The 50257-nt window shown below is 43.2% G+C and carries 46 protein-coding genes and 1 other annotated feature; of the genes, 34 read left to right on the plus strand and 12 right to left on the minus strand.

Going from position 1 to position 50257, the window contains the following annotated elements; translation table 11 throughout:
• Positions 1–286: 286 nt before the first annotated feature.
• From ADA55_RS08870 to ADA55_RS08880, 3 genes are all read left to right on the plus strand, one after another.
• On the plus strand, positions 287–670 hold the full coding sequence (locus ADA55_RS08870; RefSeq protein WP_048682202.1) for a DnaJ family domain-containing protein: 384 nt from the start codon (positions 287–289) through the stop codon (positions 668–670).
• Between the two features lie 94 nt (positions 671–764).
• Positions 765–1316 carry a signal peptidase I gene (gene lepB / locus ADA55_RS08875; protein ID WP_176474440.1) on the plus strand — a complete coding sequence of 184 codons (552 nt, stop codon included), beginning with the start codon at positions 765–767 and terminating at the stop codon, positions 1314–1316.
• A gap of 247 nt (positions 1317–1563) precedes the next feature.
• Positions 1564–2049: a DedA family protein gene (locus ADA55_RS08880; protein ID WP_034309313.1), complete on the plus strand. Its 486-nt coding sequence runs from the start codon at positions 1564–1566 to the stop codon at positions 2047–2049.
• Positions 2050–2136: 87 nt separating this feature from the next.
• On the opposite strand, the gene ADA55_RS08885 is transcribed toward ADA55_RS08880, so the two are convergent.
• On the minus strand, positions 2137–2871 hold the full coding sequence (locus ADA55_RS08885; RefSeq protein WP_048682206.1) for an SDR family NAD(P)-dependent oxidoreductase: 735 nt from the start codon (positions 2869–2871) through the stop codon (positions 2137–2139).
• A 450-nt stretch (positions 2872–3321) separates the two neighbouring features.
• On the opposite strand from ADA55_RS08885, the gene ADA55_RS08890 reads away from it, so the two are divergent.
• From ADA55_RS08890 to ADA55_RS08925, 8 genes are all read left to right on the plus strand, one after another.
• The gene (locus tag ADA55_RS08890; protein ID WP_048682209.1) at positions 3322–4659 is read left to right on the plus strand and encodes an MATE family efflux transporter; all 1338 of its coding nucleotides are present in this window, start codon (positions 3322–3324) and stop codon (positions 4657–4659) included.
• A 156-nt stretch (positions 4660–4815) separates the two neighbouring features.
• The gene (gene pepV, locus ADA55_RS08895) at positions 4816–6228 is read left to right on the plus strand and encodes a dipeptidase PepV (RefSeq protein ID WP_048682212.1); all 1413 of its coding nucleotides are present in this window, start codon (positions 4816–4818) and stop codon (positions 6226–6228) included.
• A gap of 21 nt (positions 6229–6249) precedes the next feature.
• Complete coding sequence (dat, locus tag ADA55_RS08900) at positions 6250–7104, plus strand: D-amino-acid transaminase (protein WP_048682215.1); 855 nt, start codon at positions 6250–6252, stop codon at positions 7102–7104.
• Positions 7105–7319: 215 nt separating this feature from the next.
• Positions 7320–8558, plus strand: coding sequence for an Nramp family divalent metal transporter (locus ADA55_RS08905; protein WP_048682216.1), 1239 nt, complete (start codon positions 7320–7322; stop codon positions 8556–8558).
• Positions 8559–8744: 186 nt separating this feature from the next.
• A complete protein-coding gene (thpR, locus tag ADA55_RS08910) occupies positions 8745–9353 on the plus strand; it encodes an RNA 2',3'-cyclic phosphodiesterase (RefSeq protein ID WP_048682220.1) in 609 nt (202 codons plus the stop codon).
• A gap of 19 nt (positions 9354–9372) precedes the next feature.
• Positions 9373–10380: a hypothetical protein gene (locus ADA55_RS08915; protein ID WP_048682223.1), complete on the plus strand. Its 1008-nt coding sequence runs from the start codon at positions 9373–9375 to the stop codon at positions 10378–10380.
• Positions 10292–11323, plus strand: a complete 1032-nt coding sequence (locus tag ADA55_RS08920) for a diacylglycerol/lipid kinase family protein (protein WP_142398451.1) — start codon at positions 10292–10294, stop codon at positions 11321–11323. Before ADA55_RS08915 ends, ADA55_RS08920 begins: the two co-directional genes overlap by 89 nt.
• A 292-nt stretch (positions 11324–11615) precedes the next feature.
• Positions 11616–12398 (plus strand): phosphotransferase family protein, encoded by a 783-nt coding sequence (locus tag ADA55_RS08925; RefSeq protein ID WP_048682303.1) that lies wholly within the window; start codon positions 11616–11618, stop codon positions 12396–12398.
• On the opposite strand, the gene ADA55_RS08930 is transcribed toward ADA55_RS08925, so the two are convergent.
• The gene (locus tag ADA55_RS08930; RefSeq protein ID WP_034309293.1) at positions 12399–12674 is read right to left on the minus strand and encodes a YtzH-like family protein; all 276 of its coding nucleotides are present in this window, start codon (positions 12672–12674) and stop codon (positions 12399–12401) included. It lies immediately after the preceding gene.
• Positions 12675–12916: 242 nt separating this feature from the next.
• Between ADA55_RS08930 and trmB the strand changes: the two genes are divergently transcribed.
• Positions 12917–13555, plus strand: a complete 639-nt coding sequence (gene trmB / locus ADA55_RS08935) for a tRNA (guanosine(46)-N7)-methyltransferase TrmB (protein WP_034309290.1) — start codon at positions 12917–12919, stop codon at positions 13553–13555.
• 129 nt (positions 13556–13684) lie between these two features.
• A complete protein-coding gene (locus tag ADA55_RS08940; protein ID WP_048682229.1) occupies positions 13685–14530 on the plus strand; it encodes a YtnP family quorum-quenching lactonase in 846 nt (281 codons plus the stop codon).
• Positions 14531–14580: 50 nt separating this feature from the next.
• Here ADA55_RS08940 and ADA55_RS08945 read toward each other — a convergent pair whose 3' ends face one another.
• Entirely contained in the window at positions 14581–14898 is a 318-nt protein-coding gene (locus ADA55_RS08945; protein WP_048682232.1) for a PepSY domain-containing protein, read from the minus strand.
• Positions 14899–15074: 176 nt separating this feature from the next.
• Here ADA55_RS08945 and ADA55_RS08950 point away from each other — a divergent pair, with 176 nt between their 5' ends.
• From ADA55_RS08950 to ADA55_RS08960, 3 genes are all read left to right on the plus strand, one after another.
• Complete coding sequence (locus tag ADA55_RS08950; protein WP_048682235.1) at positions 15075–16148, plus strand: M42 family metallopeptidase; 1074 nt, start codon at positions 15075–15077, stop codon at positions 16146–16148.
• An 81-nt stretch (positions 16149–16229) separates the two neighbouring features.
• Positions 16230–16751 (plus strand): DUF84 family protein, encoded by a 522-nt coding sequence (locus ADA55_RS08955; protein WP_048682238.1) that lies wholly within the window; start codon positions 16230–16232, stop codon positions 16749–16751.
• 115 nt (positions 16752–16866) lie between these two features.
• Entirely contained in the window at positions 16867–17736 is an 870-nt protein-coding gene (locus tag ADA55_RS08960) for an AraC family transcriptional regulator (protein ID WP_048682241.1), read from the plus strand.
• Positions 17737–17868: 132 nt separating this feature from the next.
• Here the strand turns inward: ADA55_RS08960 and ADA55_RS08965 are convergent, their stop codons facing one another.
• Positions 17869–18318, minus strand: coding sequence for a YtoQ family protein (locus tag ADA55_RS08965; protein ID WP_048682245.1), 450 nt, complete (start codon positions 18316–18318; stop codon positions 17869–17871).
• A gap of 123 nt (positions 18319–18441) precedes the next feature.
• Between ADA55_RS08965 and ADA55_RS08970 the strand changes: the two genes are divergently transcribed.
• The 6 genes from ADA55_RS08970 (at position 18442) to murC (ending at position 26570) form a co-directional block, all read left to right on the plus strand.
• Positions 18442–18948, plus strand: coding sequence for a hypothetical protein (locus ADA55_RS08970; RefSeq protein ID WP_048682248.1), 507 nt, complete (start codon positions 18442–18444; stop codon positions 18946–18948).
• Between the two features lie 109 nt (positions 18949–19057).
• Positions 19058–19369 (plus strand): thioredoxin family protein, encoded by a 312-nt coding sequence (locus tag ADA55_RS08975; RefSeq protein ID WP_034309264.1) that lies wholly within the window; start codon positions 19058–19060, stop codon positions 19367–19369.
• A 50-nt stretch (positions 19370–19419) separates the two neighbouring features.
• Positions 19420–20226 (plus strand): DUF1444 domain-containing protein, encoded by an 807-nt coding sequence (locus ADA55_RS08980; RefSeq protein ID WP_048682251.1) that lies wholly within the window; start codon positions 19420–19422, stop codon positions 20224–20226.
• Positions 20227–20543: 317 nt separating this feature from the next.
• On the plus strand, positions 20544–21731 hold the full coding sequence (locus tag ADA55_RS08985) for an amidohydrolase (protein WP_048682306.1): 1188 nt from the start codon (positions 20544–20546) through the stop codon (positions 21729–21731).
• A 424-nt stretch (positions 21732–22155) separates the two neighbouring features.
• Positions 22156–24981 carry a DNA translocase FtsK gene (locus tag ADA55_RS08990; RefSeq protein WP_053087380.1) on the plus strand — a complete coding sequence of 942 codons (2826 nt, stop codon included), beginning with the start codon at positions 22156–22158 and terminating at the stop codon, positions 24979–24981.
• Between the two features lie 284 nt (positions 24982–25265).
• Positions 25266–26570, plus strand: a complete 1305-nt coding sequence (gene murC / locus ADA55_RS08995; protein ID WP_034309255.1) for a UDP-N-acetylmuramate--L-alanine ligase — start codon at positions 25266–25268, stop codon at positions 26568–26570.
• Positions 26571–26618: 48 nt separating this feature from the next.
• On the opposite strand, the gene ADA55_RS09000 is transcribed toward murC, so the two are convergent.
• Positions 26619–27731, minus strand: coding sequence for an aminopeptidase (locus ADA55_RS09000; RefSeq protein ID WP_048682256.1), 1113 nt, complete (start codon positions 27729–27731; stop codon positions 26619–26621).
• Positions 27732–27960: 229 nt separating this feature from the next.
• Between ADA55_RS09000 and ADA55_RS09005 the strand changes: the two genes are divergently transcribed.
• The 5 genes from ADA55_RS09005 to ccpA all read left to right on the plus strand — a co-directional run bounded on the left by ADA55_RS09005 (position 27961) and on the right by ccpA (position 32544).
• On the plus strand, positions 27961–28470 hold the full coding sequence (locus ADA55_RS09005; protein ID WP_034309251.1) for a DUF948 domain-containing protein: 510 nt from the start codon (positions 27961–27963) through the stop codon (positions 28468–28470).
• A gap of 47 nt (positions 28471–28517) precedes the next feature.
• Positions 28518–29090: a YtxH domain-containing protein gene (locus tag ADA55_RS27735; RefSeq protein ID WP_034309249.1), complete on the plus strand. Its 573-nt coding sequence runs from the start codon at positions 28518–28520 to the stop codon at positions 29088–29090.
• 128 nt (positions 29091–29218) lie between these two features.
• Positions 29219–29545, plus strand: a complete 327-nt coding sequence (gene ytxJ, locus ADA55_RS09015; RefSeq protein ID WP_048682259.1) for a bacillithiol system redox-active protein YtxJ — start codon at positions 29219–29221, stop codon at positions 29543–29545.
• Positions 29546–30082: 537 nt separating this feature from the next.
• Entirely contained in the window at positions 30083–31159 is a 1077-nt protein-coding gene (locus ADA55_RS09020) for a bifunctional 3-deoxy-7-phosphoheptulonate synthase/chorismate mutase (protein ID WP_048682262.1), read from the plus strand.
• 380 nt (positions 31160–31539) lie between these two features.
• Positions 31540–32544 carry a catabolite control protein A gene (ccpA, locus tag ADA55_RS09025; protein ID WP_048682265.1) on the plus strand — a complete coding sequence of 335 codons (1005 nt, stop codon included), beginning with the start codon at positions 31540–31542 and terminating at the stop codon, positions 32542–32544.
• Between the two features lie 85 nt (positions 32545–32629).
• Here ccpA and ADA55_RS09030 read toward each other — a convergent pair whose 3' ends face one another.
• Genes ADA55_RS09030 through ADA55_RS09040 form a run of 3 tightly spaced genes read right to left on the minus strand, consistent with a single transcriptional unit; the run spans position 32630 to position 35113 of the window.
• Positions 32630–33811, minus strand: coding sequence for an acetoin utilization protein AcuC (locus tag ADA55_RS09030; protein ID WP_048682269.1), 1182 nt, complete (start codon positions 33809–33811; stop codon positions 32630–32632).
• Positions 33804–34454, minus strand: coding sequence for an acetoin utilization AcuB family protein (locus ADA55_RS09035; RefSeq protein ID WP_048682272.1), 651 nt, complete (start codon positions 34452–34454; stop codon positions 33804–33806). The genes ADA55_RS09030 and ADA55_RS09035 overlap by 8 nt, the downstream gene beginning before the upstream one ends.
• A gap of 26 nt (positions 34455–34480) precedes the next feature.
• Entirely contained in the window at positions 34481–35113 is a 633-nt protein-coding gene (locus ADA55_RS09040; RefSeq protein WP_048682275.1) for a GNAT family N-acetyltransferase, read from the minus strand.
• Between the two features lie 323 nt (positions 35114–35436).
• Between ADA55_RS09040 and acsA the strand changes: the two genes are divergently transcribed.
• Positions 35437–37155, plus strand: a complete 1719-nt coding sequence (gene acsA / locus ADA55_RS09045) for an acetate--CoA ligase (protein WP_048682278.1) — start codon at positions 35437–35439, stop codon at positions 37153–37155.
• Positions 37156–37285: 130 nt separating this feature from the next.
• Here the strand turns inward: acsA and ADA55_RS09050 are convergent, their stop codons facing one another.
• A complete protein-coding gene (locus ADA55_RS09050; RefSeq protein ID WP_065421128.1) occupies positions 37286–40324 on the minus strand; it encodes a transglycosylase domain-containing protein in 3039 nt (1012 codons plus the stop codon).
• A gap of 149 nt (positions 40325–40473) precedes the next feature.
• Positions 40474–40690: a binding site (T-box leader), on the plus strand.
• A gap of 65 nt (positions 40691–40755) precedes the next feature.
• On the opposite strand from ADA55_RS09050, the gene tyrS reads away from it, so the two are divergent.
• The gene (gene tyrS / locus ADA55_RS09055; RefSeq protein WP_034309231.1) at positions 40756–42012 is read left to right on the plus strand and encodes a tyrosine--tRNA ligase; all 1257 of its coding nucleotides are present in this window, start codon (positions 40756–40758) and stop codon (positions 42010–42012) included.
• 96 nt (positions 42013–42108) lie between these two features.
• On the opposite strand, the gene rpsD is transcribed toward tyrS, so the two are convergent.
• Entirely contained in the window at positions 42109–42711 is a 603-nt protein-coding gene (gene rpsD / locus ADA55_RS09060; protein ID WP_034309220.1) for a 30S ribosomal protein S4, read from the minus strand.
• A gap of 478 nt (positions 42712–43189) precedes the next feature.
• A complete protein-coding gene (locus ADA55_RS09065) occupies positions 43190–43669 on the minus strand; it encodes a GAF domain-containing protein (RefSeq protein ID WP_034309218.1) in 480 nt (159 codons plus the stop codon).
• Positions 43670–43823: 154 nt separating this feature from the next.
• Here ADA55_RS09065 and refZ point away from each other — a divergent pair, with 154 nt between their 5' ends.
• Positions 43824–44468 carry a forespore capture DNA-binding protein RefZ gene (gene refZ, locus ADA55_RS09070; protein WP_048682281.1) on the plus strand — a complete coding sequence of 215 codons (645 nt, stop codon included), beginning with the start codon at positions 43824–43826 and terminating at the stop codon, positions 44466–44468.
• A gap of 14 nt (positions 44469–44482) precedes the next feature.
• Here refZ and hisJ read toward each other — a convergent pair whose 3' ends face one another.
• On the minus strand, positions 44483–45286 hold the full coding sequence (gene hisJ, locus ADA55_RS09075) for a histidinol-phosphatase HisJ (protein WP_048682284.1): 804 nt from the start codon (positions 45284–45286) through the stop codon (positions 44483–44485).
• Between the two features lie 167 nt (positions 45287–45453).
• On the opposite strand from hisJ, the gene ezrA reads away from it, so the two are divergent.
• The 4 genes from ezrA to ADA55_RS09095 all read left to right on the plus strand — a co-directional run bounded on the left by ezrA (position 45454) and on the right by ADA55_RS09095 (position 50013).
• Complete coding sequence (gene ezrA, locus ADA55_RS09080) at positions 45454–47148, plus strand: septation ring formation regulator EzrA (RefSeq protein WP_048682287.1); 1695 nt, start codon at positions 45454–45456, stop codon at positions 47146–47148.
• Between the two features lie 219 nt (positions 47149–47367).
• Complete coding sequence (locus tag ADA55_RS09085) at positions 47368–48516, plus strand: cysteine desulfurase family protein (RefSeq protein WP_048682290.1); 1149 nt, start codon at positions 47368–47370, stop codon at positions 48514–48516.
• The gene (gene thiI, locus ADA55_RS09090; RefSeq protein ID WP_048682294.1) at positions 48513–49724 is read left to right on the plus strand and encodes a tRNA uracil 4-sulfurtransferase ThiI; all 1212 of its coding nucleotides are present in this window, start codon (positions 48513–48515) and stop codon (positions 49722–49724) included. Before ADA55_RS09085 ends, thiI begins: the two co-directional genes overlap by 4 nt.
• Positions 49725–49806: 82 nt before the next feature.
• Positions 49807–50013 (plus strand): alpha/beta-type small acid-soluble spore protein, encoded by a 207-nt coding sequence (locus tag ADA55_RS09095; RefSeq protein WP_034309203.1) that lies wholly within the window; start codon positions 49807–49809, stop codon positions 50011–50013.
• Positions 50014–50257: the final 244 nt, after the last annotated feature.

Below are 50257 nucleotides of genomic sequence, written 5' to 3' on the forward strand. Positions count from 1 at the left end.
CCGAGGGCGGACCGCCCGCGGAAAGCGAGTGCCCTACGTTCCAATCAACGGCCAAATTGTACAAGCCATAAAAAAATGTAGACAAAATCGATTTTCATCGAGTTTGTCTACAGTCTGCAAGGATTCCCTGAATAGGGGAATCCTTTTTTTTGATGTCTGAATGTGTTTGGCTGCAAGATAGGCATATATAATAGTAGAAAGTGTCCTCAAGGGTGGAGCAGGTATTGATAAAAATGTTATAATTGTAAAAACATGTAATGACAAGTGATCTGAAGGGGGATTGTTTATGGGCAAAGAACACGGGCATGTGAACTGGATGGATCAAATTTTTAAGGAATATGAAAGAGAAGGCGGGCTGAAGAATAATCCTGGCTTTGGTAAACCGCTTCCGGAGTCGGCGCTGTCGGGAAATATATATGACAACTTCTTGACGAAGGCCAAGGATGCCGGCTTCCTTCCGCTTTGGATAAAATGGCAAAAAGAAATTCGGGAAGAGCTAGCCGAATTGGTTCGATTGAAAAAAATGAATGGAACTGAATCTGAATTAATGAAACGAATGGATGAAATTAATGAGAAAGTCCGTACATATAATGCGATTTGTCCAACCAAAATGCAGCGTAGGGAAATAGAGTTGGAAAGCATCGAAATACAGTATGAAAAATGGAAGTAAATTGCAATGTGTAAAATGTGGGTATTTGTATGACGTGATCATGAAAGGATTATGTTATAATGGCATGAATAAAAAACAGAGAGAGGGACTTCGAGTGGAAAAAAGAAAAGAAGTTTTTTCATGGATAAAAGCGATATTGATTGCAGTCATTCTAGCTTTTTTAATTCGAACGTATATTTTTGCACCGATTGTCGTGGACGGTGAGTCAATGATGCCGACTCTGCAAGACCACGAAAGAATTGTTCTTACCAAGTTTGGAACGAATATCGATAATATAGACCGGTTTGATATTGTCGTTTTTCATGCAACGGTAGATAAAGATTATATAAAAAGGGTTATCGGTCTGCCTGGTGACCATATTGAATATAAAGACGATACGCTTTATATTAATGGGAAAGCTTATGAAGAACCATACTTGGACAAATATAAGAATCAGATGGCATCAGGAGTGCCGCTGACTGAATCCTTCAAGCTCGAAGATATTACAGGCAGCATGACAGTGCCGGAAGACCAGTTGTTCCTTATGGGGGACAATCGCCAAAATAGTTTGGATAGCCGTGAAATTGGCACGATATCCGTCGATGAAATCGTGGGCAAGGCGAATCTAGTGTATTGGCCGATCAATGAAATAAAGATTGTGAAATAAGAAGAAGCGGACTCGGGTATCGAGTCCGCTTTTATTGTTGCCGAGTTTCATCCGTAAAGAGGAAACTGTCATACAGGTATTTCAACAAAAAACGTGTCCATTCTTCTTTTTTTTCTATTTTTTTTATGAAAATCAACTCATTTGGGTTAAATTAGGTTATCCTATTAAAAAGAAGTAATCACGTTACCCAGGCCCGCATAAGAAAATGGATTACTTTAATAAAGGGTGCTGAGATGGAGTACTTTAGATGGATATAGTAAAAGATTTAATATCAAACTATGGTTATTTTGCGATATATGGATTGTTGGCCATTGGGATCATTGGCTTGCCGGTACCTGATGAGTTCATGATGACTTTTGTCGGCTATTTGTCATCCATTTCCGTTTTGAATGTCCAGGGAGCATTCCTTGTCAGTTTCCTTGGCTCGATATCCGGGATGCTTGTCAGTTATTTCATCGGGAAAAAGGTGGGGAAGCCTTTTTTGAGGAAGCATGGTAAGTGGATCAAAATGACCCCCGCGAGGTTGGAAAAATTGGAGAAATGGTTCAATAAATACGGTCCATGGACGATTATCATAGCCTATTTCATCCCAGGAGTCCGTCACTTCGCCAGTTACATTTCCGGTATGAATGGAATGGGGAAACGAAAATACTTTATCTTTGCAGGAGCCGGGGCATTCAGCTGGTGTTTGGTATTTACGACTTTTGGCTATTTCATCGGTGTGTTGACTTAACGCAAATAAAACTTACAACATTTCTTTATTGAATCAGAAAATCCCGTTTCTGAGTATTAGAAACGGGATTTTCCATTTCTGCTTTAATTATTGAGCGGAGTATCCGCCGTCGATGACAAGCTCGGCACCAGTTACGTATGAAGCTTCATCGGATGCTAGATAAAGCACGGCATTTGCAATATCCGCCGGCTGACCTAAACGTTGTAATGGAGTTGCCTTGATCATTTGGTTCACTAGCTCTTTTGATTCTTCTAATTTTTGAGTCATCGGTGTTTCGATGATACCAGGGAATACGGCATTGACACGGACGCCCATGCGGCCATATTGCGTTGCGGCAGCCTTTGAAATAGCACGAACGGCACCTTTTGAAGCTGAATAAGAGTTTAAGCCCATTCCGATTTGCGCAGTAAAGGAAGAAATGTTTACAACTGCACCTTTACCTTCTTTAGCCATGTGAGGAACAACGTGTTTCATTCCAAGGAATGGTCCAAATCCATTGATGCCTAACATTAGCTGCCAATCGGCCAATGTCGTATCGTTAATGCCTTTTTCCGTTGAGATACCGGCATTGTTTACCAAAATGTCGATTTTGCCAAATTTAGCGATAACTTCATCCGTCACCTTTTTCCAGCTTTCGTCTGAAGATACATCAAGTACAGTTCCATGGACGTTAGCCAGTTCATTCACGGCAGCTACAGCTTTTTCATTGATATCGGCAGCAATGACTTGTGCTCCTTCTTTTGTGAATAGGTCTACCATTTCCCTGCCCATACCAGATGCACCGCCAGTGATAATGGCTACTTTATCAGTCAATCTTCCCATCATGATCACTCCTAATTGGTTGTTATAATGATGAATGTATGTTCAAGCATAGTTCAAAAGTTATATGATCAACGAGCATTACTATAACTCTTTCAAGAATCGTCAAGGATTTTATTTTCCGGCTTGCGAAATGCCTTTTTCTTGCTGGATAAAAATGGACTTCCCATAACCCCTGCGGGTTGAAAGCGATATCAATCTTTCAATCTTTCAATCTTCAAATTTTGATACGTAAATGATCCAGATTTAAAATGGCTTTTACCCGTTCTATTTAAAACGTTCCACAAGTAATCTTGTAGAGGCATCTCTTGCATGTTGGGGAGCACCATATGTACAATTCTATTGATTAAAATTGAATACTGCAATCTTTTTGTACTTTAAATACAAATTTTTATAACGACATTCCATTTCTAACTTTTCAGAACTTTTATGTACATAGGAGGTCATCATTTTATGAATAACAGAGTATATCTTTCCTTGGCCATCCCGCTTACGATTTCGACAATGAGTACCCCCTTGCTCGGTGCGGTCGATACGGCTGTGGTTGGAAAGTTGAGTGATCCCGCTTATATTGGCGGGGTGGCTGTCGGAACGATAATCTTTAATACGATGTATTGGCTTTTTGGTTTTCTTCGGGTCAGTACATCTGCCTTCGCTGCACAAGCGGAAGGGGCAAGGGATGAAAAGCAAACCCTGATGTCCTTGATTCGGCCTTTTTTCATTGCAGCGATCATCGGTCTGCTTTTTATCGTGATCCAAAAGCCCATTTTGAATGTATCGTTAGGCGCAATCGGTCCGGAATCGGATGTTTCCGCCTTTGCCGCAGATTATTTCGGCATCAGGATATGGGGCGCACCATTTGCTCTATTGAATTATGTCATCTTAGGCTGGTTAATGGGGAAATCGAGGATAAAAACGTCTTTGTTCATTCAAGTTTTCATGAACGTGATGAATATAATCTTATGCCTCGTTTTCGTTAATGGCTTTTCATGGTCTGTATCAGGGGTTGCTGCCGCTACACTGATATCAGAGATTTCCGCTTTTTTACTGGGCTTGTGGGTCATCCGGAAAGCGGTTAACGTACCGGATTCTTTTTCAATCCGGGAGGGGTTCGATCGGGCTTCCCTGAAAAAAATGATGGTGGTCAACAGGGATTTATTCATCAGGACCATTTGCCTGATCACGGTTTTCAATCTTTTTACGGCCAAGGGAGCGACTTTCGGGACAGAGACCCTGGCGGCCAATGCCGTACTCATTCAAATCCATTACCTGATGGCCTATTGCTTTGATGGCTTCGCGAACGCGTCAAGCCTTCTGGTCGGGAAGGCGATTGGTTCGAGAGATATAAACCTTTATAAAAAAACACTCTCACTATCGGCGCGGTGGGGCTTGTATGCCTCGTTCATACTTGCCGCATCTTACTATCTTTTCAGCGATGAGGTCATTCTCTTATTCACGGATATTCCCGGCGTCATCGAATTGGCCCATGAATATGGACTTTGGATAGTCCTATTCCCATTCAGTGCCTTTATCGGACTCATTTTTTATGGAGTGTTTACCGGTGCGACTGAAGCCGTTCCAGTAAGGAACTCGATGCTTCTGGCACTGATGGCTTTTTTAATAGTCCAATTCGCAACAGTCAGCAATCATGGCAATCATGGTTTATGGCTTGCATTCCTGGCTTTCAGTTTAGGACGTTCTTTGTTTTTAGCATTATATATCCCAAGACTGAACAGAAAAGTAACAGTGTTAATGAATGACGATAGTCTAATGAAATCATCCTCTTTTTAATAAAAGAGGGTGTTTTTTTATTTTTGTAAGGAATTTTATCGGTAGTTTGATGTTAGCAATATTGCGGGAATACGAAGAATAGGTAGCAAGGCTTGGCGAATGTGGTAGTAAAAGTGATAAAATGAAAAATATATATAAAAGAGGAGTTGTCATATTTTGAGTGAATTGAATTGGCGAGAAGAAGTTGAAAAACGGAAAATGGACTTATTGCTTGACACACAAAACTTATTGAAAATAAAAAGTGTACTTGATGAAGAACACCCGACAGAGGAGGCCCCACTCGGTAAAGGGGTGAAGGAAGCGCTTGATTTCATGCTTCAATTAGGCGAAAAAGACGGTTTTACTGTGAAAAATGTCGATAATGTCGCTGGTCATATCGAAATGGGGGAAGGCGAGGAGTTAATCGGGATTTTATGCCATGTCGACGTGGTACCAGAGGGAGATGGCTGGAGTTCGGATCCGTTTGGCGCTGAAATCCGCAATGGCCGCATATATGCCCGTGGGGCAATCGATGATAAAGGGCCGACTATGGCTGCCTATCATGCGATGAAGCTGGTCCGGGAGCTAGGAGAACCTTTGAACAAACGTGTGAGGATGATCATTGGAACCGATGAAGAATCGAACTGGCGCTGCGTTGACCGGTACTTTGAAGTGGAGGAAATGCCTTCGATCGGCTTCGCACCAGATGCTGACTTCCCGATCATCAGTGCGGAAAAAGGAATCTGGGATTTCTCGGTTATCCATCCTGCCGATGCAGGAAATGGCACGAACTCAGACGTGAATGTCATCGAGTTTTCTTCAGGTCGAAGGACGAATATGGTACCGGATTTTGCGACGGCTATTGTGGAAACGGACAACACTGCTGAAGTGGCTGCAAACTATCAGGATTATTTGCAAAAGTACTCATTGGAGGGGCAAGCCGTTCCGCAAAAAAATCAAGTGCTGCTTGAAATGAATGGTGTTTCGGCACACGCGATGGAGCCGAACAACGGAAGAAATGCAGGTCTGCATTTAGCCGTATTTTTAGCTGATCTCACTCTTGATCCGCATGCGAAAGCCTACTTCACTTTCATCAAGGATCGTTTGTTCGAAGATTCCCGCGGAAATAATTTAGGTGTGGCGTATTCGGATGAGCAAACAGGAGAATTGACGATCAATGCCGGCGTTTTCAATTATTCTAAACAAGGCGACAGCTCGATCGGTTTCAGCATGCGTTATCCGGTCACGTTTGAGTGGGAACAGCAAAAGGCGGCGCTGGAAGAAAGGCTTGCGGCATATAATTTGAAAGTGAAGACCAATTCGCATTCAACTCCGCATTATGTGGACAGTGAAAGCTTCTTGATCAAGACGTTGCAGGAAGTGTATGAAGCGGAGACAGGTGATAAAGCCGAGCTTCTTTCGATTGGCGGCGGCACATATGCCCGTTCATTGAAAGAAGGCGTTGCATTTGGCCCGCTTTTCCCAGGCAGCGAAGACATTGCGCATCAGAAAGATGAATATATTGATATTGGGGATATGCTTAAGGCTACGTCCATTTATGCACGTGCCATTCATGAATTGGCTAAATAAGAAGCAAAGAGGGAGAAAGACATGGGAAAAATCATTTTTAACGGCGACCTTAAAAGCAGGTCCGAAGTAAAGGTAGATATTGAAGACCGGGGATATCAATTCGGTGATGGCGTCTATGAAGTCATCCGGGTTTATAATGGCGAATTATTTACGGAGGATATGCATCTGAACCGGCTGATCGACAGTGCGAAGTTGATTCAGATGAAAGTTCCCTTTACCATAGCGGAAATCAAAAACCGCATGAAAGAGCTGATCGCTGAAAATCAACTGAAGGACGGTATCGTCTATATGCAGCTGACAAGAGGAGTATCTGCGCGTACACACTCTTTTCCAACTGCAGAGGTTGAACCGGCCTTTGTCGCCTATACAAAGGAAATGCCTTATACAGGCAAAATGAAGCCAGGGGTCAATGCTTTTACCACCGACGATATACGCTGGCTGCGCTGTAATATCAAGAGTTTAAATCTACTGGGAAATATAATGGCTAAACAGCAAGCGGTGGAAGCCGGCTGTGATGAAGCGATCCAGCATCGTGATGGTACGGTGACGGAGGGAAGTTCGTCAAATGTCTCAATCGTGGTGGATGGTCAACTTAAAACGCATCCGGCCACAAACTTGATCCTGAATGGAATTACCCGTCAGGTGATGCTGAAGCTTTGCGCTGATCATGGGATTCCCTATGTCGAAGAAGCCTTCACGGTCGAGGACATGATGGCAGCCGATGAAGTTCTTTATACAAGCACTAGCGTCGAAGTGACACCCATCATTAATATCGATGGCCAATCGATTGCAGCCGGGGAACCCGGTCCGATAACTCAAAGACTGCAAAAACTGTTTTCCGAGGAAATCGAGAAGCAATGCGGTTCCGTTAAATAGAGGAATGCCCCTTTGCCACTAATGGCAAGGGGGTTTTTTTATCTGTGTAGCCGGAAGCGAGATGGCCTTTCCCCGAATTCCCGATCACGTTAATTACATCGATATGCAATCCTCTCTTTTGACATTTTAAAAAACCAGGAATATACTTGCTAATAACCTAAAAAGTTTACCTATAGCAACAATTTGAGTTACGTGTAAAAGGAGTAGAAATAGATATGTCCGATGTGTTGCATCAATCTTCTTCGAGAGGAATAAAAAATCTGCTTCCCTATCTGGGGCCTGCCTTCATAGCAGCTGTTGCCTATATTGATCCAGGGAATTATGCGACCAATATTACAGCCGGATCTAAATATGGCTATACGTTATTATGGGTTATCTTCGCCTCCAATTTAATGGCTGTGCTAATCCAATCACTATCAGCTAAATTGGGGATAGCCACTGGAAAGAACCTTCCGGAGCTATGCAGGGAAAAATTTTCGAAAAAAACATCTTTCTTATTATGGATTCAGGCTGAAGCCGTTATAATGGCAACCGACCTAGCTGAATTCATAGGAGCCGCACTAGGGATTTATTTACTATTTGACTTACCGTTGATCACATCGGCAATCATAGCAGGGATTGGTTCCTTTGCCATTCTGGAAATCCAGCGCAGGGGATATCGAACATTCGAAGCCCTGATCACGGTCATGATATTTGTCGTTGTGATAGCTTTTGGCGCTCAAGTTTTTTATGCAAAACCTGACACTTCAGCCGTTGTTTTAGGACTCTTCACTCCGAAATTCGACGGAGTGGACAGCATTTTACTATCGGCCGGCATGCTTGGAGCCACCGTTATGCCACATGCGATATACCTTCATTCCTCTTTGACTCAAAGACGGATAGTCGGAGTAAACGATTTGGAAAGAAAAAGGATTTATCGTTTTGAGCTAATTGACATTGTCATCGCCATGTTGATTGCAGGTGCGATCAATGCCGCCATGGTCATCGTTTCAGCTGCCCTATTTCATAAGAATGGAGCACTAGTGGAGGACTTGGATGTTGCCTATCAACAATTCGGGGCCATGCTTGGACCATCAGTCGCGATGTTCTTCGGAATAGGATTATTATTTGCCGGTTTATCGAGCTCATCCGTTGGTGTAATGACAGGTGATGTTGTCATGCAAGGATTCATTAAAAGACATATTCCGATTTATTTAAGAAGGGTCATTACTACCGTCCCGCCCCTGCTCATAATATTATGGGGAGTGAATCCATCCAAAGCGCTTGTGATGAGCCAAGTTGTACTCTCGTTTGGCATCGCGTTTGCCTTAGTGCCATTGATCATGTTTACAAGCAATAAAAAAATCATGGGCAGCCTGGTCAACCATAAAATCACCTCGGGCGCCGCTTGGCTTATAGCTGTACTTATCATTGGACTGAACTTGTTCCTGCTTTACGAAACACTGTTCAGCTAACATGGAAATGGCAGGGGAGGACCGAATCTTGGTCCTTTTTTGCTGTGTTTTTCGTTAATCGACCAGCCCGAAAAAATATATCCCGGACCTGCGTATGATCCGTGGGGCTTCGTTCATAGTATGGTAGATTAGGGATATTCCTGTGGAGGGAATATTTATTAGGAAGCCCAGGAAAAGGTATAGGCAATGGGAATTATGGTAAAATTAAAGGGAAAACAGGAAGGAATGGAAGTGACCATGAATACTCATTTTTTCTTTGCTTTAGTATTGCCTGATGATATTAAGGCCTATTTAAATGCTGTTACGGAACAACTAAAGCCAGACTTTCCATTTAAGAAATGGCTGCATCCAGCCGATTATCATATTACGATGGCATTTTTGGGCAATGCTCCCGATACATTGAAAGAGGATGCTTTGGGGCGTGTGGGAAGCGTGCTTGCCAATGAGGCCTCATTCGGCTTGGAGCTCGGCGATATTGGCGGTTTCGGCAAGAGTGACAGTCCAAGGATTCTTTGGGCAGGCGTCAAGCAGCAAGAAAGGCTTTTTTCCATTCAAAGGAAAGTCTATAATTCCTGTATCGAAGCGGGTTTTGAACTTGATAAAAAGCCGTTTAAGCCTCATATTACACTGGCAAGAAAATTCGAGGGGGAAAATCCCTTTTCGCTGGAGGGCGTTCGCCAGATGGCGAATGTGCAGGATAAGCATTTTGAAGCAGATCAGGTTGCGTTATATCAAACACATCTTGGAGCTTCCCCTTCATACGAGAAGATTTTCACGATAAACCTCCAAAAATAGAGAGATGGGTGGTGGTCGAATGGCACAGCTCATAAAGATGCAAGATTATATTTCCCGGTATGAGCAGGATATTTATCGTTATCCTACCCAATTTGCACGGTTGAAAAAACAGCAATGGGATAGATTGAAGGCTGCTTATAATGCGGGTGACCTAGATCAGTTGTATAGCGAACATACTGAAAGTGAAACACAGGTCAAACTTGATCCGCCTCAGGAAGATTCGAAGCGCCTGTTTAAAAAGGTGAAAGGCATATTCCGCCGGACAGGTAAACAGGAGTCAGAGGCGGAAGAACTGCCGGTGCCGAACCAGATTGAAGATACTAATGTTTTTTCATTAAGATTTCCGTTCCGGCCAGCCAGTCTCGATGAATTAAAGCAAAATTTTTTAAATCAATTGCTTCGTTTTCAAATGAAATGGGGGAGTTCGACGCTTCGTGAAAAGTCATTTGTGGACCAATCATTCTTTTTGGATGAGAGGCTCCGCTTTTTTCTGCAGCGTTTTCCGGATACGTTTCTCGTATTATATAAACCTATCTTTCTTTTGAAAAATGCGCCTGTTGAAGTCGAAGTCATTTTATTGACCCCGGTTGATGCTTGGTGCATCACATTTCTGGAAGCGGAAGAAGACGCTGCTTTCATCGGGTCAAGTGAACGGTTCTGGGTCCGCAGGCATCATAAGCACCCTGATAAAAAAGTGCTCAATCCTTTGCTTGGTGCAAATCGGATGACGAACATCGTCTCCCAGTTATTTGAGCTATATGGAGTGAACATGCCGATTAAAAAGGTGATTTTATCCCGGAATGGATATGTCGATTATCCCGAAGCCCCTTATGATATTACGATATTGGACAAACGGACCTTCCCGGAATGGTTCGAAAGGATGCGGGCCATATCGTCTCCGCTCAAGGCACAGCAGTTAAAAGGGGCACAGGCTTTGCTTGAATATTGCCAAACTACATCCAGCCTGCGCCCTGAATGGGAAGCGGAGTATAACCAAACGGATGGAAATCAGCATGCCGCACCTTAAAGAAACGGTGTATTTCATTGTCAATCCAATGGCAGGAAGTGGAGAGAGTTTGAAGGTTTGGAAAAAAGCCGAGAAAATACTGCAATCAAAAGCTGTTCCCCATGAGGTGTTTTTTACACGGGAAAAGGGGCATGCGCTAAGATTGACGATGGAGATCCTATCAGGGACGAAGCAGGATACCCGGATGATCGCTGTCGGGGGAGATGGCACGATCAATGAAATGATAAATGGCGCCATTGGTTTCCCCCACGCTATCATCGGCTCCCTTGCGGCTGGATCGGGCAATGATTATGTAAGGGGCATTCAAAAAACCGAGAGTGTGGAAGAAGCTCTTTCTTTATTTCAGGATAATGCCTTTAGTGCCATTGATATCGGACAGTTCGAGACGAATGGCAAGATGGGGTATTTCGTGAACAGCCTTGGAATGGGCATTGATGCTGAAATTTCCGATGAAGCGGAACGTTCCCCCCTGAAAAAATGGTTTAATTTTGTCAGAGCGGGTAAATTAATTTATCTGTTCATTTTTATAAAAAAGATAGTGACTTACAAGCCCGGCTGCATGGAATTGATCATTGATGGAGACCGGCATCTTTTGAAAAAGGTTTGGTTCATCGTCATTGCGAACCAGTCCTATTTTGGCGGCGGGATGAAAATTTCACCGATGTCGAAGCTGGATGATGGCAGGTTGAACGTGATTGCGGTCCATGATATTCCTTTGTTGAAATTATTGACCGTCTTCATCACCGTTTTATGGGGCGGTCACCTGAACATTAAAAATGTTGATTCTTTTTCCGGTAAAATGATAAAAATGAAGAATGAAGGGTCAGTGAAAATCCAGTCTGATGGGGAAATTGTTGGTAGGAACGAAGTAGCTGCAGTGGTTCTGAAAGAGAAATTGCGCGTCATGTTACAGGCTGATAACCGATACAAAAATATGAAATGATTTATTTGTTTTTGTTTTATGCGTATAATCGTTTTATAGTACTTGACGAAGAAACCGTTTTTCAACTAAAATTTAATTTATGGCTATTGTTTAATTGCTCAATAGCTATTTTTTTATTTCTCTAAAATGAGGATGTTTTTAATTGCGGGTATCATCCCGATGCAAGTATATATGCAGCTTCGCCAGCAGGCGGATTTTTTATAAAACATGGACTCAAAGTAGTGGTAATACATACACTAGGTGAACGTACCCACATTTGTATGATTAAGCGAGGAAATCGAAGGTGAACCAGTTGGAACATTTATTAGGTCAGGAGTGGGATATATCCCCTGCTGGAGGAGCTACGGGAGAAGCCTTTATTGCCGAGAAAGAGGGGCAGAAGCTCTTCCTTAAACGAAATTCATCGCCATTTTTAGCTGTTCTTTCAGCTGAGGGCATTGTTCCAAAGTTAATGTGGACAAAACGCCTGGAAAATGGGGATGTAATTACGGCCCAGCATTGGATGGAAGGCAGGGAGCTATCTCAGCAGGAAATGAACAATATAAGAGTCGCAAAGCTGCTTCAAAAAATTCATCAATCCGATCCTTTGTTAAGCATGCTCAAAAGGCTTGGGAAATCCCCTTTACGACCTGAAAGTATACTTACAGACATAGAAACCGGGTTATCTTCGGATGTTACGGACATTCCGATTATCAAACAGGCCATCCATTTTTTACAGAACAATCTCCTGTTGATTGAATGCGACGAAAAAGTCGTCTGTCATTGTGATGTGAACCACAATAATTGGCTCATGACAGAAACGGACGGATTGTTCCTGATTGATTGGGACGGAGCGGTCATAGGCGATCCGGCCATTGACCTCGGCATACTCCTTTATTCATATGTCCCGAGGGAAGAATGGAATCAATGGCTTGCCCGTTACGGCAAGAAGCTAGACGCAGGCCTGGAGATGAGGATGAAATGGCACACGGTTTCACAACTTGTGCTTTCCATCCAATGGCATCATCGCAGGAAGCGGTACGAGGAAAGAAATGAATTACTGCAAAAACTGGAAGCGTTATTGATGTTCAGCTGATCAGAATTGATCTATATCATCCACCCACTGGGACAGGTCGTTCTGGTGGGTTGAAATATGTGCATCTAAATCGGCGGTACCGATGCCCGTCTGGCTGTATTCGTAAATCTCCGTCAGTATCGTTTTCACATTGCTGTCAATTTCCATATTGATCATTAAGGATTTGACGAGCCTTTCAACCTGTTCACATTCAGAAACGGATCCGCAGCAGTCTGTTTGGTGGTTGGTCAATATATCTTTCAATAGTGACATTTGGTGTTCATGGGAAAGCGGCATATAATACCTCTCCTTTCTTAAACATGGATTCAAGGGATACCCAGGTGGTACTCGCCTGCCCTTCACTTATTTATGGTGTGTTTTGCTGAAAGTTTTATACATGAAAACTACAGTGACTGTCGCCTGGATGGCCGGCAGTTTTTTTATTTGATCAGTGGGTGTTTCCTGAAAAAATCAACTTGCAGGAATCCATACACTCGTGTTATGGTTTGAACGATTATATTATAAATAGGGGTGTCATCATGCGTTTAAGAAATAAACCTTGGGCTGAAGACCGTTTGAATGATTTTCCACAATATGTAATTCAGCAGCCAGTGAGCCATAAAGGTAAATGGCATGAAGTTTTCGGAAACGATAATCCGTTATATATTGAAGTGGGTACGGGAAAAGGCCGTTTCATCACAGAAATGGCAAAGGCCCATCCTGATGTGAATTTCATTGGAATTGAAGTATATGGAAGCGTCATTGTCGCAGCATTGGACTTGCTGATTGAAGCGGATGTTCCAAATTTAAAGCTGTTGAATGTTGACGCAGCGAACTTAGGGGACTATTTTGCAAAAGGTGACGTGGATCGCGTCTACTTGAATTTCTCTGATCCATGGCCGAAATCACGTCATGCAAAACGTCGGTTAACATATAAGACCTTCCTCGAAGTATATGAAGGCATCCTGCCGGACAAAGGCGAGATTCACTTCAAGACGGATAATCAAGGGTTATTCGAATCTTCCTTGAAAAGTATTTCCGAATACGGCATGCTCTTGAAATTTGTAAGCCTTGATTTGCATAACAGCAGTTTTGAAGGCAACATCATGACTGAATATGAAGAAAAGTTCTCGAGCAAAGGCAATCGGATATACCGATTGGAAGCAATGTTCCAATAATCACCGATCAGAAACCAGGTGCACAGCATCTGGTTTTTTTGTTTGTTCATGATTCACGGGGATGACTTGATTGTTATCAATTTCAATATATGGAAGCGGGTGTTAAACTAAAGGCAGAGGAGGGGTAAAATGGAAACGATGCAAATAGGGGAAATAAAATTAACATGGTTGAATGGCGGTGTGACACACTTGGATGGCGGTGCGATGTTCGGTGTTGTACCGAAACCGCTTTGGTCCAAGAAGTATCCCGTTAACGAAAATAACCAAATCGAGTTACGTACGGATCCGATTTTGGTGCAGGCCAATGGATTGAATATGCTTATAGATTCCGGTATTGGCAATGGAAAGATGAATGACAAGCAGAAACGGAATTTTGGGGTGACGGAGGAATCCAATCTTGTCGAAGATCTTGGCAGACTTGGAATTCAGCCAAATGATATCGATTACATTTTAATGACCCATCTACATTTCGATCATGCCTGCGGGTTGACGAAACGTGAAGGTGAAACTTGGGTGCCCGTTTTCGAGCGTGCAGAAATCATCACGACCAAAACGGAATGGGCGGAAATGAAAAACCCGAATATTCGTTCAAAAAGTACATATTGGTCAGAAAACTGGGAGGCTGTAGCTTCTCTTGTACGTCCTTTTGAAGGGGAACAGGAAATTACGGCTGGCATTAAAATGATCCATACCGGGGGACATAGTGATGGACATGCGATCATCATCATGGAAGATGGCGGGGATAGATTGATCCACATGGCAGATATCATGCCGACGCACGCGCATGCGAATGTCCTCTGGGTCCTCGCTTATGATGATTATCCCATGACTTCCATCGAGGCGAAGGAAAAGTGGATGAAATCCGGACTGGAAAATGGGTCCTGGTATAGCTTCTACCATGATGCCCAATACTGTGCCATCAAATGGGATGCAACGGGTAAGGAGATACTAGCCGAATTGAAACGGAAACGTTAAGAAGGAAAGCAAAAGGAGGACGTCATCTTGACGGCCCTCCTTTTTTTGTTTCAATCATTTTGTGCATTAAGCTCCAATATCGTTCCTGTCGAGGCATCTGCAACAAATTCGAATTGCTCGCGTTTACCTTCTGTATTTCTGGTGATCCCGCCTTTGTACACTTCATAGTCCAAATCGTTTTTTGTATAGTTCTCCGGCTTCATCAAGATCCATGAGCCATATATATTTCCGTCCTTTTTGACTGTTTCCTTCACTTGGGCCAAGACTATATCGGGAGAAGGTTTACTTGATTGATCCAATAATTGTTTTGCTGCATAGCCAGCAGCAAACCCGGCTGCAGTACCTAGTAAAAACGTTTTCCAATTCATTGATTTCTCCTCCATTGCATTTTATAAAATCACTTCTTCTAGTATACAGAAGAACGCTTTATTTGACTAATAATTTGAAATTTTACCCATAAACTGATAAATTAGAACTTTCTAGTGTAACATGATGCTAAGTTTTGTAAAATAGAAAGAAACAATAAATAGTTAGGGGTAGAAAAATGAATCATGAGACTTTGGAGCTTTTTAAAACATTGACGGAATTACCGGGAGCCTCGGGAAATGAACATGCAGTTCGGAGTTTCATGAAGAGTGAGTTGGAAAAGTATTCGGATGAAATCGTCCAAGATCGCCTTGGCGGAATATTTGGGGTAAAAAGAGGCAATGAGGATGGGCCGACCGTCCTGGTTGCCGGGCACATGGATGAAGTGGGATTCATGGTCACATCCGTAACTGAAAATGGAATGATCCGCTTTCAGACCCTAGGAGGCTGGTGGAGCCAAGTGCTTTTGGCACAAAGAGTCGAGATCATAACCGATAACGGTCCCGTCATTGGTGTCATCGGTTCGATTCCGCCCCATTTGCTTGATGAATCGCAACGCTCAAAAACAATGGATATCAAAAATATGCTGATTGACATTGGAGCGGATGATAAAGAAGATGTGAAGAGAATCGGTATTAAGCCCGGTCAGCAGATTGTACCGATTTGTCCATTCACGCCGATGGCCAATGAGAAGAAAATCCTCGCAAAAGCGTGGGATAATCGTTATGGCTGCGGACTTGCGATTGAATTGTTAAAAGATTTAAAAGGTGAAACGCTGCCGAATGTCTTATATTCCGGGGCAACCGTGCAGGAGGAAGTGGGATTACGGGGTGCGCAAACTGCAGCTCATATGATCAAACCGGATCTTTTCTTTGCTTTGGATGCAAGTCCGGCGAACGATATGTCCGGCAGTAAAAGTGAATTTGGCCAGTTGGGAAAAGGGGCACTGCTCCGCATTTTTGATCGTTCGATGGTTACGCATCGCGGCATGAGGGAATTCATCCTTGATACGGCCGAATCGAATGAGATTCCGTATCAATATTTCGTTTCCCAGGGCGGCACGGATGCAGGGCAAGTCCATATTGCAAACGAAGGCATTCCAAGCGGGGTGATTGGCATTTGTTCCCGCTATATTCATACACATGCATCCATGATTCATATTGATGATTATGCCGCTGCCCGTGAACTGATAGGGAAATTGGTTCGTTCCTGTGATAAAACGACATTCGAGACCTTGATAAAAAACGGTTGATGGAGGAAGCTGAAATGGAAAGGGATGCTGTCATAATCCTTTTCCATCAGCTTTTTTTTACATAGAAGGAAGGTAATTATATTGAAAATAGCAGTAGGCAGTAAGAATCCGGCGAAAGTAAGTGCCGTGCTTGGTGTATATGAAGATGCTGAAATCATTTCGCTTCAAGTGGGGAGCGGGGTTCCGGAACAGCCTTTTTCAGACGAGGAAACGATGGAGGGGGCCATGACACGTGCCCGGAATTGCTTGATTCACAGTGATGCCGATGTGGGCATCGGACTTGAAGGCGGTGTCGTGAAAATGGGACAAGCCCTGTTTCTGTGTAATTGGGGCGCAATGGCCACGAGGGACGGTGAGATCTTTGTAGCTGCCGGAGCGAGAATCCCGGTTCCGGGAATCGTTGCCGCGAAGCTGCTGGACGGTAAAGAGTTGGGCCCGGTGATGGACGCCTTCACAAAGCAAGAGAATATTAGCAAAAAGGAAGGGGCGATCGGCATATTTACAAATGACCGAATCACCAGGGGCGAAATGTTCCTTCATATCATGAGGATGCTAGCCGGTCAACACGAATATAAGCTGAAAATGGGAAAGCACGATTTATGAATCACTGTCATGGAAAGGTGTCTTCGAATGGAAACGAACACTGCCAAAACTGAGCAGAATAAGACAGGGTTTTATTGAGCGGTCTTGCTACTATAGTGACAGGGGGTGAGCGGATATGGGGTGGGTAGAGTCAATCCAAAAGGCCATCGACTATATCGAAGAGCACTTATTGGAGGACCTTACGATCGAGAGCATTTCCAGGCAGGCGAATGCTTCGGCTTTTCATTTTCAACGGACCTTCACCATTTTAACGGATATTTCCATTGGTGAATATATCCGGCGTCGAAGACTGACTTTAGCGGCCCAGGAGATATCATCCGCAAATGGCAAGGTCATTGATTTAGCCTACAAGTACGGCTATGACACCCCCGAGGCATTCTCAAAAGCTTTTCGAAGGCAGCATGGGGTTTCTCCAAGCGAAGCGCGAAAGTATATGGGGAAGCTGAAATTCTATGAACGCCTGATGATACAGGTCATTCTGAAAGGGGCAAAACCGATGAAATACAATATCCTTGAAAGGGATTCCTTTCAATTGATTGGAATCAAGCAAGAGTTTTCCTTGGTTAATGAAGAGAATTTGATTGGGATTCCAAAGTTGTGGGAGAAAGTCAATTCGAATGGAACAGGAGATAGGTTAGCGAAGTTGAACAATGGCCAAATAGATGGCTTGCTTGGTGTATGTGTCGATAAGCGGGCTGTGGAAAAAACTGAAACGATGGATTATTGGATAGGTGCAGAGTATGCCGGGAAAGTGCCTGAAGAGTTTTCGACCCTTACGATACCGGCTTCCAAGTGGGTTGTATTTGAAGTTCACGGACCTATGCCTGATAGCATGCAACAAGCTTGGAAGCGGATTTTTTCCGAATGGTTCCCTACAAGCGGTCATGAACATGCCGGAACTCCTGAATTGGAAGTATACGACAATGCGGATGCTTCAAACCCTGACTATTACTCCGAAATTTGGATTCCGATTAAAAAGGGATAGTATTCAACCATCAAAATCAATCGTTATTCGCTTGCAGGGGGTTAGGCATCTAATTTGCCCCTGCAAGCTTTTTTATTTGTAAATATGAAATGATCAGCCCTTCATTCTTGTACTGGTTAAGGACAGGGAGATTTACAGGCCGTCTTCAAAAATATAAGAAAGTACCTTCATGGCCTGGTTCACGGATTCGACCGTGACACTCGCCTTTTCCGATAATTCCTTTAAGGCATGGTGATGGGTTTCCGGCCGAATCAAAATAAGCGGTTTTCCCAGGGAAATGGCGGTGCTTGCGTCCATGGCAGTATTCCACTGCTTGTATTTCTCGCCAAACAGAGCGACGACAAGATCGGCTTTTTTCATCAAAAGACCTGTCCGCAAATTATTGATTTGGGAAGCGGCTGCATCCTTCAGGATAGGATTCGGCTGTTCCCCGAGGACATCTTCACCGATATTATCGGAGCGTTCATGATTTTCCATCGGGCCGACGAATTCTAATGGAAGCTTCAGTGCAGCGGCCTTATCTCTCAACTCACTTCTCCAATTTGAATGGATTTCCCCAGCAAGATAAACGGTTAACTTCATTGTTTTCCTCCTCGATATTAAAATTGCTTTCATTGTACCATGTTTTTTAGAAAATGGATGAATTCCATAAATAAGGATAATATTATCCATAAGGTAGTAAAAGAGACGGCTGGAGGAATGACGATGGCTTTATCGAATAAGAATTTCCTTGTTATCCTGTTGATAAGCAGTTTGATCGTAGGCTGCTCAGGGATCGAGAGACAAACCGAAAAGGCAATGAAGGCTGCTGAAGTGGCTTTTCGTGACGATGAAAAACAGCCCAATCAAGAGGCAGGGCTAATTCAGGTCCATCTGCCAAAGGATTTTAAAGTAGTGGAAGAACATGATAATAACTTGATTTTACAAAAAGGTGATCAGATTTATATATTATTTGTCAATCCAAATGAAAAAGAAGACAGCTCCGTGTTATATTTGGCGATTAAGGAACAAGAGGATCAATTTGAAGTGCTGCATTCTTTTCAAACTGATGATAAATTCGGCTTTATTTCAATTAAAGAAATACCGAAAGAAAAGTATGAGCTTGCAGTGGGGATCGGCGGGGTGAAGCTGACAACGGAAACGGATAAAGACCAATTAAAAACCGATGCAAAACAAATGATGGAAATCGTTTCATCCGTGCCTCAGAAATAAGCTGACCCCTGCCTTTCGACCAATCCGTATTAATGGTTGATTCGCGGAGAGTCTGGTATGATGGGATTATAAAAACTAAGGTGTCATTTAGAGCAGGAGGAATATTCAAATGGAAAAATTACAAACCGTCGAGCAATATGATGCATTGAAAAATGAAGGCAAACATATCTTTCTTTTTTCCGCTACATGGTGTGGAGATTGCCGTGTAATCGAACCGATAATGCCGGAGATAGAAACGAAATTTCCTGACTTTACATTCATTTATGTGGACCGTGATGAATTCATCGATGTGTGTGCGGCTAATGATGTATTCGGTATACCAAGTTTCATCGCCTATGATAATGGTAAAGAGCTAGGCAGATTCGTAAGCAAGGATCGCAAAACGCAAGAACAAATTGAGGAATTCATTCAATCACTATAATCAAAATCCCCTTCTCGCTGGGGATTTTTCAATGAAGAGGAGGGTCAGTCATGAAAATGGACAGCACGAAGCTGAAAAATATTTTGAAGGAACGTTTAAAGGATGAGGGTCGGACATTCAAATTCGATAGCAAGCAAGATACGTTACGGGTGGAAAATGTGAAGACCGGGAAAGGGATCACCATCGAGTTGCCTCCTGTACTTGCTAACTATGAAAACGTACAGGAAAAGGCCATCGATGAAATTATTTATTACGTGGAAGAGGCCCTGAATGTAATGGGGGAAGAACACAGCATGGAAGGCAAGGAGAAATTCATTTTCCCAGTCATCCGCTCGACCTCCTTTCCAATGGAATCGGAAGACGGAAATCCGTTTTTATTCGATGAGCATACAGCTGAAACCCGGATTTTTTATGCCCTTGATTTAGGTAAAACCTACCGTCTTATAGATGAAAAGATGATTCAACGGGAAAATTGGCAGGGTGACAGGATCCGTGAAATTGCCCTTTTTAATGCCCGTTCCCTCTCCACTGAAATGAAGTCGGATATCGTTGCAGGTAATGCATTTTATTTTTTGAACACGAATGATGGATATGATGCCAGCAGGATCCTGAATGAATCATGGCTTCGGGAAATGAAGGACAAGATCGAGGGAACCATGGCTGTGGCCATTCCCCATCAGGATGTCATCATCATTGCCGATGTGAAGAATGATACGGGCTATGATATTCTGGCGCAAATGGCGATGAGCTTCTTTGCCAGCGGTCATGTTCCGATAACGGCTCTATCATTCCTTTACGAAGAAAATGAGTTGGAGCCCATCTTCATTATGGGTAAAAACAAAAAGCGTGAACAATAATATAGAGAATCACAAAAGGACCGTGTCAGCATCTGGCAGCGGTCCTTTTAAGTTTGATAGAGTTTATAATTCTCTTGTAGTTGATATTTATTTTTTAATCGGTGATAATATAATTGTAATATTTTGAAAATATGGATAAAAAATAGAACGAGATTGAGGCGCCAAGGAGCAAGTACCAAAAATATCCTTTGGAGCTAAACCCTCTGTCCGTTTTATCGTCCAATATAGAGTAACGAATTACGCTGTTATTCAACGGGGCTTGATGTATAAATGTCCACGAAAGGCACACCTGACCAAGGGGGAGAATAATCGTGAACGTGAAAAGCAAATTAATGAACATGCTGGAAGCCCGTAAAGGGGAAATCGTTCAAATCCGCCGTCATTTACACGAAAATCCGGAACTATCCTTCAAAGAAGAGAAAACGGCACAATATATCATTGATTTTTATAAGGGGAAAGATGTGTCGATACAAACGAATGTAGGAAATGGTTTAGGGATCATCGTAACGATCGAAGGCGGAAAACCTGGGAAAACGATAGGTCTCCGTGCCGATTTCGATGCATTACCGATTACAGAAGAAGCGGAGGTCCCGTTCCGTTCAAAAAATGAAGGTGTCATGCATGCCTGCGGACACGATGGGCATACCGCTTATTTATTGGTACTGGCAGACTGCATCAATGAGCTGAAAGACTCCCTATCAGGTACGATTAAAATAATCCATCAACATGCAGAAGAGACACCCCCAGGCGGAGCAAAAAGCATGATGGAATCAGGGGCTTTGGATGAACTGGATGCTGTTTTTGGAATCCATTTATTTCCGTCGCATCCAGCAGGGGTTGTCGGGTATCGCGGCGGCTATTCGATGGCTGGACGGACCTATTTCAAACTTGCGATAAAGGGTGTGGGCGGTCATGGTTCCTCCCCGCATATGGCGAATGATGCAATTGTGGCAGGGGCCCATTTCGTGACAGCCGTACAAACCGTAATCAGCCGTCGCTTGAACCCTTTTGATATGGGCGTGGTCACAATTGGCTCCTTCGATGGAAAAGGAAGCTTTAATGTCATTAAAGATCGTATAGAAATTGAAGGGGATGTCCGTTATATGACAGCTGAAACCCAACAGCTGATCGATAAGGAAATCCACCGGATCGTCAAAGGGATAGAAACGGAATTCGATGTTCAGTGCGAACTTACATATGTGCCCGATTATCCTCCGCTATATAATGACCCTGAACTGACTGAATTCGTGAAGAATAGCCTGGAAAGCATGAATGACAAAGAGATCAAGAAGGTTGTCGAATTTCCGGTTTTTTCAGGTTCAGAAGATTTTTCGTATTATGCAGAAAAGATACCAGGCTGCTTCTTTTACATTGGCTGTAAACCGAAAGGGGTGGAGAAGGCTTATTTCAATCACCATCCTAAATTCGATATTGATGAAGATGCCCTTTTGATCGCTTCCAAATCAGTGGCGCAGGTTGTTTGCCGTTTTTATGAATGGAACTAGTCCCTTGGTCTTTGTTTGCAAAAAAAACGGAGAAACCCACAAAACACCGTTCGGTATTAACGAACGGTGTTTTATGGGTTGCGACAGGCATTTGGATTCTGCCGGAGGTTTCATGAAGGATGATGCAATGAATTGGCCAGTCTGTTTTCAAGTCAGCATGAAAACTTAATCTCTTTGTAAACGCGATTTAATAGCTGTGTTTTATTTAAATAGTAGACTAGGGGCTAATGTTATTTCGCGATGATAGGTTTAAACCCATTCCGGAAGGGGTTTAATAGGGTAGGAGTTATGCGAAATACGTTTAGGTAGTAAGAATGCGATAAAAAAGTAGATACTAATCCAATTTAGCTTAAATTTTCTCGATATTTTTAAAATAACTGGTAGAATTAGTTACATAACTACAGATGTAGAAAGAGTGATAGTTTTGAAATGGCTAAATAAGATGAAAAAATGGTTCCAAGCAGAGGAAATTATTGAAATCGAAGAGATTATTATAGATGAACCGCTTGATGAAGAGACATTGAGGAAAATGGATTTTTCGAAGCTTACGAAGTCAAAGAAAGAAGAAATAAAGGTTTACAATCAAAAAGTGGAAAAAATGTCCCAGACGCCAGACCCGGATACGAAAATCCTGTTTCAATATCCAAAAGGCCAGTTCAAGTTTCCGCTCATTCCAGACCGGGAGCAGAATAAAAGAAAACCTAGGGAAAGAAACAGGGAAGACAACGAACCCAAACAGGGGAAGAATGTGACTAAAGAAACAACGAGAAGGCCTGTAAGGGATCCTGAACCAAAACGGAGAAGCTTTGACCGGGAGGAAACTTCAAAAATAGTCCCGTCAAATACTCCATTCCGCCCAACGGAAATCCCATCACCCATTTACGGGTTCCGTCGTCCGGAAAAAAAAATAGTCCCTTCTGAAGAAATTGTCGAATATGAATTGGAAAGCAAAATGCCCATCCTTAAAAAGGAAGAACCCGCTATCGAGATTCCGGTATCGATCCCTGAAATCTCAAAAGATGCGTCACATGAGGAAATGACGGAAGAACCCGCCATTCTTATACCGGAACAAGCGGAAAAAAAAAGGGAAGATACGGAGATACCCGCTTTCTTTCGTAGAAATTCCATTGAGTCATTGCCAGAAGAAGCGGTAAGCGAGCCTAACATCATTGAGCCTGAGGTAGAAAAAGAGGCCATTGAACAGGACCAAGTCGATTTTGGACGCGAAGTCGCTGTATCCATCATGGAACAGGCGGACGACACACGGCCTGAAGCGATATCGGTTCATGGGGAGGCAGCTGTACAATCAATTCAACCATCCGTTAGTCAAGGGACAATGCCTGAAAGTGACTCATCTGAGGCAATACCTGAAGTGCAGCCTAAAAGTCCGAAAAAACATATTCCATTTAATGTGATGATGCTTAAGCAAGATCGGGAAAAAAATGGCTTCATGAATAAAATGATGCCGGAAAAAAAAAGCCTTAATCCGGAAAGGGCAGTAGTTTCACCTGATAAACGAGCTATGGATGATGCTGCCCAAATGGAGGCAGGACAAGTGGAACCATCCGCCATTCCCGAACGGAAGCCGGAGGAAGGCAGAGTTATGCCGAAAGAGGAGACTCTGGACATTACACCTGCCTTTTTGGACACCGAAACCGCCGCCGAGCCTGAAAATACAGGTGAATCCATTATTGGTTCCGACCCTAAGCCGCTTCTAGAACAGGAATCCCCCATTTCTGGAGATGGGTATCAAGAAGCCGTATTAACAGAGACAGCGGAAAGTGGCCAGGGCAATGCCCTTGAAGTTTTTGAATCCGTGGAAGCGGATGATAATCCATACTATGTGTTTCCGAATATCGAATTGCTGACACCTCCCACTTATGCTGTGCATGATGATGAGTGGCTCGGGGAACAGACTGTATTACTTGATCAGACATTGAAAAATTTCAATGTCCGTGCAAAGGTCGTCAATGTCACCCAAGGACCGGCAGTCACTCGTTTCGAAGTGCATCCGGAGCCGGGAGTGAAGGTGAATAAAGTGACGAACCTGATGGATGACATCAAATTAAGCCTTGCTGCCCAGGATATGAGGATGGAAGCGCCCATTCCGGGTAAACATACAATCGGCATCGAGATTCCGAACAGGAAAAGCAAACCGGTATTTTTGCGTGAGGTTTTGGAAAGTACTGAGTTTCAAGAGCATGAATCACCGCTTGCCGTGGCTTTAGGACTCGATATATCCGGTCAGCCGATTATCACGGATTTGAGAAAGATGCCGCATGGTTTGATAGCCGGGCAAACGGGATCGGGGAAAAGTGTCTGTATCAACACCATGCTGGTCAGCTTGCTGTATAAAGCGACGCCGCAGGAGCTGAAATTACTGTTGATCGATCCGAAAATGGTCGAGCTCGCCCCATATAACCGGATCCCGCATTTGGTCAGTCCAGTCATAACCGATGTAAAAGCCGCTACGGCTGCGTTGAAATGGGCTGTAGAGGAGATGGAACGGCGCTATGAATTGTTTGTACATGCCGGTGTACGTGATATCACCCGCTTTAATGAACAAGCGGAAAAAGCCGGTCAATATTCAAGCAAGCTGCCTTATATCCTGGTGATCATCGATGAGCTTGCTGATCTAATGATGATGTCCCCGGCTGATGTAGAGGAAGCGATTTGCCGGATTGCTCAAAAGGCCCGTGCCTGCGGCATCCATTTGATTGTAGCCACTCAAAGACCTTCAGTCGATGTCATAACTGGATTGATCAAGGCAAATATCCCGACAAGGATCGCTTTTTCGGTTTCTTCACAAGTCGACTCCCGTACAATCATCGATAGCGGCGGTGCAGAAAAACTTTTGGGAAGAGGGGATATGTTATTCGCTGAAAACGGCTCTTCAAAAACGGTGCGCCTGCAAGGGACTTTCGTGAGTGATGAAGAAATCGATCAAGTGGTCAACCATGTTAAACGGGAGCAGCAGCCGAAATACCTGTTTGAACAGGAAGACTTGCTGAACAGGGCCCAGGTTACGGAAGAAGCGGATGAACTGTTTTTCGAGGCATGTGAATTTGTCGTGAGCCAGCAGGCCGCATCTGCATCGAGCGTCCAACGGCGTTTCCGTGTCGGATATAACCGTGCAGCGCGCCTAATAGAAATGATGGAGCAACAGGGAGTCGTTTCCGAATCCAGGGGCTCAAGACCAAGGGATGTATTGATTACGGAAGAAGAGCTGGAATTTTTACATGTTAATTAAGAGAACCTAATAAAAGGAAATTGTATATAATGTGAAAGGGTGAAAACCCTTTTTTATCACCTTAATTGAGGGAAAAGCCAATGATTTGATAAATTGGCATCTGCCTGACATGGATGAATGAATAAAAAAGTGATATAATAGTTTTTTGTTGATGAATGATTGAAAATAAAAGCTTGAAAACCTATGAAGAAATTGCGTTACTAACAAGTCTCGTAATGGAAAAACAAATAAAAGATGACGTCATATACTGTCATACAGGTAGACGATTGGTGGAGGTTCGCTTTATGACTGCTTACCATTTTGTGGGAATTAAAGGGTCGGGTATGAGTGCTCTTGCACAAATACTGCATGATATGAATATTGAAGTGCAGGGTTCCGATTACGAAAAAGAATTTTTTACACAATTGGCATTAGAGAAAGCCGGGATTAAAATCCTTCCTTTCAACGAGGAAAATATTCAACCTGGAATGACCATCATTGCAGGAAATGCGTTTCCGGATAGTCATCCGGAAATCTTGAAGGCAAAAGAACTTGATTTGCCGATTATCCGTTATCACCGTTTCCTAGGTGATTTCATGAAAAACTTCATCAGCGTGGCAGTTACGGGAGCGCATGGTAAAACATCGACGACCGGCTTACTTGCCCATGTAATGGGGGGCGCTAAACCGACATCCTTCTTGATTGGGGATGGAACGGGTAAAGGAATCGTGAATTCTGATTACTTCGTTTTCGAAGCATGTGAATATCGCCGTCATTTCCTTTCCTATTATCCGGATTATGCAATCATGACGAATATCGATTTTGATCATCCTGATTATTACGCTAATGTCGAAGACGTGTTCGAGGCTTTCCAAACGATGGCCCTTCAAGTCAACAAAGGCATCATTGCGTGCGGGGATGATGAGCATTTACCACATATTCAGGCGAAAGTACCGGTTATTTTTTACGGATTTGCAGAAGGAAATGATTTTCAAGCGAAAAATGTTTCCGTCACTCCGGATGGCACGACTTTTGATGTGCATGTAAGGAACAATTACTATGATACATTCACTATTCCTACTTTTGGAAAGCATAATGTGTTGAATGCACTTGGTGTCATTGCACTTTGTAAATATGAAAACTTGGATACGGAAGCTGTGAAAGCCCAATTGCGGACTTTTGGCGGAGTTAAACGCCGGTTCTCCGAAAAGGAAATCGGAAGTCAGATCATCATTGATGATTATGCACACCATCCGACCGAGATCTCTGCAACTGTTGACTCGGCGCGTCAGAAATATCCAGAGCGTGAAGTTGTTGCTGTATTCCAGCCGCATACTTTCTCGAGAACGCAGGCATTCCTGGATGAATTCGCCGACAGCTTGAATTTGGCCGACAAAGTATACTTATGTGAAATTTTTGGATCTGCCCGTGAACATCAAGGAAAGTTATCGATTGAAGACCTTCAAGATAAGATTCCGGGTGCCGAGCTGATTACGGAGAACACAACATCTATATTGCAAAACCATGATAACAGTGTCGTGTTATTCATGGGTGCGGGGGACATTCAAAAGTTCCAAGCAGCCTATGAGCATTCACTGCAGGTAAAATAAAAAAAAACGACCATCCGTTAGTAGCGGATCGGTCGTTTTTTTATTGGGTTATTTTAAATTTTCCGGATTTAAATTTTCCAGTTCCGGTAAAACGAAGCGTCCGTCCTTACGTATCAAGACGTCATCAAAGTGGATTTCCCCGCCGCCATATTCAGGCCGCTGGATATTGACCAGGTCCCAGTGAATGTCTGAATGGTTTCCGTTAAAGGCATCATCATAGCATTGTCCTGGAGTGAAATGAAAACTTCCATCAATTTTTTCATCAAAGAGGATATCTTGCATCGGGTGTAGAATATAAGGATTTACACCAATTGCAAATTCACCGACATATCGTGCGCCTTCATCAGTATCAAAAATTTTGTTGATGCGTTCCGTATCATTCGCAACCGCTTCAACGATTTTTCCATCCTTGAATGTCAACTTCACGTTTTCAAAAGTAAAACCCTGATATGGGGAAGGAGTATTATACGAAATCACTCCATTGATGGAATCTTTAACTGGAGCCGTATATACTTCACCGTCAGGAATGTTCAGCTCACCCGCACATTTGATGGCTTTAATGTCTTTGATGGAGAAGGTTAGATCCGTACCGGGCCCAGTTAAGCGGACCTTATCCGTTTTATCCATCAAGTCGACAAGGTTGTCCATTGCAGCGCTCATTTTGCCATAGTCGAGGTTGCAGACTTCGAAATAAAAGTCTTCGAATGCTTCTGTGCTCATTTTGGCTAATTGGGCCATGGAATTTGTCGGGTAGCGAAGTACGACCCATTTTGTTTTTGGCACGCGGATATTTCTATGTACTTTACCGACTGTCTGTCCATGAATCGCCATCTTCTCGGAAGGGACATCGGATTGTTCATTGATATTATCCCCGGCACGAAGCCCGATATAAGCATCCATCTGCTTCATTACGTTTGCTTCAAACTCACCCATCATCTTGTACTGTTCTTCTTTGGCACCCATCAGCAAGGCCCGATCCACTTGGTGGTCCTTTAATAGGACGAATGGGTAACCACCTGCTGCATAGGCTTCATTCACAAGTGCGTTAACAAGTTCACGCTGCAATCCAAAGTTTTCGATCAAGATTTTTTCACCTTTTTGAAGCTTCACGGAATAATTGATTAAGTTTTTGGCCAATGTACCAATTCTGGGATCTTTCATAAAAAATACCTCCATTGTTTAAATTCGACTTATCTTTTCTATCATACCCGATTTCCTGCCATAAGTGTCACCCATGAATTTCAAGGAGGAACTGGATGCAGACAACAATATTTCCAGATTAGGGTTTGATAGGGTATATTGAAAAAATAAATACGTTTATAATAATAGGGAAGGGGTAATTAATATCTAACAGCTATTAAATAAGTCGATTTTTTTCGGAGGTGTTCCAATGGAGATTATTTTATACGTAAGTGCTGCTGTTGCAGCGATAGCTTTTTTGGTACTCGTTATTTTTCTAACGAAGGTACTGACATCACTTCAAACTACCCTGGACAGTGTGGCCCGGACGCTGACAGGACTAGAGAGCCAAATGCAGGGCATAACGCTCGAAACTACTCAGTTATTACATAAAACGAATACGTTGGCCGAAGATTTGCAGCAAAAGTCAGAAAACCTGAACACGGTGGTGGATGCGGTGAAGGATGTAGGTACATCCATCTCCAGCTTTAATTCTTCCATCCAAAAGGTTTCCCATAAAGTGCAGGCTGAGATTGATAATAATCAAGAAAGAATCTCACAAATTGTACAATGGAGCAATGTAGCCATGGAGATCAGGGACAAATGGAAGTCCAGGAGCAAACAGGCAGCCCCGACCCCGACTGAAAGGGCAGAGTTAGAAAGGGAAGCGCTGGAAACAGATAACTTACCTAAAAAAAGGTTTTTACGTTCTAGATCATAAAATCTAGTTAAATAAAAATGAACTGAAAATTGAAAGGGGAATGTATTATGACTCAAAAAGAATTTCCGACAAAGGACTATCAGAAATCATATGAGGACGAACGCGACTCGATCAATTCTAAGGACTTTATGATTGGCGCCTTGATCGGCGGGATGATCGGAGCGGCTACAGCTTTGTTCATGGCTCCGAAAACAGGCAAGGAATTAAGGAATGACTTCAATGAACAAGCTAGAAACATTTCCGAGAAAACAGAAAGATTAAGACAAACGGCGATGGAAAAAGGTACAGTCCTTGCTGATACTGCAAAAGAAAAAACAAACTCCGTCACGGAAATCGTTTCAAATAAATCTTCGAATATCGTCAACAAAGTGAAGAGCCTGAAAACAGGAAAAGAAAACGGCGACGCTGCTGATGATACAACGAATTCAAGCAATAAGGATATTGATGTAACCGGAACTACCGATGCTCCTATCGTATCCGTCGAAACGAACTTTGCTAACAGCAATGATTCGGAAAATAATCCTGCAGATCCTACAAGCGGAAACAAGAATGCGGCAAAATTAAAACTTGATGAAGCGAAAAAGGCATTTGATGAAACGGAGAGTAAACTAAAGAATTAAACCCCCTGTCTTCCTTTAATGGGAATGAAGAGTCATTAAGGGACGAAGAATAAGGCGGTGAAGTGCTTCGATGGCTTCATCGCCTTTTTGATGGTAAAATTTATATGACAAGGAAAGGAGACTGCTATATGGTCATGAGCAAAATCGAAACAGAAGAACAATTCAATGAGCTTCTAAAAGAGGATACATTCCTGCTTTTCAAGCATAGCGTAACATGCCCTGTAAGTGCTGAAGCATTTGAACAATATGAGAGGTACATCTTAGGGAACGAACAACTTAAAACGGCCTATTTGGCCGTCCAGGAAGCTCGTCCACTATCCAATTATGTGGCAGATACTTTTGATGTCAAACATCAATCACCTCAGGCCATCCTTTTTAAAAGTGGAAAACCTGTCTGGAATGAATCTCATTGGCGGATTACATATGATTCATTGAGCAAGGCCATTACAGAATGAATGTGAAGGCCGGATCCCTTTGGTAAGGGGTCCGGCCTTTTATTATTCCATTGATTGGAGGGCCTAAGGATGTTAATCCTGGGGAAACCTTTTCTAGAGTGGCCCTTCCTGTTCATTTCGCTAGGCAAAGCTTCTCTGCTCAATTCTGGATGGCTCCCAGCAAGTGGCAGAAAATTTAAACTTTTCTATGCTCTTGTGAAAAATGATCAATTAAATGATAGCTTTCCTGTTCTATTTCCAATATAATTCCTACAACGGATGTGTTTCAATATTCTGTGTAATCGTTTTTCTGGAATGAGTGGCACCTAGTTTTATGCATTTATAACTTTAATGCTTAAAAGCGTTTAATTATTAAAGAAAAATATAGTGACTTTTATGGACACTTCATTTATAATTGATTTAATCATACATGAAATATTCTAAATTTTTCATTGATAAAACAATCGGGGTGGATGTTCGAGGATCCGGATGGGATTTTTTTTAGTTTGAGTCCGCTGAACCGATTTCTATTTTAAAAAACGAAGGGATGGATTTGTAATGAGCAACAAAGAGCTTGATGGACTTCGTAATCAACTGGATGATGTGAACCTTCAGTTATTACATCTTATTAATCAACGTGCTGAACTTGTACAGGAAATTGGTCGCGTTAAAGAAAAACAAGGTGTAAACCGTTACGATCCGGTCCGTGAAAGAACAATGCTGGATCTTATCGAAGCCAATAATCAAGGACCGCTTGATCTTGGTTCGATTAAACATATTTTCAAAGAAATCTTTAAATTGGGCTTGGAGCTGCAAAAAGATGATCAGAAGAAAACGCTTCTTGTATCAAGAAAACAAAAAGCTGAAGACACGATCATCGACATCAAGGGTGAATTGGTAGGTAACGGGATCCCTAGCTTCGTTTTCGGACCATGTGCCGTTGAATCTTATGAACAGACAGCTGCGGTGGCGGAAGTCATTAAAGCTAAAGGTTTGAAATTGATGCGCGGCGGTGCCTTTAAGCCACGTACATCTCCATATGACTTCCAAGGGCTTGGTTTGGAAGGTTTACAAATACTTAAACGCGTTGCTGATGAATACGGCTTGGCTGTCATCAGTGAAATCGTGAGTGCCAATGATATTGAAGCGGCGATCGATCATATCGATGTCATCCAAATCGGGGCTCGCAACATGCAAAACTTCGACTTGCTAAAAGCGGCAGGTGCAGTAAATAAACCTGTTCTGTTAAAACGCGGACTGGCTGCAACGATTGAAGAGTTCATTCATGCAGCGGAATACATCATGTCGCAGGGCAATGGCAACATCATCCTTTGTGAACGCGGTATCCGCACTTACGAAAAAGCAACAAGAAATACACTTGATATCTCTGCTGTACCGATCTTAAAACAAGAAACACATTTACCGATCATGGTTGATGTAACGCATTCAACTGGACGTCGCGATCTATTGCTTCCTACGGCTAAAGCGGCTCTTGCAATCGGTGCTGACGGTGTTATGGCTGAAGTGCATCCGGATCCTTCCGTTGCCCTATCGGATTCTGCTCAGCAAATGGACTTCAAACAATTTGATGAATTCTACGATGAAATTAAACGTTTGAACTGGGTAACTGTTTAAGCTAAGAATGTCTTTAATTGATCTACTTACGGCCCTTACCAACTTGGCAAGGGCTTTTTTTAATGGTAAAATACTAGTTTTTGCAGAAAAACCTTCGAAATAAGCACTATTGGATTGCAGGAAAGATTCGACTATCGTATGATAAATAACAAGAATGAGAACTGTTCGGAAGATTGAGTCATACATAAAGTGATATCTATGTGAATTTTATACTTGAATAGGGTATTGAATATTTGACTGAGAAGAGAGTAGGACTGCTTTTTGTTAGGCAGATCGTTCCTAAAATAATCTTCCTTATAGAGAAAAACGCATAAAAGATTTTTTTCCGAAATAATTCGGGTCTTTTATGGGGAAAATGAAAGAAATGGAGGAATGGATGAATGAATAATATAACCATTTATGATGTGGCGCGTGAGGCGAATGTTTCCATGGCCACCGTTTCCCGCGTAGTTAACGGGAATCCAAATGTAAAGCCTGCAACAAGGAAGAAAGTTTCCGATGTGATTGAAAAGTTAGGGTACCGTCCGAATGCAGTGGCAAGGGGACTTGCCTCAAAGAAAACGACTACAGTCGGGGTCATCATCCCGGATATCTCGAGCATCTTTTTTGCCGAATTGGCACGGGGCATAGAAGATATAGCCACCATGTATAAATACAATATCATTCTAAGCAGTTCTGATGAGAATATAGATAAGGAATTCCATTTGCTGAATACGATGCTTGGAAAACAAGTGGATGGTATCGTATTCATGGGCGGCAACATTTCTGATGAGCATGTCAAAGAGTTTACTAATTCACCGGTTCCGATCGTTCTGGCAGGTTCGGTGGATGAAAGCGGGCAAGTTCCATCTGTTAATATTGATTATGAGGCGGCGGCATTCGACGCAGTGACCTTCTTTGCTAATAAAGGCCACAAGCATATCGCTTTTGTAAGCGGAAACCCTTCCGCGCTGATTAATGAAATGAAATTGACTGGATATAAACGAGGATTGAAAGAAGCTGGTCTTTCATTTGATGAAAGGTATATTGTTGAAGGTGATTATACATATGATTCAGGAATTGAATCTTTTGAAAAGTACCTGGAAGTTGAAGACAGGCCGACGGCATTCATCGCCGGTGCTGATGAAATGGCGCTTGGTATTGTCCATGCCGCACAGGACAAGGGGTATAATGTGCCGGAAGACTTTGAAGTGATCAGCTTCGATAATACGAGATTGACATTGATGGTGCGTCCGCAAATCACGACGATCGTTCAACCTTTATATGATATTGGTGCGGTTGCGATGAGGCTTCTTACAAAGTTGATGAATAAAGAACAAGTGGAGGAAGGTCTTGAAAAAGTGATCCTGCCGCATCGGATTGAAAACCGTCAATCAACGAAATGAACTGGTTTGGAGAGTGTCCCGAGGGCACTCTCTTTTTGTTACTCTTGACCGAACAAAAAAAGATCGTTTTTCAACGATCTTTTGGTTAACTTTGTTCATTGCTTTTCGATGTTTGCTTGGAAGACCTGATGGGATAAAGGGCCTTTTCAAGCGTCAGGGCATTCTTCTCGGTAATTTCAGGCTTTCTCGGAATGGGTTCGTATATATCTTCCATGTCATCCCATTCAGTCGGTAGGGGAACAGGGGACTCATGCTGCCAGCTATCGAGCCATTCCTTTGATAGGGGACCTGAAATATCATTATTCGTCATCTCAAGCCAGACCCTCGCCCAAGCCCTCGGGACGACGCGCCATATATCATATCCGCCGCCGCCTACTGCAATCCAGCGTCCTTCGCAATACTTATGGGCCATTTCATGGGCCAACTTTGGTATTTCCCTAAAAATCTTCATGGTCGCAGATAAATGGGTGAGCGGATCGTAATAATGGGAATCGGCTCCGTTTTGCGTTAATATGACATCCGGTTTGAAGTATTCAATGACCTCTTTAAAGGAAGCCCTATAGCATTCGAGCCAGGATTCATCTTCAGTGAACGCATCGACCGGGATGTTGAATGAATAGCCGTAGCCTTTTCCCTGGCCCCGCTCGTTAATCGTGCCGGTGCCGGGAAATAAGTAGCGCCCCGTTTCATGAATGGATAGGGTGCATACATCGGGATCATCATAAAATGACCATTGGACTCCGTCACCATGATGTGCATCGGTATCGACATACAAGACACGCGCCCCATATTTCTTTTGCAGGTATTTAATCGCGACCGAACTATCATTGTAAATGCAAAAGCCCGAGGCTTTCCCGCGGAAACCGTGATGCAGGCCACCGCCAAGATTAAGTGCGTGCAGGGACTGACCGGTCATGACGGCATCCACAGCGGTCAAGGTACCGCCTACAAGCAAGGCGCTTGCTTCGTGCATTTTGGGGAAGATAGGGGTATCCTCTGTTCCCAGTCCATAATTTACTGCCTTATCAGGGGGAAGCTTTCCCTGGCCCGCTAATCTGACAGCGTTTACATAATGGTGATCATGGATCAGTTCCAATTCTGCATCGGTAGCCATTCTGGGCTTGATAATTTGATCATCATTGATGGCATGGTGTTTTTTTAATAAATCAAGCGTGAGTTTAAGCCGTTTTTGATTGAATGGATGCTCATCGTTGAATTTGTAGGTAAGGAGTTCATCCGAATAGACGAAAAGGGATGTATCATTCATGTGAAATCCCCGGTAGACTAGGCCATAAAACGGTATAGCCTTCTTTCTTCAAATCCTCCACCACCATAAATGGATTCATCGTCTGTACACGAATTACAAGAATTTTATAATCGGTTCCATTTTTTTCAGGATAAACAAGGGTGCTCAGGATATTCGTATTGCGCTTTTTGAAAATATGGGCAATATCATGAAGGGAACCTGCCTTATCCGGGATTCTGATTTCGATTTGGGAACCGGGCTGATTGACTCCTGTCAACTCAACGTATGAATGAAGTAAATCAGAACCGGTTATGATGCCCACTAACTTCCTGCCCTTTACGATTGGAAGGCAGCTGATATTGTTATCACAAAAAACAGCCCCGATTTCTTCCACGAAATCAAGCGGGTGCCCTGTGATTATTTCCGTTTTCATGATGCTTGATAATGGTTTTTGTAAATCATTTTTGTATTCTTCGGTACGGAAAATAGAAGGGGCAGCATCCCGAATATCACGGTCGCTGACTAATCCCACAAGTTGAAAGCTGTCATCGACAATGGGTATATGGCGAATTCGTTTCTCCCTAATGATCAAGACAGCGCTATGGATGGTATCCGTTGGAGTGAGGGTGATGATATCCTCATTCATTATTGTTTCAACAATCATTTTCCTTCCTCCTCTTCCTCTCCTCTTTAATACATAAACCGATTCATAAAACGCAATTGGTCGAACTTCTGGATGGATTCCGGCGGGACTCTTTTGCCAATTCGGGCCATCAGGCAGTTGGCCGGGTGGGAACTGATTTCAGGATCATCTGTTGCAAAGTAGACCAAGCCACCAACGCTCATCATTTTTTCCATGACCTTGCGATAGTCCCAAATATTCAGCCCTGTCCCTTTCAAATCCCAATGCCAATAGTATTCAGTGGTGATGATGATGAAGTCTTCAACCGAATCGTCTTCCATTGAAAGGCGGATCAGGTTCTTCCCGACGGAGGCACCCCGGTATTTAGGGATGACCTCGATTGCACCAAGCTCAATCAGGTCCTCCATCTTGATTTCCGACCAGCGCTCCAAGGGATCGGGATATAAGTAAGTTACATAACCCACGATTGTTTCATTTTCACGGGCGATGAAGATCCTGCCCTCAGGCAAGTCTGCTATCTCTATTAACGCTTTATGCTGCAAAGCAGGGGGGCGAAAGGCGACCAAGTCTTCGTGAAACTCATAAGCGGACATTTTCTCGCCGCTTAACGGCCCCTCGATGATGAGCGTTCCGCTTAATGTCTGCAGTTCCTTAGTGTAGAAGGTCTTACTATATTCCATTCTTTCACCACCCTTGTTATATAGTGATCTTACACTCTCGCATTCCGAAGCATCGCTTTTAAACCGAATGGAAAGCTTACATAAATTATACATGAAAACAAGGGGCATAATTCAGAAAGTTCAAGGCGCTTTTGTTACAGTGCTCCTTCTTCCCCGGCTATCATATGGATCCACCTTGACCATGACCATATACCAGTATCTTTCAACATTCACCAAGAAGGGATTTCCCTAATATGGAAGTGATTAATATTTTAAAAATTGAGATAATTCGATTCTTATACTATAATAAAAATATAGAGCCGAATGAAGGGGGAGTTTGTCGTATGAATGTGAAAGCGTTACCAGTAGTGGAAGGTAATTTTAATTTAAAGAATTATGATGAAAAATACAATAAGTTTGACTGGTCTGAGACGGAAAAGGAATTCTCCTGGTCTGAAACCGGTAAAGTGAATCTTGCGTATGAAGCCATTGACCGCCATGTCGAAACATACAAAAAGAATAAAGTGGCCCTTTATTACAAAGACGATAAAAGAAATGAAAAGTATACATTCAAGGAAATGAAAGATTATACGAACCAAGCGGCCAATGTATTCAAGAACATTGCCAATGTGGAAAAAGGTGATCGTGTTTTCATTTTCATGCCTCGCTCCCCGGAGCTGTATTTTGCATTGTTGGGTGCGATTAAAACGGGAGCGGTCGTGGGGCCGTTGTTCGAAGCCTTCATGGAAGGTGCCATAAGGGATCGTCTTGAAGATAGTGAGGCAAGTGTGATTGTGACGACACCTGAACTTTTGCCGCGCGTGCCAGTGGATGAATTGCCCCATTTAAAGCATATTTTCTTGGTGGGGGAAAATATAAAAGAAGAAGGAAAGTACCATCACTTCAATAAGAAATTAAAAGAAGCCGACAAAAAATTCGACATTGAATGGGTCGATCGGAATGACGGTTTGATTCTTCACTATACCTCCGGTTCGACAGGAAAACCAAAAGGGGTGCTTCATGTTCATAATGCGATGATCCAGCATTATCAAACGGCAAGATGGGTCCTTGATTTGCAGGAAGAGGATGTGTACTGGTGCACAGCGGACCCTGGTTGGGTGACAGGGACGTCTTACGGGATTTTTGGACCTTGGCTGACAGGGACCTCGAATGTCATTGTGGGCGGGCGTTTCAAGCCTGAATCCTGGTACAAGACCTTGGAGGACTTTGGTGTCACGGTATGGTATAGTGCACCGACTGCCTTCAGGATGCTGATGGGCGCGGGTGACGAGATCGTTAAGCGGTTCGATTTAAGCACTCTCCGCCATATTTTAAGTGTCGGTGAACCGTTGAACCCGGAAGTGGTGCGTTGGGGAATGAAGGTATTCAATCACCGGATCCATGATACATGGTGGATGACGGAGACCGGGGCTCAGGTCATCTGCAATTATCCTTGCCTGGAAATCAAACCGGGTTCGATGGGTAAACCGATTCCTGGCGTGAAAGCGGCAATAGTGGATGATCAAGGCAACGAGCTTCCGCCGCATAGAATGGGGAACCTTGCCATCAAGAAAGGCTGGCCTTCGATGATGAAGACCGTCTGGAAGAATGAAGCGAAATATGAATCTTACTTTATGCCAGGTGATTGGTATGTTTCCGGAGATTCCGCATATATGGATGAAGATGGATATTTCTGGTTCCAAGGCCGTGTTGATGATGTCATCATGACGGCAGGGGAGAGGGTCGGACCTTTCGAAGTGGAAAGCAAGTTGGTCGAGCATCCAGCTGTAGCTGAAGCGGGGGTCATCGGTAAGCCGGATCCGGTTCGGGGGGAAATTATCAAAGCGTTTATCGCCCTTCGTGACGGATACGATGCGAACGATGAGTTGATTGAGGATATTCGTACATTTGTAAAACATGGTCTAGCAGCACATGCAGCACCTCGTGAAATTGAATTCAGGGATAAACTTCCTAAAACACGAAGCGGTAAAATCATGCGCCGTGTCTTGAAAGCTTGGGAACTTGATTTGCCAACCGGTGATTTATCATCGATGGAGGATTGAGAAACTGAGTCATACGGATTATTGAAAATGAAAAAGGCATCCATTGTCACTTTCATGGATGCCTTTTTGGGAGATTATAAGGAAACAGGCTGTCGGGGGTTACCCGACAGCCTGTTTTAGTTCAAGTGTGTCATTCTTCCTCTTCTTCCGCTTTATCCGTTTCTTGCTCTTGATCCTTGACTGTACCTTGATCTTTGTCAGTCTCTTGAATTTCTTTATCTGTATTCTCTTTGTTTGTGTCTTGAACTGGCTCTTTTTCTTTATCCGTTTCCGTTTCTTTTTCTGGTTGTATATCTTTTTCCGGTTGTTTATCTGTATTTTTATCTGGACCGTTCTCTTCTTTTGAGTCTGTCTTTTTAACTTCGTTAACTATTTTATCTTTTCCGCGATCATCTTTATTTTTCGTGGAGTCTTCTTTGGAACTTGTCTTTTTAGCGCCGCTTTCAACATCTTGGGAAGGGGCTGATTCTTTACCGACAATGTCGACGGCCGTTACGTAATAAGATCCGCCAGAGCCGACTTTGTAAACAAGATTCTCCCCAGCATTGATGCTCGCCACTTTTTTGCCGTCTTTATAGACACGATAACCGACGACATCTCCTTCATGATGCAAGCCCCATGTAATCTTATCGTTGCTGATCGTTATGGATAGGGGATCTGGTGCTTTGCCATTATCATTCAATTTCGCTGTCGCCCCGACGACATTTCCTGATTTTTCGGCTCCGGGAATCACAGATCCCGGGTCAACGACATATTTCAATCCGATATCTGCAAAGGAATCGGGATTCAACATGAACCCGCCGCTTGTGAATTCGCCAGGCGTTTGCGGAAGGGCTGCGTAGCGTTTGCTGCCGACTGATACATATTGACCATCTATGAAACTATCATCCGCCCTGGATGGAGCATATTTCGCGATGAATAAATCCGATTTGACAAGCCCGGCCTTTTGGCATGAGCTTGAAGGCAGCAGTCCTGAAACGCCACAGAAGGAACGGCTGACAATTCCGCCCGGCCTTTCAAATCGCTTATCGGGGTCGATGAGTTTAGGGTCGACTTTATATGCGGCATTGATCAAATCTGCCCAATAATACATATTACGTTTATTATATTCAAGACCATTATAAGTCCCTTGCAAGGATTTCGGCTTGTCATAACCGAGCCATGTCCCGAACGATACATTCGGGTTGCTGGCTACAAACCAGGCATCCCAATAGTTTTGTGAAGTACCGGTTTTACCTGCCCAATCACTTGAGAAAGCAAGGCGGTTCCTGACCGAGGCCGCCGTCCCGCTGTTTACGACATCACGCATCATATCAAGCGTCAGGTAAGCGGCTTGCGGAGAGAAAACATCCACTGGTTTCACTTTATGCTGATAGATGACTTTACCATCTTTCGAAACGATTTTATCGATCATATAAGCATCGATGAATTCTCCTGAATTGGCAAAAGTGCCATATGCATTGACGTTTTCTTCAACGGTTACACCTTTTTCCATCGCACCTAATGACACGGCAAGATTGGAGTAATCCCCTTTCGTCACGGTGGAGAAGCCCATTTTTTCCAAATACGAAGCGGGGCTCAGGTTGATTATTTTCTTGTAAAAGAGCGCTGCCGGGATGTTATAGGAATTCTTCAGGGCCTCGCGGGCAGTCGATACTCCCGTATAGCTGCCGCCGCCATAGTTTCCTGGACTCCACGGTTTGCCGCCTGTTGGAATGGAGATCGGCACGTTGGCCGATACGCTGCCAGGCGAGATCTTGCCTAGCTCGATGCCTGGACCATATATCACCAGCGGCTTCATCGTTGATCCGTTCGAGCGCAATGATGCGGTGGCGTGGTTCGTCTGTTCCCGCTTGAAATCGCGGCCGCCTACGAAACTGATGATTTTCCCTGTTTTATTCTCGATAAGAATCGCTCCGGCCTCTACGGGCTGGCTTACTGTCTTCATTTCCTTCGTATCCGGGTCGGGGACTTGCGCCAGTTTATCGTACCCGAAATTCGGATAGTTTTTCGTTACTTCCTGCATCTTGTCATAAATCTTTTTGTTGACGGTCGTATAAACCTTATAGCCATTTTGCCGCAGCTTACGGTCGGCAAGTGCTAGATATTGAGCTTTTAAATCATCATTCTTTAAATCTTTCTCTTCATATCCATCTTCTTTTGCCAGACTGACAGAGAGGATTTCGATGGAGCGTTTTTCGATTTCATAGGTGAGCCATGGATATTTCTCGGATGGCATCTCCGTTTTACCGATAAAGTCTTTTGTAATGTCGTATGCGTTTGCTTTATCATATTCTGCTTTTGTTATGTACCCGTTACTATACATCCGCTTTAAAACGGTTTTCATCCGGTTGATGCCGGGCTCTTGATTTTCCTTCAATTTTCCTTTCTGGGTATATGGTGTATATCCGAAAGGGCTTTGCGGCAATCCAGCGATAAAGGCTGATTGGGGCAGTGTCAGATCTTTGGCCTCCACGCCAAAAATACCTTCAGCGGCGGACTCGACCCCGGCGATGTTACGGCCTGAAGAGTTTCGTCCCAAAGTGGAGACGTTTAAGTACGTTTCCAAAATTTCTTCTTTTTCAAAGAACTTTTCGACCCGGAGTGCAAGAAGAATTTCTTTTGCTTTCCGTTCAAACGATACTTCGTTGGTCAGGACTTGGTTTTTAATGAGCTGCTGTGTTAATGTACTTCCTCCCGATTGGACGGTTGCATTCGAAAATTCCTGGTAAATCGCACGCAGGATGGCTTTCGGGACAACCCCGTCATGCTCATAAAAATACTCATCTTCTGTAGCGATGACTGCATTTTTAAGATGCTCGGAAACTTTATCGATGGACACTTCCTCACGCTCAAGGTCACTCTTAAGCTTGCCCAAGTATACTTCATCTGCAAAGTATACTTCAGAGGTCTCTTCATAATTGTAAATGTCTTTTTTCAAATCTTCTTTTGAGCGTACTGGCTCATCATTGACGAGGGCAGCGAAATAGCCGGCTCCGACGCCGCCGGCGAATGAGAATCCTAGGATCCCGACAATAATGAGGATCAGTGTTAAATTCCAAATGACTTGGTATGTAACCCGCGCGTTCTTATGTGTTTTTTCACTTTGGAAAAAACGGGTCAGCTGCTTCCAGACTGTTTGAAATCTATCTTTTTGATTATTATTCATCGTATCATACCCCCTGAAATCACATATATTATAGCATATAACAGGTAGGGGAAAGGGCATCTTTCTTATTTTTCTATAATCTGTAAGGGTGATGTTGACAAGGATTCTTATGTATGATAAAAGTTTATTAACAACAATAAAATGATTAAATGATCGCGATGATAGGACCCAGTAGTCAGACTATCCCTGTTTCAGAGAGCCGGTGGTTAGTGGAAATCGGTACAAATGGTATGATGAATTACTTCCTGGAGCATTTGCTGTGAAATGATTAGTAGCAGGAAACGGCTGACGACCGTTATTCGTCTTGAGCGGAGGGCATATTATGTCCTCAAGTTGGGTGGTACCGCGAATTCATTCGTCCCTTCATATTTATGAAGGGGCGTTTTTGTGTGCTTTTTGCGGGTTTTTCTAAGATGGAGGAGGAATATTTAATGGAATTGCTTAAAGACCTCGAGTGGAGAGGAATTATTTATCAACAAACGGATGAAGAAGGTTTTAAGAACCTTTTGGAAAAAGAGAAAATTTCTTTATACTGTGGTGTCGATCCAACTGCGGATAGCATGCACATCGGTCATCTATTGCCATTCTTGACATTGCGCCGTTTCCAGCAGCACGGTCATCGTCCCCTTGTGCTGGTAGGCGGTGCGACAGGACTCATCGGTGATCCAAGCGGTAAAAAAGAGGAACGTCAGCTGCAAACGCTGGAAAAAGTGCTTTATAATGCAGACTGCATAAAAGGGCAGTTATCCCATATCTTTGAATTCGACGGTGAAAATGGTGCGGTCATGGTCAATAACTATGACTGGATAGGCAAAATCGATATGGTTACGTTCCTGCGTGATTACGGGAAATACATCGGCATTAACTACATGCTGGCAAAAGATACGGTTGCTTCCCGCTTGGATACGGGAATTTCCTTCACTGAATTTGCGTACACGATTTTACAGGGAATTGATTTCGGTCATTTATACAGCAATTACGACTGTAAATTGCAAATAGGCGGCAGTGATCAATGGGGCAACATTACGACCGGCCTTGAAATGATCAGGAAATCCAATGATGAGAATGCCAAAGCATTCGGTATGACGATCCCGCTCGTAACGAAAGCGGATGGAACGAAATTCGGTAAAACGGAAGGCGGAGCGATTTGGCTTGACCCGGAAAAAACGACTCCGTATGAATTTTACCAATTCTGGATCAATACGGCAGATGCAGACGTCGTGAAATACCTGAAATTCTTCACATTCCTGTCTCGTGAGGTGATTGAAGAGTTAGAGCAATCCGTACAAAACGAACCGCATTTGCGTAAAGCGCAAAAAGCTTTAGGGGAAGAAATGACCCGTTTGATTCATGGTCAGGAAGCTCTTGACCAAGCAATCAAAATCTCTGCCGCCTTATTCAGCGGTGAGGTGAAGAATTTAAGTGCAGCGGAAATCAAATTGGGCTTTAAAGATGTCCCTAGCTTCGAACGTGAAAGCAAGGAAGATATCGGTTTGGTCGATTTAATCGTTGAAGCGAAAATTTCGCCATCAAAGCGTCAAGCCCGTGAAGATATTCAGAACGGGGCAATCTCCATAAATGGGGAGAAAGTGACCGATCTGCAATATGTAGTGACGGAAGCTGCCAAGATTGAAGGGGAGTTCATCCTCGTTCGTCGCGGCAAGAAGAAATACACATTAGTGAAATGATTGTCCAAAGCCCGGCTGAATCCCAGCCGGGCTTTGTTCTGCAAAGATGTTTAGGTGCAAAAAAAACCCCATCCAAGGATGGGGTTTTTGAAGTTATTAACGAGAGTAGAACTCAACGATAAGAGCTTCGTTAATTTCAGCAGGCAATTCAGAACGTTCTGGTAAACGAGTGAAAGTACCTTCTAATTTCTCAGCATCGAAAGTAAGGAAATCAGGAACGAAGTTAGTTGCTTCAACTGATTCTTTGATGATTGAGAAGTTGCGTGATTTTTCACGAACTGAGATTGTTTGTCCAAGAGACACTTTGTAAGATGGAATGTCTACGCGGCTTCCGTCTACAGTGATGTGACCGTGGTTAACAAGTTGACGTGCTTGACGACGTGTACGAGCTAAACCAAGACGGTAAACTAGGTTGTCAAGACGTGATTCAAGAAGAATCATGAAGTTTTCACCATGTACACCTTTAAGTTTGCCAGCGCGGTCGAACATTGTGCGGAATTGACGCTCAGTGATTCCGTACATGTGACGAAGTTTTTGTTTCTCTTGTAGTTGCATTCCGTATTCAGAAATTTTTCTACGTTGGTTAGGACCATGTTGTCCTGGAGCATAAGGGCGTTTTTCTAATTCTTTACCAGTACCTGTTAGGGAAATTCCTAAACGACGGGATAGTTTCCAGCTTGGGCCAGTATAACGAGCCATAGGATGACTCCTCCTTTAAATGTTTTTATTTTGGTAAAATAAAAACCGTGTGAATGTACGATCATGACCATTTTGTTTTCATGTACCTTCGCCCTAGCAGCAGAGGGTTACGAGATACACCTCTGGATTGAGGAACAAAATGAGAACATAAAGGCTATCACATAGGCTGCAATATTTTACACAAAGAGTATTGTATAATATTCTGCTCAATGAGTCAAGGACAGTTGTGATAATTATAGAATAGAGAATGGCGGCAGGAAAAATACAATTTTATCATGAGAAAATGAATGCAACAATTATGGATGGTTTCCGGGATTGCTTGGGAGCCCTTGCCACGGGTTTCCTTTGCATCATTTAAAAGTGAAATGTCAAAAGGGCGGTTGAGAAGTTATATATTGAGAAGGGTTCAGTAAAGGGTTTGTACCTGGGTACTGAAATGGAAAAGGGAGCAGGCATGGGTTGCCGCTCCCTTTAACTTTTATAGATGATTGGAAAGGATTTCAGCGAACTTCTCCAGTCCTTGCTGATCCATTTCGTCAAAACGGTCCGTTATCGGGCTGTCGATATCGAGGACACCAAGCAATTTGCCATCCTTCATGAGCGGGATGACAATTTCAGATCTTGATGCCGCATCGCAGGCGATATGTCCAGGGAATTGGTGGACATCCTCAATGCGCAGGGTTTTTTCAGTTGCCGCTGAAGTTCCGCATACGCCCTTGCCCATTGGAATGCGGACACAGGCCGGAAGCCCCTGGAAGGGTCCTAGTATTAATTGGTCTTCTTCATATAAATAAAAGCCAACCCAGTTAATCTCATCGAGAAACTGATTAAGTAAAGCTGCCGCATTGCTTAAATTGGCTATCCTGTTCGTTTCATCTTCGATTAAGGCAAGTAGTTGTTTTTGGACCAGTTCATAGTTTTTTTCTTTTTTTCCTTGATACATTTCGACATTAAACAAAAGCGTTCACCTGTCTTCCTCATATTTTTACAGCACTTTCTAATCATGATGCTCCATTGTTGGGAAATTGTCGAGAACTTACTAAAGGATTCAGGCTCTTTCGTGAAGAAGTAGTCCATAAGACTTGTCTCAAAGAAAGCGAGGGATTGCCTGAATGAATCGCCAGACGCCAACGAAACAAGCCATTGTGGATGCTGCATTGCATTTATTTCATTTAAAAGGCTATCATGCTACATCCATACGGGATATTGCGAATAAAGCGAAAGTGAACGCTGCCAATATTGCCTACTATTTCAAGAATAAGCAGGGGTTGCTGGAATTCTGTTTCACTTCCTATTTAGAAGAATATATCCTGGTCCTTGAGACGAACATGACGCTGCTTGAACTTAAAGGCCCGCAGCAATGCTTGATGAACCTTGTAAAGGATATCCTCGCTTTCCAGAGGGAAAACTTCCTTGCTGCACGGTTCATATATGGGGAATCTTCACTCGATTCCAATTTAAACCGTGAAATTCATTCGACTTATTTTACAAAGGAAAAGTCTTATTTTCAATATATATTGGAACAAGGAATCAAGAGCAGGAGTTTCCAGCAGGTCTCCGTTCCCATGTATATGCTGCAGTTGAAGGGATTATTGACGGCCCCTGTCCTGCATACCCATTATGCGATGGATGTGCTTCATGTATTCCCGCAGGAAGCGTATTATACGAATATTTATGCCAATGAAGTCGGGCGTTTTCTGCAAGATACCCTTTTCATTGCCGAAGACCTGCAGCCGCTGTTAGCTGGCCGGGGCTGAAGTGTAAACATGAGTTACCCATTATACCCTTCAATCAGTGCCTGGTGGCCCTGACCCAAATCTTTAGCCTGATGGGCATCGGAACCGTAAATGAGCGGAATGCCGAGTTCTAAAGCACGCTTTGCAAATCGTTCAGGAGGGTAGGGTTCACCGCATAGCGGCTTTACAAGCCCAGCTCCATTATAATCCAGTTCATACCTTTGATCCTTGATCATTTCGAGAACCTTGTAAACCCGCTCGTCAAAACTTGATGCCGGCGGATATCGATGCTGGAATTTATGGACAAGCGTAATGTGCCCGATCCGTTTTGGTTTATAAATGCCTAAATCAGTTTCTATTGACTTTTCCAGTGTATCGTAATATTTGGCATAAACCGATTCCACTGAACCTAGTTCATTGGCAATCTCAGCGAACCCAATTTCGCTGAAATCGATGCAATGCCAGCTGTTTTGATGCTTGATGAAGTGAACGGAAAGTATACTATCATCAAGGAATTCTCCGATTTCGTCGAGGAATTCTTTTGTTTCTTTTTCATACCCCTCTATAAAGTCAACCTCCAGACCTGTTTTGATCAGGATTTTGTCTTTATAGCGTTCTTTCAGTACGCGGAGCTCTTGAAAGTAATTCAGGAGCAGGGCAGCGTCCATCCCGCTGTCTTTTTCAGGCGTAGGATCTTGAAAATTTCGTGGCAATGGAGCATGTTCCGTAAATGTGATTTCCTTTAATCCTAGCTCGATTCCCCGCGTAATATATTCATCGAATTTATCCGTAGAGCCGTGAGGGCAAAACGGAGTGTGCACATGACCGTCAGCTTTCATGGTCCTTCCCTCCCAAAAAACAGGTATTTGTAGCAATTTTCTACAAAAAAATCATTTTTCTCGTCAAAAATTATTGCTAACATGGTATCATAAAAGCATTAAATTTAACATTTTTACAATTCATATATAAATAGCAAGACTGTAAGGACTAGAACAGGGGGCTTACCATGGATTACATAATTGGGGTAATTGTATTAATTTTGATTTTCATCATTTGGGGTTATTTTTTCAAAAAGAGATATTTTAAAGAAATCGATCGACTGGAATCCTGGAAAATAAGCATCACGCACCGCCCCGTGCTGGAAGAGCTTTCTAAAGTCAAACAATTGAACATGACAGGTGAAACAGAGGAAATGTTCGAAAACTGGCGCATTGAATGGGACGCCATCATTACGGATCATATGCCCGAAGTCGAAGAGCTTTTATTCGATGCCGAGGAATTCGTCGATAAATACCGTTTCAGCCGATCAAAAGAGATACAGCGCAAAATTACAGTCAAGCTGAATGAAATAGAGGAAATGATCAAAAAGATCCTATACGAACTGAATGAACTCGTAGGCAGTGAGGAAAAGAATCGATTGGAAATTGAGGATATCAAAGAATCCTACCGTCAATTGAAGAAATCCCTGCTTGCACACAGGCATAATTATGGGAAAGCGGCTGATAAGCTGGAAAGCTCCTTGGATGAAGTGTTGCAGATCCTTCAGAAATATGAAGAAGAGACCGTGAACGGCAATTATTTGAATGCGAGGGAGCTTGTTCTCACCATTAAGGACAAATTGGCGGTTCTGTCAGTTAAAATGGAAATGCTCCCAAAATTATTGGTTGATAGCCAATCCGAGCTGCATTCCCAGCTTAATGAATTGAAGGATGGTTATGAGGAGATGTCAGGACAGGGGTACCTGTTGAGCCATATCCAATTCGAGCAGGAGATATCACGGCTTGAGGAAGAACTGGATCTATATAAAACACAATTGGAAAATGCCGAAACGGAAGCAGTGGAAAAAGGCATTAAAGAAATGCGCGAAAGCATCGAGGTTCTTTATGACCTTTTGGAAAAAGAAGTACTTTCAAAACAGTATATCTTGAAAAATGATGAAATTCTCAGGAAAACGATTAGTGACCTTGAATATGAAAACGATAAACTTAAAGTTGAAACCATACATGTTCAACACACGTATCATCTGACGGAAAATGAGCTCGATGCCCAACGGAAAATGGAAAAGCAGATTGCCCAGATTTCAAAACGCCATCAATTGCTCGTCTTGAAAATGGAGGATAATGTGATGGCAAGCTCGCTTATCAGCGAAGAGATGCAGGGGCTTGCAGTACAGTTGAAGGAATTACAGGAAAATCAGAAAGACTTTACCGTTAAATTACAGGCTTTACGAAAAGATGAAATGGATGCCAGGGATTCACTGGCAGAATTGAAGCGCAAAATGGTCGATACTGGACGTTTAATTTCAAAAAGCAATATTCCAGGTCTTCCAGAAGAGTATAAAGTGGTGCTTCAGGATGCCAAAGAAAGCATGGATGACGTTCAGGGTAAACTTGAAGAAAAGCCTCTTGAGATGGCCGCTGTTTATATTTATTTGGAAAAAGCGGTTCAACAGGTTGATAAGGTCCACGAAAAAGCCCAAGAATTGATCGAGCATATGTATTTGGCCGAAAAGGTGATCCAATTTGGAAATCGTTATCGAAGCAGCCACGATATGGTAGCCGAGAGCCTAAGGGAAGCCGAAGCGAAATTCCGAAGCTATGAATATCAAGCCGCATTGGAAACGGCAGCCACTGCCATAGAAAAGGTCGACCCAGGCAGTTTACAAAAAATCGGGGCGAACATAGAAGAAGTCCTTTCCTGAAAACCCGCCATGGCGGGTTTTTTTTCTTTTTATAGCTTAGGTGGGAAGTTAAATCATTCTCGGGAATAAAAAGAAGCAGGTATCCTATCATTCTTGGACCAGTGTTTTACATTCTCTTTCAAATTCAATTATGTTAATATTAGAAGTTGCAACAGCAACATTGAAACTTATATTTAGAAGAGTGACCATCATAGATATAAAAACATGGAAGGTGAACCCATGATTTATTTTGACAATAGTGCAACAACAAAACCGTATCCCGAAGTAATCGAATCATTCATGAAGGTTACTTCGGACTATTTCGGGAACCCTTCTTCGCTTCATGGACTTGGGGTGCAATCCGAAAAACTGCTTTCCGCTGCCAGAAAGCAGATTGCTGATTTATTAAAGGTGAAGAGTTCGGAAATATATTTCACTTCCGGGGGAACGGAAGGAAATAATCTTGCCATTAAAGGGGCCGCCCACTCTCAGGGAAATCGCGGCAAACACATAATCACGACAGCGATTGAACATCCTTCTGTAGAAGATGCATGCCAATCACTGACAAGAATGGGATATGAGATCACATATCTTCCGGTTAACGAATTTGGACAAATTGATGTAACCGATCTTAAGGATGCATTGAGGGAAGATACCATTTTGGTTTCCGTCATGCATGTTAATAATGAAGTTGGCTCGATACAGCCGATTGCTGAAGTGGGCAAATTGTTAAAACAATACCCAAACGTGCTCTTTCATGTCGATAATGTACAGGGAACAGGCAAGGTTTCCTTATCATTGCGTGAAGCCAATGTGGATTTATGTACAATTTCCGGCCACAAGGTTCACGGTTTGAAAGGGACGGGCATCCTGTATGTTCGTGAAGGCGTTCGGGTCGATCCGCTTTTCCATGGTGGCAATCAGGAAACGAAAATCAGGAGCGGCACCGAAAATGTTGCGGGAATCGTCGCCCTTTCGAAGGCTTTGCGTATTAGTATGAACAATCAATTGCTGTATCATGATAAGCTTCAGCAAATCAAAACTTATTTATATAAAGGTTTGAAGGAAATGGACGGGGTGTTGGTTAACAGTCCCGAAGAGGGTGCACCCCATATTGTGAATTTTTCCGTGCCGGGACTTAAATCCGAGGTATTGCTGCATGCACTGGAATCGGAAGGAATATATGTTTCGACGACTAGTGCCTGTTCTTCGAAAAAAAGGACGGTAAGCAAAACGGTGGACGCGATGTTCCATCATTCAGCTCGTTCCGAAAGCGTCATCCGTATCAGTACTACCTATGGAAATGAACTGGAAGAAGCAAAGCAAGTTCTGGCGGCGATACAGAAAATAGTCGCTAATTTAGAAAAAATAATGAGGGTTGCTAAATGAAATTTGATCATATAATTATCCGTTATGGAGAAATCTCCACTAAAAAAAGAAACCGTAAAGGCTTTGTAGACAAAATGAAGGCACATATCCGCTGGAGTTTAAAAGGTATAGAAGGCGTAGTGCTGACAGCCAACCGGGAGCGGATGTACGTTCTCCTGAACGGTGCTGACCATGTGCCGGTCATTGACCGGTTAAAAGGCATTTTTGGAATACAGTCATTAAGCCCTGCAATAAAAATAGAGCGTGATCTGGAAGTGATGAAAACGGCAGCCTTGTATTACCTTAATCATACCCTTGAAGAGGTAAACACGTTCAAAATCACGACAAAACGCGCCGATAAGGATTTTCCATATAATACCGATGAAATTAACAGGGCAATCGGCGGGCATTTGCTCCGAAATACAGAAGATTTAAAAGTCGATGTAAAGAACCCTGATTTGAACCTGCTAGTGGAAGTGAGACGCGAAGCCGTGTATTTGACAGGTGAAATCATCCAGGGTGCAGGCGGTCTTCCATTCGGTTCAAGCGGGAAGGCGATGCTGATGCTTTCAGGCGGGATTGATAGCCCTGTTGCAGGCTTCCTTTCGATGAAACGGGGATTGGACGTGGAGGCGATCCATTTTTACAGCCCGCCGTTCACAAGCGAGCGTTCACGTCAAAAGGTCATTGATTTGGCGGGCAAGCTGGCAGAAATAAATGGAAGCATGAAAGTGCATATCGTTCCATTTACGGAAATCCAGTTATTGATTCAAAAACAAATCCCGGAAAACTACTCCATGACTACAACCCGTCGTTTAATGATGCGGGTCGCCGATCGAATCCGTGAAAAGGAAGAAGCCATGGCACTGATTACCGGTGAAAGCCTTGGACAGGTTGCGAGCCAGACGATGAGCAGCATGTTTGCCATCAATGAGGTGACGAATACACCGATCCTGCGTCCGCTGATTACCATGGATAAGACAGAAATCATCAAAATAGCAAGAGAACTCGATACTTTTGAAATATCCAATCTGCCTTACGAGGATTGCTGTACGGTCTTTACGCCGGCAAGCCCAAAAACGAAACCGAAACGTGAAAAAGTCAATTACTATGAAAGCTTCGTCGACTTTGAATCCTTGATCGAAAAAGCGGTCTCCGAAACAGAAATATTAACGGTTAAACCGGGCCAGACTTTCGATAAGGAAGAAGCGATGGAAGACTTATTTTGATATCCTTTAATTACCAATAAAAATGTGCGAATGAAGCCATGTGTTTTAACACACTCTATAATCACAAGGAGGTGAAACACACATGGCAAACAACAACAGCTCAAACGAATTATTGGTACCTGGAGTTGAACAAGCTCTACAACAAATGAAATATGAAATCGCTACAGAATTCGGCGTACAACTTGGTGCCGACACAACATCTCGCGCTAACGGTTCAGTTGGTGGAGAAATCACAAAACGCCTTGTTCAAATGGCTGAACAACAATTAGGCGGAGGTTTCAACAGATAATTTCATAAATATGGCTACAGAGAGCGGGTTTTAACACCCGCTCTCTTTACGTTTGCGGACTGAATTCGTGGACGCCGATTTAATAAATTCCTTAGTTTTACTACATAATTGTTTACTGTTTTATATAATATTAAACCTTATTGGAATGAAGAAATGTGCGACACACCTGCTAGCCGAGACCCCACCGAAAGGGAGTATGTGTAATGATTTCCACTCCAGGCACTCGCTTTCCGCGGGCGGTCCG

It is taken from the genome of Bacillus sp. 220_BSPC, assembly GCF_001054655.1.
In the GTDB taxonomy this organism is placed as follows: Bacteria; Bacillota; Bacilli; order Bacillales; family DSM-1321; genus Peribacillus; species Peribacillus frigoritolerans.

Coding starts and splice junctions, on each gene's coding strand:
- ADA55_RS08890 (WP_048682209.1), top strand. CDS start 3,322: ATGAATAACAGAGTATATCTTTCCTTGGCCATCCCGCTTACGATTTCG.
- ADA55_RS08930 (WP_034309293.1), bottom strand. CDS start 12,674: ATGCCGCTTTCCCATGAACACCAAATGTCACTATTGAAAGATATATTG.
- ADA55_RS08945 (WP_048682232.1), bottom strand. CDS start 14,898: ATGAATTGGAAAACGTTTTTACTAGGTACTGCAGCCGGGTTTGCTGCT.
- acsA (WP_048682278.1), top strand. CDS start 35,437: ATGAATGTGAAAGCGTTACCAGTAGTGGAAGGTAATTTTAATTTAAAG.
- ADA55_RS09030 (WP_048682269.1), bottom strand. CDS start 33,811: ATGAATGATACATCCCTTTTCGTCTATTCGGATGAACTCCTTACCTAC.
- ADA55_RS09040 (WP_048682275.1), bottom strand. CDS start 35,113: ATGGAATATAGTAAGACCTTCTACACTAAGGAACTGCAGACATTAAGC.
- ADA55_RS08950 (WP_048682235.1), top strand. CDS start 15,075: ATGAATCATGAGACTTTGGAGCTTTTTAAAACATTGACGGAATTACCG.
- hisJ (WP_048682284.1), bottom strand. CDS start 45,286: ATGAAAGCTGACGGTCATGTGCACACTCCGTTTTGCCCTCACGGCTCT.
- ADA55_RS09035 (WP_048682272.1), bottom strand. CDS start 34,454: ATGATTGTTGAAACAATAATGAATGAGGATATCATCACCCTCACTCCA.
- ADA55_RS09085 (WP_048682290.1), top strand. CDS start 47,368: ATGATTTATTTTGACAATAGTGCAACAACAAAACCGTATCCCGAAGTA.
- rpsD (WP_034309220.1), bottom strand. CDS start 42,711: ATGGCTCGTTATACTGGCCCAAGCTGGAAACTATCCCGTCGTTTAGGA.
- trmB (WP_034309290.1), top strand. CDS start 12,917: ATGCGTTTAAGAAATAAACCTTGGGCTGAAGACCGTTTGAATGATTTT.
- ADA55_RS08915 (WP_048682223.1), top strand. CDS start 9,373: ATGGCACAGCTCATAAAGATGCAAGATTATATTTCCCGGTATGAGCAG.
- ADA55_RS08880 (WP_034309313.1), top strand. CDS start 1,564: ATGGATATAGTAAAAGATTTAATATCAAACTATGGTTATTTTGCGATA.
- ADA55_RS27735 (WP_034309249.1), top strand. CDS start 28,518: ATGACTCAAAAAGAATTTCCGACAAAGGACTATCAGAAATCATATGAG.
- murC (WP_034309255.1), top strand. CDS start 25,266: ATGACTGCTTACCATTTTGTGGGAATTAAAGGGTCGGGTATGAGTGCT.
- ADA55_RS08870 (WP_048682202.1), top strand. CDS start 287: ATGGGCAAAGAACACGGGCATGTGAACTGGATGGATCAAATTTTTAAG.
- ADA55_RS08965 (WP_048682245.1), bottom strand. CDS start 18,318: ATGAAGTTAACCGTTTATCTTGCTGGGGAAATCCATTCAAATTGGAGA.
- ADA55_RS08975 (WP_034309264.1), top strand. CDS start 19,058: ATGGAAAAATTACAAACCGTCGAGCAATATGATGCATTGAAAAATGAA.
- ADA55_RS09005 (WP_034309251.1), top strand. CDS start 27,961: ATGGAGATTATTTTATACGTAAGTGCTGCTGTTGCAGCGATAGCTTTT.
- ADA55_RS08970 (WP_048682248.1), top strand. CDS start 18,442: ATGGCTTTATCGAATAAGAATTTCCTTGTTATCCTGTTGATAAGCAGT.
- ADA55_RS09050 (WP_065421128.1), bottom strand. CDS start 40,324: ATGAATAATAATCAAAAAGATAGATTTCAAACAGTCTGGAAGCAGCTG.
- thpR (WP_048682220.1), top strand. CDS start 8,745: ATGGGAATTATGGTAAAATTAAAGGGAAAACAGGAAGGAATGGAAGTG.
- ytxJ (WP_048682259.1), top strand. CDS start 29,219: ATGGTCATGAGCAAAATCGAAACAGAAGAACAATTCAATGAGCTTCTA.
- refZ (WP_048682281.1), top strand. CDS start 43,824: ATGAATCGCCAGACGCCAACGAAACAAGCCATTGTGGATGCTGCATTG.
- ADA55_RS08940 (WP_048682229.1), top strand. CDS start 13,685: ATGGAAACGATGCAAATAGGGGAAATAAAATTAACATGGTTGAATGGC.
- dat (WP_048682215.1), top strand. CDS start 6,250: ATGGGAAAAATCATTTTTAACGGCGACCTTAAAAGCAGGTCCGAAGTA.
- thiI (WP_048682294.1), top strand. CDS start 48,513: ATGAAATTTGATCATATAATTATCCGTTATGGAGAAATCTCCACTAAA.
- ADA55_RS09020 (WP_048682262.1), top strand. CDS start 30,083: ATGAGCAACAAAGAGCTTGATGGACTTCGTAATCAACTGGATGATGTG.
- ccpA (WP_048682265.1), top strand. CDS start 31,540: ATGAATAATATAACCATTTATGATGTGGCGCGTGAGGCGAATGTTTCC.
- ADA55_RS08960 (WP_048682241.1), top strand. CDS start 16,867: ATGGGGTGGGTAGAGTCAATCCAAAAGGCCATCGACTATATCGAAGAG.
- ADA55_RS08885 (WP_048682206.1), bottom strand. CDS start 2,871: ATGGGAAGATTGACTGATAAAGTAGCCATTATCACTGGCGGTGCATCT.
- ezrA (WP_048682287.1), top strand. CDS start 45,454: ATGGATTACATAATTGGGGTAATTGTATTAATTTTGATTTTCATCATT.
- ADA55_RS08980 (WP_048682251.1), top strand. CDS start 19,420: ATGAAAATGGACAGCACGAAGCTGAAAAATATTTTGAAGGAACGTTTA.
- ADA55_RS08905 (WP_048682216.1), top strand. CDS start 7,320: ATGTCCGATGTGTTGCATCAATCTTCTTCGAGAGGAATAAAAAATCTG.
- ADA55_RS09095 (WP_034309203.1), top strand. CDS start 49,807: ATGGCAAACAACAACAGCTCAAACGAATTATTGGTACCTGGAGTTGAA.
- ADA55_RS09000 (WP_048682256.1), bottom strand. CDS start 27,731: ATGAAAGATCCCAGAATTGGTACATTGGCCAAAAACTTAATCAATTAT.
- tyrS (WP_034309231.1), top strand. CDS start 40,756: ATGGAATTGCTTAAAGACCTCGAGTGGAGAGGAATTATTTATCAACAA.